The organism is Micromonospora sp. M61 (assembly GCF_018070245.1).
In the GTDB taxonomy this organism is placed as follows: domain Bacteria; phylum Actinomycetota; class Actinomycetes; order Mycobacteriales; family Micromonosporaceae; genus Micromonospora; species Micromonospora zamorensis.
This window is the reverse complement of the sequence record NZ_JAGPYA010000051.1, coordinates 1-51,981: the sequence shown is the minus strand read 5'-3', so window position 1 is coordinate 51,981 and position 51,981 is coordinate 1. Positions and strand designations below refer to the sequence as shown.

Genomic DNA, 51,981 nt, shown 5'->3' with positions numbered 1-51,981 from the left:
GGTGCGGGGGAGGGGCGTCAGGGGGTGAGCAGGTCTTTGGCCGCGTGGGCGAGCAGCGTCCAGGCCTCGTCGACGTGCGCTTCGGTGGTCTGCGGGGAGCCGATGGCCATGCGCAGCGTGTAGCGGCCGGCGACCCGGGTGTGTGTCAGGTGCACCCGCCCGGTGTCGTTCACCCGGGCCAGCAGTGCGGCGTTGACGTCGTCGTCGGCGCGCAGTCGGAAGCAGACCAGTGAGAACGGGTGTGCCGCCGCCAGCTCGAAGCGGTCGTCGGCGCGCACCCGATCGGCGAACTGGGCGGCGAGCGCCACCCCGGAGCGGATGTGGGCCCGGAGCCCTTCGGCGCCGTACCAGCGCAGCACGAACCACAGCTTCAGGGCCCGGAAGCGCCGGCCCAGCGGCACCTGCCAGTCCCGGTAGTCGATGACCGCGCCGGAGTCGGAGGCGGCGTTGCGCAGGAACTCCGGCAGCACGGTCAGCGCCTCGATCAGTTCGGCGCGGTCGGCCACCCAGAACGCGTCGCAGTCGAAGCCGGTGAGCAGCCACTTGTGCGGGTCGAAGCAGTACGAATCGGCGTGCTCCAGGCCGGCGTGCGACCACCGCAGCTCGGGGCAGACGGCGGCGGAGCCCGCGTACGCGGCGTCGACGTGCAGCCAGATCCCGTATTCGGCGCAGATCGCCCCGATCTCGGGCAGTGGGTCGATGGCGGTGGTGGAGGTGGTGCCGATGGTCGCCACCACGATGGCGGGAACGTCACCGGCGGCCAGGTCGGCCTCGATCGCCGTACGCAGCGCGTCGGGTAGCAGCGCCTGGGTGTCCGGGTCCACCTCGATGGACCGGACGCCGTCGCTGCCCAGCCCGGCGATGCGTACGGCCTTCTCGATGGAGGAGTGGCCGTGGGTGGAGGTGTAGGCGCGGTAGCGCCGGTCGATGCCGGTGTCGCGCCAGCGCCCTCCGCTGGCCCGGTGCAGTGCGGTCAGGGTGGCCACCAGCGTCGCCGAGGAGGCGGAGTCCTGGATGACCCCGCCGCCGCTGCCGGTCGAGCGGAACCGCTGCGGCAGGTCCAGCAGGTGGGCCAGCCAGTCCATCATCACCGTCTCCAGCTCGGTGCAGGCCGGGCTGGAGGCCCAGAGCATGCCCTGCACACCGAGCCCGGAGCTGACCAGGTCACCGAGCACGCTCGGGCCGGAGGTGTTGGCCGGGAAGTAGCCGAAGAAGCCGGGGTGCTGCCAGTGGGTCAGCCCCGGTACGACGATGGAGTCCAGGTCGGCGAGGACCGCCTCGACCGGTTCGCCGCCGGTGGTCGGTGGCGTGGCGGGGAGGGCGGCGGCGACGGTGCCCGGCGGGTCGGACGGGGCGACCGGTCGCTGTTCGACAGTCGCCCAGTAGTCGGCGATCCAGTCGACGACGGCGTGGCCGGCTCGGCGGAACTCGTCGGGGCTCATGTGTGGGGCGCTCACACCCACGAGTTGATCAGGTGGCGCCTGACGGGGCAAGACCTGAAAATGAACGACGGTCGTCGATATTGCGTACCGGAAAGCGCTTGCCTTACGATGCGCGGTGAGCCGGATCCGTGAGTTCCAGGGCGTTCAACCCCGATCAGATCGCCGTCCGCCGCAGTCGCGGCCGGGCCGGTCCACTGTGCTTCCCGGGCAGGGTCAGTGGGCCGCAGCGATCATCACCGGATCCCCGGAGGCAGTCCATGCACCCGTCCAGACATCGGCTGATCCTGCTCGCCGGTACGACGGCCGCCGCCGTCGTGGCCGGCACCCTCGGCACGGTCGCCGCTTCGGCCGCCGCCGTCGGCTGCCGGGTCGACTACCAGATCACCAACCAGTGGCAGGGCGGTTTCGGCGCCAACGTCACCGTCACCAACCTCGGCGACCCGGTCAACGGGTGGGCCCTCACCTGGTCGTACGCCGCCGGGCAACAGGTCACCCAGGCGTGGAACGCCGCCGTCACCCAGTCCGGTGCCCAGGTCACCGCCCGCAACGTCGACCACAACGCCGCCATCGCGACCAACGGCACCGCCACGTTCGGCTTCAACGGCTCGTGGACCGGCAGCAACCCGGTGCCGGGCAGCTTCGGGCTCAACGGCACCACCTGCACCGGCGCCCCACCCACCGGCGAACCGACCACGCCACCCCCGACCACGCCACCCCCGACCACGCCACCACCCACCACTCCGCCGCCGTCGGCTGGCGTTTTGCAGATGGAGAACCTGGACCGCGGGTTGATCAGTGTCCGCTCCGGCAGCGGCAACCTGGTCTCCTGGCGGCTGCTCGGCACCGAGACCTCCGGGGTCGCGTTCAACCTCTACCGGGGGGCGACAAAGGTCAACGCCAGCCCGATCACCGGCGCCACCAACTACCTCGACAGCGGCGCGGCGGCCGGCTCGGCGTACACCGTGCGGGCCGTGGTGGACGGCGCCGAGCAGGCGGCGTCGGCACCGGCGTTGCAGTTCGGCGCGGGCTACCTGGACGTGCCGTTGCAGGTCCCGGCCGGCGGCAGCACCCCCAGCGGCGAGAGTTACAGCTACAGCGCCAGCGACGCCTCGGTGGGTGACCTCAACGGCGACGGCAGCTACGAGATCGTGCTCAAGTGGGAGCCGTCCAACGCCAAGGACAACTCCCAGTCCGGCTACACCGGCAACGTCCTCGTCGACGCGTACACCCTCGGCGGCACCCGGTTGTGGCGCGTCGACCTGGGCCGCAACATCCGCGCCGGCGCCCACTACACGCAGTTCCAGGTGTACGACTACGACGGCGACGGCCGTGCCGAGGTGGCCATGAAGACCGCCGACGGCACCCGTTCCGGCACCGGCCAGGTCATCGGCTCGTCGTCGGCGGACCACCGCAACTCCAGCGGCTACGTGCTGTCCGGTCCGGAGTACCTGACCATGTTCAACGGGCAGACCGGCGCGGTGCTCTCCACCGTCAACTACGACCCGCCGCGCGGCACCGTCTCCTCCTGGGGCGACTCGTACGGCAACCGGGTGGACCGGTTCCTCGCCGGCACCGCCTACCTCGACGGGCAGCGCCCCTCCCTGATCATGGCCAGGGGTTACTACACCCGAGCGGTGATCGCGGCCTGGGACTTCCGTGACGGCACGCTGCGCAAGCGCTGGACGTTCGACTCGAACGCCTCCGGCAACGGCGCCGCCGCCGGGCAGGGCAACCACCAGCTCTCCGTCGCCGACGTCGACTCCGACGGCCGGCAGGAGATCGTCTACGGGGCCGCCACCATCGACGACAACGGTCGGCTGCTGCACTCCACCGGCAACGGGCACGGCGACGCCATGCACGTCGGGGACCTCGACCCGGGCCGCGCCGGCCTGGAGGTGTTCAAGGTCGACGAGGACGCCAGCAAGCCCAGCTCCTACTTCGCCGACGCCCGTACCGGTCAGGTCCTCTGGTCCACGCCGGCCTCCGGCGACAACGGCCGGGGTGCCTCCGCGGACATCTGGGCCGGCAGCCCCGGCGCGGAGTCCTGGTCGTCGGCGGCCACCGGGCTGGCCAACACCCGGGGGCAGAACATCGGCCGCAAGCCGTCGTCGGCGAACTTCCTCGCCTGGTGGGACGGTGACCCGGTGCGGGAACTGCTCGACGCCACGAAGATCGACAAGTACGGCACCGGTGGCGACACCCGGCTGCTCACCGGCAGCGGGGTGGCGTCCAACAACGGCACCAAGTCCACACCGGCGCTCTCCGGCGACATCCTGGGCGACTGGCGTGAGGAGGTGATCTGGCGAACCACCGACAGCCGGGCGTTGCGCGTCTACAGCACGCCCACACCGACCAGCACGCGGATCCACACCCTGATGCACGACCCGCAGTATCGGGTGGCGATCGCGTGGCAGAACACCGCCTACAACCAACCGCCACACCCGGGGTTCTTCATCGGCAACGGGATGGCCGACCCGCCCACCCCGAACATCTACCTACGCTGATCTGACCCCTGGTGGTCCCGAACGGGGCCGCCTAGGGTGGCAGGCACCGGGCCGCAGCCGCGGAATCCGCTCAGCTCCGGCCCGGTGCGCCACACCGCGGCATTCTCGACCCGTCCCGACCGAGAATGCCGTACCACCACCGGCACCAACATTAGGCACCGTCCGGGTCGGCCGGGTGACGCTGACGTGAAGATCGTGTTTCACGCCGCCCGGTGCAGACCGCCCGCCACCTGCTCGGCAATCAACTCGTACGACCGCACCCGGTCCTCGACGTCGTACACGAGCGTGGTCAGCATCAGCTCGTCCGCGCCGGTGCGCTCGATCAACTCGGTCAGCTGCCGGCGTACCGTCTCCGGCGAACCCATCGCCTGACCGTCTCGGCGTTGCAGGACGAACTCCCTCTCGAACTCCGAGTACGGGTACGCCGCCGCCTCGTCCGGCGTCGACAGCGGCTCCGGCCGGCCCGAGCGAAGCTTCAGGAACGACAACGCGCTGGGCCCCGTCAGCCACTCGGCCCGCTCGTCGGTCTCCGCGCACACCGCGTTGACCGCCACCATCGCGTACGGCTTGTCCAACCACTGCGACGGCCGGAAGTTCTGCCGGTACAGGGCCAGCGCAGGCAGGGTGTTCGCCGAGCTGAAGTGGTGCGCGAACGAGAACGGCAGGCCGAGGAGACCGGCGAGCTGGGCGCTGAAACCGCTGGAACCCAGCAGCCACACGGCCGGCTGCTCACCGTGACCCGGCGTGGCGATGATCTGCCCTGGCTTCTCCCCGCTGAAGTAGTTCATCAGGTCCGCCAGCTCGCGGGGGAAGCCCTCCGCCGACAGGCCCTCCATGGTGCGCCGCAACGCCAGCGCGGTCACCTGGTCGGTGCCCGGCGCCCGGCCGATACCGAGGTCGATGCGACCGGGGTGCAGCGCCTCCAGGGTGCCGAACTGCTCGGCCACCACCAGCGGCGCGTGGTTGGGCAGCATCACCCCACCCGACCCGAGGCGGATCGTCGAGGTGTTCGCGGCCAGGTGCGCCAGCAGCACCGCGGGCGCGGAGCTGGCGATCGCCGGCATGTTGTGGTGCTCGGCCACCCAGAACCGGTGGTAGCCCAGCTCCTCGGTGCGTCGGGCCAGCTCGGTGGTGGCCTGCAACGCCGCGCCAGCGGAGGTGCCCTTGGCGACCGGGGCAAGATCAAGAACAGACAACGGTACGGTGATCACAAGGTCAACCAACCCGTCAACGGGCGGCTTTGTTCCGCCACGCGGGTTTTCGTCGGCCAGCTCACCCGCTGCTCAGCCCATCCCGCGCGCCTGCTCGAAGATCAGACTGGTCTGGGTGTGCTGCACCACCGGGTCGACCGCCAGATGGTCCAGCACGAAGTCCCGCAACGCGTCACCGGACGCCGCCCGCACGTGCAGCACGTAATCCTCCGCGCCGGCCACGTGGAACACCGACACCACCCCCGGCAGCCGCACCGACCGGGCCCGGAACGCGTCCACCGCCGCCCGCTCGTGCGCCGTCAGCCGCACCGACACCAACGCCTGCAACGGCAGGCCGAGCGCGGCCGGATCCACCTCGGCGTGGAAACCACGGATCGCGCCACGCTCGCGCAGCGCCCGCGTACGCGTCAGACACGTCGACGGCGCCACCCCCACCCGCTCGGCGAGGGCGTTGTTCGGCAGACGGCCATCAGCGGCCAGCTCGCTCAGGATCGCGCGGTCCACCTCGTCCAGGGCCGGATACGGCCGCACATCGTTCGGCTCAGGAGGCATCCCGCCATCATCACCCGAATCCGCCACCAAAACCAAGCCGGTCGACAGAATGATCTGCCGAACCATTGCCCATCAGGCGGTAGATGTTCGACGCTACCGGCATGACGACGGTGGACACCCGGGCCGTACACGCCGGCCGCGACGACCTACGCGCCCTCGGCGTGCACGTGCCACCCATCGACCTGTCCACCACCAACCCACTGCCCTCGGTCGACGACGGCGGCGCCGCGTACGAGCAGCTCGCCACCGGCGGCACCCTCCCCGCCGAGGGCGGCGCCGTCTACCAACGGCTCTGGAACCCCACCGTCGCCCGTTTCGAAACCGCCCTCGCCGAACTGGAGGGCACCGCCCAGGCCGTCGCCTTCGCCAGCGGCATGGCCGCCCTCACCGCCACCCTGCTCGCCGCCGCCCGCGACAACCGCCGGCACGTCGTCGCCGTCCGGCCCCTCTACGGCGGAACCGACCACGTCCTCGCCACCGGCCTGCTCGGCACCACAGTCACCTGGGCACGCCCCGACGAGGTCGCCGCCGCCATCCGCCCCGACACCGCGCTGATCATCGTCGAGACACCCGCCAACCCCACCCTCGACCTGGTCGACATCGCCGCCCTCGCCGCCGCGGCCGGCGACGTCCCGCTGCTCGTCGACAACACCGTCGCCACCCCCGTACTGCAACAACCCGCCCGACACGGCGCCACCCTCGTCCTGCACAGCGCCACCAAGAGCATCGGCGGGCACGGCGACGTGCTCGCCGGCGTCGTCGCCTGCGACGCCGACTGGGCCGCGCGACTACGCCAGGTCCGAGCGGTCACCGGCGCGATCCTGCACCCACTCGGCGGCTACCTGCTGCACCGCGGCCTGCAAACCCTGCCGCTGCGGGTCCGCGCCCAACAGGCCAGCGCCGAGAAACTCGCCGGCTGGCTCGCCGACCACCCGGCCGTACACCGGGTGCACCACCCCTCGGTGTACGACCCGGCGGCGCTGGTCGGCCGGCAGATGGCCGGACCCGGCAGCCTGCTCGCCTTCGAGGTACGCGGCGGCGCACCCGCCGCGGCCGCCGTCACCAGCGCCTGCCGCCTCATCACCCACGCCGTCTCCCTCGGAGGCGTCGACACCCTCATCCAGCACCCCGCCTCGCTCACCCACCGACCCGTCGAGGGAGACGCGAAACCCGTCGCCGCCCTGCTGCGGCTCTCGGTCGGTCTCGAAGACCCCGAAGACCTGCGCGCCGACCTCGCCCAAGCCCTCGACACGATCGCCTGACGGTCCCGGTCAGCGCAGCTCGCGGTTGCCCAACACCCGACGCGGCGAGCCCTGCCGAGCCAGCCGCAGCATCGCCCGACCGATCCCGTCGGTGGTGGTGACCTGGTTCGGCAGCAACCGACGCAACACCGGAAAGAACGGCCGCGCGACCGCGTACCCGAACCGGTACAACCGGGTCTTCGACACCGCCCCGTAGGTCGGCTGGATGAAACCGGGACGCGCCGCGTAGCCGTTGGGCAGCAACTCGACGATCGCGTTCTCGGCCCGACCCTTGACCCGCGCCCACATCACCCGACCCCGACCCGACGAATCGGTGCCCTGGCCCGACACGTAGACGAACGTGACCTGCGGGCTCACCTCCGCCAACAACCGTGCCGCCGCGAGCGGGTAGTCGTAGCTCACCCGCGTGTACGCCGCCTCGTCCAGACCCAGAGAGGACACGCCCAGGCAGTAGAAACACGCGTCCACACCGGTCAACTCGGCGCGCACCGAATCCAACTCACCCACGTCCGCGACCGTGAGCTCCCGCAGCTTCGCGTCCTGCCGACCGGTCGACCGACGACCGACAGTCAGCACCTCCCGCACGTCGTCGGCGAGCAGGCACTCCCGCAACACGCCCTGGCCGACCATGCCGGTCGCACCGAAGATGACCACCCGCATCAGTTCCCACCCCTGTCGTCGACCCCGCTGCCGCCTGGCGGCCAGGCTCCCACGATCGACACGACCCGCGCCGGCGGCGGTCAGGACTTCGGGCCCACGTGCCGGTCCAACACGGCGACCGCGCCCCGTCGCGCCACCGAGAGCGAGTTGCGCCGGTTCATCCGCCAGTCGATGCCCAGCAGGTCGAGGCCCCACTGGCACAGCCGCATGATGTCGGCCGACTCGTTGACGAACATGTACCGCGGGTAGACGTACGCCCTGCCGCGCACGGTGACCCGGTTGGCGACGCGGCAGCCGTCGGAGTGGAACAGGCCGCGCAGGAAGTCACCGGGGTGGTTTTCCAGAATCGGTCGCTGCCAGTCGGCCAGGACGATCGGGCGCTCGTGCTTCTTACCGGGGCCGTGCTGCGGGAGCAGGCACGGCCAGTGCACACCGTAACTCTGTACTCCCACGCAACCCTGTTTCTGGACACGCTGCACCTTTGCCGCGAGCACGGCCCGCATGGCGACGTCGCACGCCTCGATCAGCCCTGGCCATGCGTCGGAGCAGTAGATGCGCAACACCGGCACCTTCGGTGAGACGGCCAGATGACCGTCGCCGAGATAGAGGCCGAGCAGGTAGGCATAGGCGGCAGGGTCGGTCGGATTCTCGACACCCGGCAAGCAGCGGAAGCAGCGCAATCCGGTGCCGAGCTTCGCCCGTTCGGGTCGATCGACACACCAGTGCCAGACCGTCGTGTAGGGCAGGGAGAGGGTACGGGCTACTGCGTGGATGGTGTCTCCGCGAGCGCGGAGAGCGCGGGCCTGCGCCCGCATCTGCGGTGGGTGCACACCCGCATCATCGAACAGGTGTATGACAGAGTGCCGGGAGCGGGATTCGAACCCGCAAGCCCTTTCGGGCAGAAGTGTTTGAGACTTCCGTGTATGCCGTTCCACCATCCCGGCGGGTGGCGCTTACTGTACCCGACTACTCTCATGCGGGAGCATGGGTGGTAGCCGTGCAGTGATCGATGGTGGGAGTGGCTGGTGGCTGAGATGCCGACGGATACCGAGCGCAGGCGCGTACTGATCGCCGAGGACGAGGCGCTGATCCGGCTGGACCTCGCCGAGATGCTGGTCGAAGAGGGTTACGAGGTGGTGGGGGAGGCCGGCGACGGCGAGACCGCCGTTCGCCTCGCCGAGGAGTTGAAGCCCGACCTGGTCATCCTCGACATCAAGATGCCGATCATGGATGGGCTGGCCGCCGCCGAGCGCATCGCCGGTGCCCGGATCGCCCCGGTGATCATCCTGACCGCGTTCAGCCAACGTGATCTGGTGGAGCGGGCGCGGGCGGCGGGCGCGATGGCGTACCTCGTGAAGCCCTTCCAGAAGAGTGACCTGGTCCCGGCGGTGGAGATCGCGCTGTCGCGCTACTCGGAGGTCGCGGCCCTGGAGGCCGAGGTCGCGAGCCTGACCGACCGTCTGGAGATCCGCAAGGCGGTGGAGCGCGCCAAGGGCGCGCTGATGACCACGTATGGCATGACCGAGCCGCAGGCGTTCAAGTGGATCCAGCGCACGGCGATGGACCACCGGATGACCATGAAGGAGGTCGCCGAGCGGATCCTCGCGGAGACCGCCGGCGGCGAGGTGTCGCAGCAGCCGACCGTCTGAGCGCTCCGCGCGACAACGGGCCGTGTGGGCCGCCGTGAGCGGCCTCCGGTGGTTAGCATCGGCGGATGTCCGTCCGACGGGTGATCGCGGTGTTCGGCCTCTTCACGCTGGTGCTTGCCGGGTGCGACGGGTCGGCCGCGCCCGACGGCGCGGGGTCGGCGACGCCCGCCGCGCCGGCGTTGCGGCCGGCTTGGCAGCCGCTGACGCTGCCGGCGCCGCCGGGCGGTGCGGGACGTCCAGTGATACGTGACGCGGCGTCGTGCGCGGATCGGTGGTTCGTGGTCGGTGGCGTCGTCGACGCCGAGGGCGGCACGCGTCCGGCGGCCTGGACCAGTGTGGACGGTACGACCTGGACGCTGCTGCCGGTTCGCGCGGAGTCCTTCTACGGTCGGCAGAACGTGTTCCTGTCGGTGGCCTGCCGGGACGGGAAGGCGGCGCTGATCGGCGCGAAGGTCGGTGGCGCGCACGGCTACCCGCGGGTGAGCACCTGGCGGCAGGTGGCTGACGGTGCGCTGGTCGAGGTGCAGGCGTCGTTCGAGACGTACGGCGGGCCGACGGCGGTGAACGTTTCCCGCCTGACGGCGGGTGCGCAGGGCTGGTTGATCGTCGGTAACCGTTCGGCGGGCGCGGCCTCCTGGGTGTCGTCGCCGGACGCGGCGGAGTTCGCGCTGGTCGAGGGTGCGCCGGAGCTGGCGAGTGACGCGGTGGGGGTGACCTGGGCGTTCGACTCGGTGGCGACGTCGTCGGGCTGGTTGGCGGTGGGCGGCCTTCTGCCGGCCGGCCGGATCGACCGTGACCCGGCGGTCTGGTCGTCACCGGACGGGCGGTCGTGGCGGCGCACCGTGCTGCCGGGCGGTTCGGAGTACGAGGAGTTGCAGCGGGTGGTGCTGGTCGGCGGGGTGCCGGTGGCGGTCGGTCTGCGTGGGGCGGTGTTCGGCGCCTGGCGGCAGGAGGCGGAGAGTTGGGTGTCCGCCGGGACGTTCGGGCGGCGGGCCGGGGCCGGGGTGCAGAGTGTGACGTCGCTGGTGTCGTCCGGGGATCGGTTGTTCGCGGCGGTGACGGACGGGGCGCGGCACTCGGTGTGGGTGTCGTCGGACCGGGGTGGGTCGTGGCGGGAGGTCACGGCGCCGCTCGATGTGCCGGCCGGTGTTGATCGGGACGTGACGCTGGTGGCGGTGGGTGACCGGTGGTGGTTGGCGGCCGACGACGGGACGCGGGCCGGGCTGTGGTGGGCGGCCGGTGTGGGCGTCTGAACGCCGACGTTCACGTGGTGCATGGGTCCGGTTGTGGTCCCGCTGAGGCGTTTCAGCAGGTCAATCGGCCTTTTCGGCAGCAGTGCCCGGTCCGGGCGGGTGCGGACGGACTGCGACCCGCCGTGGATTTAAGGACCGTCCGGCGGATTCACCTGTTACGGACATCGACATGATTGCCCACGTCTTCGTAACGGTTTCGCAGACCCAGCGTTCAGGTCTTCCGGGACGGTATGCGGTGTCGGTACGCTCCGCCATCACGAGCCGTAACGCAGGGGCAGTCCCTGCGGGGTGGGTGGAATTGCGGTCTGCTGCTGTCGCCGTCGCAACGGGTCAGCCGCGTCCGCATCTGGAGGAGGTCTGAAGCCGTGAGGCGAAGCTATGTACGGGCGCTGGGCACCGTTGCGCTCGCCGCGACCCTGGTGGTCGCGGCTGGTTGCCAGGATTCGGGTGGCAGCGAGGGTGGAACCGCGTCCGGTGACTGCGGTGGCAAGATCGCGATCTTCGGCGCGTTCACTGGTGACAACGCGGGTCTGGTGATCCCGTCGCTGAACGGCGCGAAGCTCGCCGTGGAGCAGTTCAACGCGGCGAACGCGGACTGCAAGGTCACCATGCAGGAGTTCGACACCCAGGGTGACCCCGCGGTGGCGACCCCGTTCGCGAACCAGATCGCGGGGGACAACTCGTTCCTCGGTGTCATCGGTGGTCACTTCTCCGGTGAGTCGGACGCGACGATGCCGATCTACCAGGCCGCTGGCCTGGCGATGGTCAGCCCGTCGGCGACCCGGACCGACCTGACCCAGAAGGGCAACACGTCCTTCTACCGCGTGGTCGGCAACGACGGCACGCAGGCCGGTGCGGTGGCGAGCTACCTGAAGACCCAGAACGCGCAGAAGGTCTTCATGGTCGATGACGCCAGCGCCTACGGCGCCGGTATCACCGACGAGCTGGGCAAGCAGCTCGGCCCGCTGGTCGTGAACAAGGACAAGATCCAGGAGCGGCAGACGCAGTTCGACGCCACCGTCTCGAAGATCAAGTCTTCGCAGGCTGACTTCGTCTTCTACGGCGGCTACACCCGTGAGGCCGCCCCGCTGGTGAAGCAGATGCGTGCCGCTGGCGTCAACGCCAAGTTCGTCGGTCCGGACGGTCTCTACGACACGGCGTTCCCGAAGGGTGCCTCCGGCGGTGCCGAGGGCGCGATCATCACCTGCCCGTGCCTCCCGGCTGACAAGGCCGGCGGCACCTTCTCTGCCGACTACCAGAAGAAGTTCGGCATCCCGCCGGGCTCCTACGGTGCGGAAGGCTTCGACGGCGCCACCATCTACCTGGACGCCTTCAAGGCTGGCAAGAAGAGCCGGGGGGACATCCTGGCGTTCGTGAAGTCGTACGACAAGCAGGGTGTGTCGAAGTACATCAAGTTCGACTCCAAGGGTGACGTCGACCCGACGAAGGTCGTCATCTGGGCGTACCAGATCAAGGGCGAGGCCATCGAGCCGCTGCAGGAGCTCAAGCTCAGCTGACGCCCCCGCAATGGAGTGCGGCCGGGGTGTTTCACCCCGGCCGCACTCGATTCAAGGAGACCCCCGGTGCATTTCGATGAACTGATCGGCCATCTCGGCCAGCACACGGTCGACGGCCTGTCCAAGGGTGCGATCTACGCCCTGATCGCCCTCGGCTACACCCTCGTCTACGGCGTCCTTCGCCTGATCAACTTCGCGCACTCCGAGGTGTTCATGGTCGGTACCTTCGCGGTGCTGATCGTCTGGAACCAGCTCGGAGTGCAAAATAACCCGCCTATCGGCCAGGCGATCCTGTTACTGGTGCTCGGTCTGGTCGTCGCGGCGGTCGCCTCCGGCGGCACGGCCCTGGCGCTCGAACGGATCGCGTACCGGCCGTTGCGACGCAAGAACGCGCCGCCGCTGATCTTCCTGATCACCGCGATCGGCCTGTCGCTGGTCTTCGTGGAGCTGTTCGGGCAGGTCCTGCCCAAGCTGCTTGGTGGCGCCCTGCCGGATGTGTTCGGCCGGCCGCGGCAGATCGTCGGTATGCCGACGATCATCCAGCAGGAGACCCTCTTCACCATCGGCAACACGGCGATCACGAACATCCAGCTCATCGTCTTCGTCGCGGCCGTGGCCATGATGGCGGTGCTGGACTGGTTCATCAACCGCACCCGGTACGGCCGGGGTGTGCGGGCCGTGGCCCAGAACCCGGAAACCGCCGCGCTGATGGGCGTCAACCAGGAGCGCGTGATCATGCTGATCTTCGTGCTCGGAGGCATCATGGCCGGCGCCGCCGCGCTGTTGTGGAGCATGCGGTTCGGCTTCACGCAGAACAGCATCGGCTTCGTGCTCGGCCTGAAGGCGTTCACCGCAGCGGTCCTCGGCGGCATCGGCAACCTGCGCGGTGCGCTGCTGGGTGGCCTCTTCCTCGGCATCGTCGAGGTCTACGGCGCGACGCTCTTCGCGTCCAACTGGGAGGACGTCATCGCCTTCGTGGTGCTGATCGTGGTGCTGATGTTCCGGCCCACCGGCCTGTTGGGTGAGTCGCTCGGGAGGGCCCGCGCATGATCGACAAGATTCGCTCCGCAGACCGCCGCCGGGTCGGTTTGTTGACCTCGGTCAGCGACCGTTGGCAGGCCCTGCCGAAGTGGCAGAAGGCCATCGGTGTGGTGGCTCTGCTCGTCTTCGTCTACCACCTGCCGTACCTGGGCAAGCTGCCCGGTGGTCTCATGATCCCCGGTCTGAACAACCTGCGTACCGACTCGATCGAGGGCGGCAACAACTGGGCGGGTGTGCTCTTCATCTGCGCCATCTATGTGCTTGTCGCGATCGGTCTGAACGTGGTGGTCGGCCTCGCCGGCCTGCTCGACCTCGGCTACATCGGCTTCTTCGCCATCGGCGCGTACAGCGTGGCGCTCTTCGGCTCGGTGAACTCGCCGGTCGTCAAGTGGATCCAGCAGGAGTTCAACCTGCCGCCGACCTGGGCGGTGACCTGGGGGATCTGTCTCCTGCTCGCGATCGTGCTGACGATGATCTCCGGTGTGCTGCTGGGTTGGCCGACGCTTCGGTTGCGCGGTGACTACCTGGCCATCGTGACGCTCGGCTTCGGTGAGATCATCCGCATCGTCGCCCGCAACGCCACCGGCGTCACCAACGGTCCGGTCGGTATCTCGGCCATTCCGGGTCCGGAGGGTCCGCCGTCGGCGGACAACAAGGTCTTCGGTCTGATCGACGCGAAGCCCTGGTACTGGCTGGCGATCACCTTCGTCCTGCTGATGGTGATCCTGGTTCGCCGGCTGGAGCACAGCCGGGTCGGTCGCGCGTGGCTCGCGGTCCGCGAGGACGAGGACGCCGCCGCGGTGATGGGCGTGTATCCGTTCAAGTTCAAGCTGTGGGCGTTCGCCATGGGCGCGGCGCTCGGTGGCCTGTCGGGCTTCCTCTTCGGCAGCCGTAACGCGTTCATCGACCCGACCCAGTTCAACGCGAACCTCTCGATCCTCTTCGTCGCCATGGTCGTGGTCGGCGGTTCCGGCAACATGATCGGCGTCTCGCTCGGCGCGGTCCTGCTGGCGTACCTGCCGGAGCGGTTCCGCGACTTCGCCGACTACCGGTGGCTGGTCTTCGGGTTGGCCATGGTGCTGGTGATGATCCTGCGTCCGCAGGGCCTGATCCCCAGCCGGCGGCGGGCCCGTGAGTTGAAGGACCGCGCGGCCGAGGCAGAGGAGGCGCCTGCTCATGTCTGACCAGACCACCAGCACGTCCGCGCCGAAGATCCCGGCCCAGCCGGGGCCCCGGTCGGTACTGCTCGAAGTCGACGACGTCACGCTCCGCTTCGGCGGCGTGGTGGCCCTCGACAAGATCAATTTCAAGATCTACGAGGGCGAGATCCTCGGTCTCATCGGGCCCAACGGCGCCGGCAAGACCACCAGCTTCAACGTGATGACGGGGGTCTACAAGCCGACCTCCGGAGCGGTCCGGTTCCAGGGCCAGCAGGTGACCGGCCGCAAGCCGCACCAGATCAGCCAGCTGGGCATCTCCCGGACGTTCCAGAACATCCGTCTCTTCCCGGAGATGACGGCGCTGGAGAACGTCATGGTCGGCACCGACTCCCGGCACAAGACCAGCGTGCCCGGGGCGCTCTTCCGGTTGCCTCGGCGCAGGCCGAAGCAGCACGAGTTGCCGCAGGTCACCGCCGAGTCGGGCATCCAGCGGTCGTGGCAGGAGATTCGCCGGACGTTCGCCAAGACGTTCGGGTTGTCCCGGCACATCCTCGAGGAGCGGGCCGCCGAGGCCAAGGCGCTCGAGCTGTTGCGCTTCGTCGGCATCGCCGACCGGGCCAACGACGAGGCACGCAACCTGCCGTACGGCTACCAGCGCCGGTTGGAGATCGCCCGCGCGCTGGCCACCGAGCCGAAGCTGATCTGCCTGGACGAGCCGGCTGCCGGCTTCAACCCGGCGGAGAAGGAGGAGCTCCTCACCCTGATCCGCAACATCCGTGACATGGGCCTGACCGTGCTGCTCATCGAGCACGACATGCGGCTGGTCATGGGTGTCACCGACCGGATCGTGGTGCTGGAGTTCGGCCGCAAGATCGCCGAGGGTGCGCCCGCGGAGGTCAGCCGCGATCCGAAGGTGATCGCCGCATACCTGGGGGAGCCAGCCGATGACGCTGCTTGAGCTCGAGAACGTCGCCGTCGCGTACGGCCGGATCGAGGCGCTGCACGGCATCAGCCTCACCGTGAACGAGGGTGAGGTGGTGGCCCTGATCGGCGCGAACGGCGCCGGTAAGACCACCACGATGCGGGCCATCTCCGGGACCCGGTCGCTCGCCAACGGGAAGATCACCTTCAATGGTGAGGACATCAGCAAGCTCCGGGCCGACCTGCGGGTGGTCCGGGGGCTGTGTCAGTCGCCGGAGGGGCGGCAGATCTTCCCGGGTATGACGGTGATGGAGAACCTGGACATGGGGGCGTACACCCGGCGGGACTCCGCCGGCATCGCCGCCGACCTGGAGCGGGTGCTGACCCTCTTCCCGCGGCTGGCCGAGCGGCGCAAGCAGGCCGGCGGCACGCTCTCCGGCGGCGAGCAGCAGATGCTCGCGGTCGGCCGGGCGTTGATGAGTCGTCCGAAGCTGCTGCTGCTCGACGAGCCGTCGATGGGTCTGGCCCCGCTGGTGATCCGGCAGATCTTCGACATCATCACGGAGATCAACCAGCAGGGCACCACCATCCTGCTGGTGGAGCAGAACGCCCAGCAGGCGTTGTCGCGGGCACACCGCGGCTACGTGCTGGAGACCGGTCAGATCGTCAAGGAGGGGTCCGGTCAGGACCTGCTGCACGATCCGTCGGTCAAGGAGGCGTACCTCGGCGTGGCCTGAGCCAACCGAGCGACGGCCGGTCATCCCTGCACGGGGTGGCCGGCCGTCGGCGTTCGGAGCGGACGCCGTTTCGGCGTCGTGTCACCCGGTGCCGCCCGGCCAGGGATGTCGGTGCGACGGGCTAGAGTCGCTGCCGTGACAGCTACGACGCCGCGCCTGCTCCTCGTCGACGGACATTCCATGGCATACCGGGCTTTCTTCGCCCTGCCTGTGGAAAACTTCTCCACCACGACGGGTCAGCCGACCAATGCGGTCTACGGCTTCACCTCGATGCTGATCAACGTCCTGCGCGACGAGCAGCCCACCCACATCGTCGTCGCCTTCGACGTCTCCCGCCATTCCTTCCGCACCGACAAGTACGCGGAGTACAAGGCCGGCCGCAGCGAGACCCCGACCGACTTCAAGGGGCAGGTCAGCCTGGTCAAGGAGGTCCTGGCCGCGCTCCAGATCCCAGTGGTGGAGAAAGAGGGCTTCGAGGCCGACGACGTGATCGCCACGCTCGCCTGCCAGGCCCGCGACCAGGGCATGACGGTGCTGATCAGCAGCGGCGACCGGGACGCGTTCCAGTTGGTCGACGACCAGATCACCGTCCTCTACCCGCGTAAGGGCGTCTCCGACCTGGCCCGGATGGACCCGGCGGCGATCGAGGCGAAGTACGGCGTTCCGCCACAGCAGTACCGGGACCTCGCCGCGCTCGTCGGCGAGACCAGTGACAACCTGCCCGGCATCCCCGGCGTCGGCCCGAAGACCGCAGCCAAGTGGATCATCACGTACGGCGGCGTGGAGGGCGTTATCGCCCGTGCCGACGAGATCAAGGGCAAGGCCGGCGACAGCCTGCGCGAGCGGCTCGCCGACGTGATCCGCAACTACGAGATCAACTGCCTGGTCTCCGACCTGGAGCTGCCGCTGCGCCCGGAGGACGCCCGGTGGACCGGTTGGGACCGGGAGGCCGTGCACCAGGTCTTCGACACCCTGGAGTTCCGCATCCTGCGCGACCGCCTCTACCAGTACCTGGAGGCGGTCGAGCCGGAGGCCGAGTCCGGGTTCGACCTCACCGGCGAGGTGCTCACCGAGCCCGGCACGCTGGCCGGTTGGCTGACCACGCACGCGCCGACCGGCACCCCCGTCGGTTTGGCGGTCAAGCTCGACACCGGCCCCAACCGCCGGCACACCGCCTCGATCACCGGTCTCGCGCTGGCCACCGCCGGCGGTGCGGCGGCCTGGGTCGACCCGGCAACGCTCGACCCGACCGACGAGGGCGCCCTGGCCAGCTGGTTGGCCGACGAGCAGCGCCCCAAGGTGCTGCACGACAGCAAGCCGGCCGTGCTGGCCTGCGCCGCGCACGGCTGGCAGCTCGCCGGCATCGTCCGCGACACCCAGATCGCCGCGTACCTGGCCCGCCCCGACCAGCGGTCCTACGACCTGACCGACCTGGCGCTGCGCTACCTGCACCGGGAGCTGCGCGTCGACGTCCCGGAGTCCGGCCAGCTCACCCTCGACGGGCTGGGCGACGAGGGTGTGGTCGAGCAGAACCTGATGCTCCAGGCCCGGGCCACCCTCGACCTGGCCGACGCGATCGACGCCGAGCTGTCCCGCGACGGCGAGCAGTCCGCCCGTCTGATGGCCGGGGTCGAGCTGCCGCTGATGCGGGTGCTGGCCGGCATGGAGAGCACCGGCATCGCCGCCGACACGCACTATCTGTCCGAGTTGGAGGCGCACTTCGCCGCCGAGGTGAAGGCCGCCGCTCAGGGCGCCTACGAGGCGGTGGGCCGGGAGTTCAACCTCGGCTCGCCCAAGCAGTTGCAGGAGATCCTCTTCACCGAGCTGGGCCTGCCGAAGACCAAGAAGATCAAGACGGGCTACACCACCGACGCCGACGCCCTGCAGTGGCTCTACGCGCAGCAGCCGCACCCCGTGCTGGCCCACCTGCTGCGCCACCGCGACGTCGCCAAGCTCAAGTCGACAGTGGACGGTCTGCTCAAGTCGGTCTCCGACGACGGCCGGATCCACACCACCTTCAACCAGACGGTGGCGGCCACCGGTCGACTCTCGTCCACCGAGCCCAATCTGCAGAACATCCCGATCCGCACCGAAGAGGGCCGGCGGATCCGCCGGGCCTTCGTGGTGGGAGAGGGCTACGAGTGCCTGCTCACCGCCGACTACAGCCAGATCGAGATGCGCATCATGGCGCACCTGTCGTCGGACGACGCGCTGATCGACGCCTTCAACTCCGGCGCCGACTTCCACGCCGCCACCGCCTCGTCGGTCTTCGGGGTGCCGCTCGACCAGGTCACCCCCGACCAACGCCGCAAGATCAAAGCCATGAACTACGGCCTGGCGTACGGGCTGAGCGCCTTCGGCCTGTCCCAGCAGCTCGGGATCAACACCGAAGAAGCGCGCGGGCTGATGGAAAACTACTTCGCCGGGTTCGGCGGGGTGCGCGACTACCTGCACCAGGTGGTCGCCCGGGCTCGTCAGGACGGCTACACCTCCACCATCCTGGGTCGCCGCCGCTACCTGCCCGACCTCGTCAGCGACAACCGGCAGCGCCGCGACATCGCCGAGCGGATGGCGCTCAACGCCCCGATCCAGGGTTCCGCGGCCGACATCATCAAGGTGGCGATGCTGCACGTCGACACCGCGCTGCGCGAGGCCGGGCTGCGCTCGCGGATGCTGCTGCAGGTGCACGACGAGCTGGTCTTCGAGGTGGCCCCCGGTGAGCGGGAGGCTCTGGAGGCGCTGGTCCGGCACGAGATGGGCGGGGCGTACCCGCTGTCGGTGCCGTTGGAGGTGTCCGTGGGCGAGGGACGGGACTGGAACAGCGCTGACCACTGAGCCTTTTGGCGGTCGCGATCGCGGTTGGGCTTCGGGCTTCGCCGCGGTCGGGGTTCCTGGGTCGGTCGCGGTTGGGGGTTCCTGGGTCGGTCGCGGTTGGGGGTTCCGGGGCAGCCCGACCCGCTCCGGGCGGTCAGGCTTGATCCCTGCGCGGGTCGGGCTGCCCCGGAACCCGACGAGGTCTCTGCGGTCGGTCCAGCTCGGCGTGGTGGAAAGCGCCCTTGATCTCCAGGTCCGCGCTGCTTTCGTCGCGTCTGCTGACGCCGGGTCGCCAGGTCCGCGTCGTGCGCGCCGATGGGCGCCGCCTTCTTGATCGCAAGGTCCGCGCCGCGCCGCGCCGCGCCGCGCCCGCCGCCGTGCGCCGACGCCGGCCCAAGATCCGCGCAACTTCGGGGAAAGTGCTGGGTCGCGGGGTTCTGAGGCACCAACTTCGCCGAAGTTGTGCGGATCTTGCTGTGGAGTGACGTGGCTCGGGCATGCTCACGGGCTACTTCAGGGGGTCGTGGCCCCAGTTCATCAGGGACCAGCGCCACTTGGTGTCGCGGACGTTGCCGGACGGGCGTTGCGCCATGTGTCGTCGGACGTAGCCGACCACCTTGCGCATGTGTTTGTAGTCGCCCTCGGACAGGTCGCCGCGTTTACGACGCAACAGGTTGATGATCTTCCGGCCGGACTCGTGGCCGACGGACTCGCCGCCACCGGAACGGCCGCCCTTGTGCCAGCCGACCTGCTTCGACTCGTCGGTTTCTAGCCATGTGGACAGCTCGCCGGGCTTCATGTTCACCGCCTCGGTGAACTCCCGGTAGGTGTCCCGGCCCGGGTCGTCAGCCTTGCTCATGACGCAGCGCCTCGGGGCGGTGGGCCACGTCGCGGCCCGTTCCGTCACTGCGAACCCGGTACTGCGGGTCATCGGGGGCCGCGTTCACGGCTCGCCCGCGGATCCGTGTCCGCTCGGTGATCCTTCCCTGCACCACGTCGTACGCGCGGCTGCCGTGGGCCGACCAGGAAACCTGGTCGCCTCTGCGGAATCGCTGCTCGGCCATGCTCCTCGGCTACCCGACACCGGGACGGCGAAACGGCCGTTCCGGCGACGCGCTACGGGGTGATCTCGGCGATCGGCAGCTTGATGTCGAACGGCTCGGCCAGCTCGATCACGTCGGCGCCGTCGGCGACCAGCTCGTACTGCCGCTCACCGCCGGGACCCACCCGGTCGCCGATCCGATACGCGTAGACGTGCACCGGGTCCTGCTCGATGCGCCAGTAGAACGGAATGCCGGCGGCGGCGTACTCGCCGGGCTTAGCGAACCTGTCGATCCGTCGCGTACCGGGCGAGACGATCTCCACGGCGAGGACCACGTCCGCCGGACGCAGCGAAGATCGGGAGGAAGACCCGCCGGCCCGCCGCAGCAGAACGTCGGGCTGTCGGCTGGTGTTCGAACTCAGCCCGACTCCGACGGCCTGCACGACCCGGAGGTCGGCCGGCACATGTTGCAGCAGCCAGTGCGCAAGCAGTAACGAGATGTCTTGATCGCCCAGGGTGGGGGAGGGCGTCACCTGGATGACTCCGTCGACGAGTTCGACACGGGGGGCGTCGTCCGGCAGGGTGAGCAGGTCCTCCAGCGTGTAGTCGGCACGCTGCTGCCGCATCGGGTCCGGACACCAGGGGCCAGGTGATGTCCGGATGGGCTCGGCCCTCATGGGAAGAGCCTACCGGCGGTCGCTGCGACGTAGGGCGGACCGCGGGTGCGACGCGCTCACTCCGCGGGCTTCTCGGTGACGAAGATGGCGGTACCGGGGAAGAGTCGACCGCGCAGCGGGCTCCACTGCCCCCAGATCCCCTCGTGCCCCTCCGGCCACTCCGGCTCCACCAGGTCCAGCAGTCGGAACCCCGCGCCGACCAGCTCACGGATCCGGTCGCCGAGGGTGCGGTGCTGCTCGACGTAGGTGGCCACGCCGGACTCGTCCTGCTCCACGTAGGGGGAGCGGTCGAAGTACGAGTGGACAGCCGTCAACCCGCCCTCACCCGGGTCGTCGAGGAAGATCCAGCGCATCGGGTGGGTCACCGAGAACACCCACCGCCCCCCGGGGCGCAGCACCCGGTGCACCTCGGCGTGCAGGGCCGCCGAGTCGTCCACGAACGGGATCGCCCCGAACGCGGTGCAGGCGAGGTCGAACGACCGGTCGGCGAACGGCAGGGCGAGGGCGTCGGCCTGCACCAGCGGTACGCGTACCCCGGTGTCGTCGGCGGCCTTGGCGGCGTGCCGCAACATGCCGGCGGACAGGTCGAAGGCGACCGGCCGGGCGCCCTGGGTGGCGAGCCAGCGGGCAGCGGCCGCCGCGCCGCAACCAACCTCCAGCACCCGCCGCCCGGACAGGTCGCCCAGCAGCCGGGCGTCGGCCTCGCGCAGCCCTTCCGGACACCAGACGAAGTCCACGTCGCCGAGGAACGCGCCGTGCTCGGCCTGGTAGTCGTCGGCGTCGGTGTCCCACCAGCCGCGGTTGGCCCGCCGGGCCTCGGCGTCACCCACCCGGCGCCGGGTGACCCGGCTGTCGTCATCCACGGCGCTCACGCTAGGCCCCATCGCCCCGTTCGGTACGGCGGCGCGTCCGAGATCCTGCGACTCCTCGCACGGTCACGCCTGATCGACTCGGTTTCCGTGAAGTCCGCGGTGTCCGGGCCGGTGGGACACGCCGATGTTCAGGAAACCGGGTCGATCACGCGGAGCGCATGTCCGCTGGATGATGCGACGGCTGGGACTGCTGTGACGCACGAGACAGCAGAGGCCGTTTACGGGCGATTGTTCGCCTTTCGCAGGTCACCGCACGGAGAGAAGCCGGGAGGGCTTGCACGCTGTGGTAATGCGCACGGTAGGCTAGACGATGCGCTCGCGGATCGCGTTGCCTCGGCAGGGAGCAGGTACGCGGTCGTCGGAGCCACATCATGATCTCACTAGGCGATCGTTCGGTGTGCCCGGCGGCGGATCCGCTGGCGCGAACAGGTCACTGCGACACCAGCCTGCTGTGACAACCCACCGACCGGAGCAACCGCCCACATGACGAGCAGCATCGAGGCCCCCTCGAGCGCCACCCGGGTCACCCACGACGATCTCGGTTCCGAGGAGGCATTCCTCGCCGCGATCGACGAGACCATCAAGTACTTCAACGACGGCGACATTGTCGAAGGAACCGTCGTCAAGGTCGATCGGGACGAGGTCCTGCTCGACATCGGCTACAAGACCGAGGGTGTCATCCCCTCTCGGGAGTTGTCGATCAAGCACGACGTGGACCCCGCCGAGGTTGTGACGGTTGGCGACCACATCGAGGCCCTGGTCCTCCAGAAGGAGGACAAGGAGGGTCGTCTGATCCTCTCCAAGAAGCGGGCACAGTACGAGCGGGCCTGGGGCACGATCGAGAAGATCAAGGACGAGGACGGCGTCGTCCGCGGTTCGGTCATCGAGGTGGTCAAGGGCGGCCTCATCCTCGACATCGGGCTGCGGGGCTTCCTGCCCGCGTCCCTGGTCGAGATGCGTCGTGTGCGCGACCTGCAGCCGTACGTCGGGCGTGAGCTCGAGGCCAAGATCATCGAGCTGGACAAGAACCGCAACAACGTGGTCCTGTCCCGCCGGGCCTGGCTGGAGCAGACGCAGTCCGAGGTGCGCACCGAGTTCCTCAACAAGCTGCAGAAGGGCCAGGTCCGCAAGGGCGTCGTGTCCTCGATCGTCAACTTCGGCGCCTTCGTGGACCTTGGCGGCGTCGACGGTCTGGTGCACGTCTCCGAGCTGTCCTGGAAGCACATCGACCACCCGTCCGAGGTTGTCGAGGTCGGCCAGGAGGTCGAGGTCGAGGTCCTGGACGTCGACCTGGACCGCGAGCGGGTCTCGCTGTCGCTGAAGGCGACCCAGGAAGACCCGTGGCGGCAGTTCGCCCGCACCCACGCGATCCAGCAGATCGTGCCGGGTAAGGTCACCAAGCTGGTTCCGTTCGGTGCGTTCGTCCGCGTGGACGACGGCATCGAGGGCCTGGTCCACATCTCCGAGCTGGCCGAGCGCCACGTGGAGATCCCGGAGCAGGTCGTCCAGGTTGGCTCCGAGGTCATGGTCAAGGTCATCGACATCGACCTGGAGCGCCGCCGGATCTCGCTGTCGCTCAAGCAGGCCAACGAGGGCTTCGTCGAGGGCGAGGAGCACTTCGACCCGACCCTCTACGGCATGGCCGCGACGTACGACACCGAGGGCAACTACATCTACCCGGAGGGCTTCGACCCGGAGACGGGCGAGTGGCTCGAGGGGTACGACAAGCAGCGCGAGACCTGGGAGAACCAGTACGCCGAGGCTCGTCTGCGCTGGGAGGCCCACACCAAGCAGGTGCAGACCTCTCGGGCTGCCGACGCCGAGGCCGCTGCCAACCCGACTCCGGTCGTCCCGGCCGCTGCCGGTGGCGGCGGTGGCACCACCTCCTCGTCCAGCCCGGCCCCGAGCCGGCAGGCCGAGGAGCCGGCCGGCACGCTGGCCACCGACGAGGCGCTCGCCGCACTGCGGGAGAAGCTCGCCGGCGGTAAGTGACCCGCTGAACGACGACGGGCCCCGTCCCCGCGATCTTCGGATCGCTGGGGGCGGGGCCCTCGCCGTGGGTGAGGCCCGCTCGTTGTGGGAGCAGCCCGGGCCGAGACGGGCCCGGTCCGAGACGGGCCCGGTCGGCCCGGACAGACTGCGCGGGCCTCGGCCGTTCGGGCCGGGTCGGTCGGGACGATGGCGGTGGGTTTGGCGGCGGGCTCGGGGATCCGGTTGACTGGTCGGGTGCTGAGAGTGGGGTTGACCGGCGGGATCGGGTCGGGAAAGAGCGCGGTGGCCGCGAGGCTGGTCGAGCGGGGCGCGGTGCTCATCGACGCCGACCAGGTGGCCCGGGAGGTCGTGGCGCCGGGCACTGAGGGACTGGCCGAGATCGTTGCGGCCTTCTCCGACGCGGTGTTGGACGACGATGGTGCATTGGACCGTGTCGCGCTGGGCGCTGTGGTGTTCGCCGACGAGAAGGCCCGCCGTCGGCTGGAGTCGATCACCCACCCCCGGGTTCGGGCTCGCACCGCAGAGCTGGCCGCTGCGGCGGCACCCGACGCGATCGTCGTCAACGACGTGCCGCTGCTGGTCGAGGTGGGGCTCGCGCCCACGTACCACCTGGTGATCGTGGTGCAGACGGCCGTGACGACCCGACTGGAGCGGCTGGCGCGCGACCGGGGGATGGATCGCGCGGAGGCGGAACGGCGGATCGCCGCCCAGGCCGACGACGCCCGTCGACGAGCCGCCGCGGACGTGGTGCTGACCAACGACGGCAGCCTGGCGGATCTGCACGACGCCGTCGACGAGCTCTGGCGGCAGCGGCTGGTGCCCTACGAGGACAATCTGCGCGAGCGGCGGGTGGTCCTGCCGGGCCGGGTCGACCCGGCGGGGACCGACGCGAGCTGGCCGGAGCAGTACGAGCGGCTGGCCGCCCGGATCCGGCACACGCTCGGCTCGGACGCCCTGCGGATCGACCACATCGGCTCGACCGCGTTGCCCGGCCTCGCCGCCCAGGACGTCATCGACGTGCAGGTGGCCGTGCGCAGCCTCGCTGACGCCGACGGGGCGCTGGTCGACCGGCTGGCGAACGCCGGGTTCCCCCGGGTGCCGGGGCACTGGTGGGACGACCCGCGCCCGGCCGGCAGCGGTCGGTGGGAGAAGAGGTTGCACGGCAGCGCGGACCCGGCCCGCCCGGTTCGCCTGCACGTGCGGGTGGCCGATTCGCCGGGTTGGCGGTACGCGCTGCTGATGCGCGACCACCTGCGGGCCGACCCGGATCAGCGGGCCGCGTACCTGCTGCTCAAGAGGGACCTGGTCGACGCCGCACCGGAGGCTGGCGATTCGGGCACGGCGCGCGACCCGTGGTTCGACGAGGAGTACCTGCGGGCGGAGCAGTGGGCCGAGCAGACCGGCTGGCGCCCCTGAGCGTCATCGGTCAGCGGGGCCGAGGCGTCGTGGGTCGAGGCTTGGCGGCCGGGCGAGGCACTGGAATCAGTCGGGGCACCACGGCGGGCTGGAGGTCCAGTTGGGCCCACGCGTTGGCGTCGGTGTGCAGCTCCAGCCGACGTAGCAACCCGTCGCGGTCGATCCAGTAACGCAGTCGGGCGTCGGCCGGGCCCACCTCGACGACGTCCACGGTCCGTCCGGCGGTGACGTCCTCGCGTACCCGGAGGGCCGTTCCTGGTGGCCCGACCGACCCGGCGGCCACTGCGGCCTCGACCAGCACGTTCAGGTCGTCGCCGCCCGATCGCTGGGCCCGCCAGGGCCCGGCCGGGGGCGGCAGCGGAGGTCGGCCGGGCGCTTCCGCGGTGCCGCCACCAACGGCGGCCGCCGGCAGGTCCGCCCGGGCCAGACCGGCGGTGTCGCGCCGCAGCAGGGTCCGGCGGTCCGGCACGCCCAGGTCGGCAACCGCGAGGTACGCGATACCCGTGGTCCAGCTCACCCAGCCGGCGCCCCGCAGGTTCGTGTCCGTGCCAACGGGCGCGGTCAGCGTCATCGTCGCACCGCGCTGGGCCCGGAGCCGGGCCGGCAACCGGTCCAGTCGACGCCGCTCGGCGTCGGTCAGCGCGCGGGGCAGGCCGGGCCGGCCGCCGAGTGCGTCCACCGGACGCAGCGTCGGCCGGTCCGCCCGGTTGAGGATCATCGTGACCGGGCCGACGCCGGGCAACCGGGTCACCAGCTTGTGCAGTCGGGCGTCCTGGTCGAGCCAGAACCGGGTCTGCCCGTTCGGGTCGGTGCTCGCCGGCGCGGCGCTCGGCGTGGGTGCCACCGTGCTGCCGAAAGCCGGGCTACGGCGTGGCGGTCCGGCCGGCAGCGACGCCTCAAGGACGTCCACCGGACCGGCCGCCACGGTGTCCTGAGCGATCCAACGCGCACCGCTGCCGGACACCGCCTGGGTCTGGTCCGGACGGTCGGCGGCGAGGTCGAGGAGCAGGTCGAGCACGGGTGCCAGGTTCGTCCCGGGTGCCAGTCGGTGCAGCCGCCAACGGTCCGCCGGAGGCAGCAGGGGCGGCGCGGCGGGGGTGGGCACTGCTGCCGGGTCGGGCCGGATGACCAGGACCGGGCCGACCCGCTGCACCAGCCCGCGTTCGGCGCCCGCGCCCGGCCCACCCACATCGAGGTAGAGCAGTGACCGCGACCAGTCCACCCAGCCCACCAGTTCGATCCGGGCGGCGTCGGCGCCGGCGGTGATGCGGACTCCGGCGCGCAGGTCCCGGAGGTTGGTGACCCGCACGGCGGCCAGCCGCTCGCCCTCCGCGAGGGTCAGCGGCCGGGTCGGCTCGGGCGGGTCGGGCGCCCAGCTCAACAACCCGAGCACCAGCGCCGTCGCGGACGTCGCGGCGGTCAGGGCGAGCAACAGCAGCAGGGTACGTCTGCGGCGGCTGACCGGGGCCGGGCCGGTGGCGTCCGCCGTGTCGGTGGGGGGTTCGGCAGTGGCCTCGCGGCGGGTGGTCGTCCCGGCTGTCCCGGGACCTCGCCCGGTGAGGGTTCGGCTCTGCGTGGGGCCCTGGCCGGTGGTGGTCCGGTTCTCCGTGGGCCCGTCGCCGGTGGTGGCCCGGATCTCCGTGGGCACCTGGCCGCCGGTGGTCCGGTCCTTGTCGGGCCTGCGCCCACTGCCGGTTCGCTGAGCGGCGGTGGGCTGCCCTGGGCTGGTCGAGCGGGCGTTTGCAGGTCGGCTGGCGCTGGCTGCGGCGTCGGTCGGGCGGTCGGTGGCGGCTCGGCGGGCGCCGGTGGGCCGGCCGGTGGTGGAACCGACTCCGGTGTCCGTGCTCCGGGTGGTCTCTGAGGCGGTGCCGGAGCGGTGCCGCCCGCTGCCTGACCGCCCGACCTTGGGGGAGTTGGGCCGCTCGGCGGCGGTGACGTCCGGCCGGGGCGCGCTGCGGGGAGTGGTGTCGGGTGCCGGGGTCGGAGAGGTGTCCACGGAGATGAAACGGGCGGGGAGGCGTCGGGGTGACGAGCAGGGGCGCTCGCGGCGGCCGGTCTGCGCCTCGAGCGCGACCACACGGGTGCGCACGCCGGGCGAGCCGGGTGCTGCGACCGCAGTGCCGGGGGCGACCGGCCGTGATGTGACGGCCTGGCCACCTGCCCGGTCGGCCGCCGCGAGCGGCCTACATGAAGAGGGTAGTCCCGGTGACATGGGCCACACAATGGGAATATTGAAGCTGATCACGTACCTGGCGTGACGGCCGTTCCTGTCGGACCTCCGGCGTACCGTTGACGGTATGGCGCTCGACATTCCTCGGCTGGACAGCCGCTTCCAGGTCGTCAGTGACTTTCAGCCGGCCGGCGACCAACCGGCGGCCATCGACGATCTTGAGCGTCGGGTTCGGCGCGGCGACCGCAACACCGTGCTGCTCGGCGCGACCGGCACCGGCAAGAGCGCCACCACGGCGTGGCTGATCGAGCGACTGCAACGCCCCACCCTGGTGCTCGCCCCGAACAAGACGCTCTGCGCACAGCTGGCCAAGGAGTTCAGCGAGCTGCTGCCGCACAACGCTGTCGAATACTTCGTCTCGTACTACGACTACTACCAGCCCGAGGCGTACATCCCGCAGACCGACACCTACATCGAGAAGGACTCCTCGATCAACGAGGAGGTCGAGCGGCTGCGGCACTCGGCGACGATGTCGCTGCTCACCCGGCGCGACGTGATCGTGGTGGCGACCGTCTCGGCGATCTACGGTCTGGGCACCCCGGAGGAATACCTCAACCGGGCGGTGAAGGTGCAGATCGGGCAGGAGCTCGACCGCGACCAGTTGCTGCGCCGGCTGGTCGACATCCAGTACACCCGCAACGACATGGCCTTCCAGCGGGGCACCTTCCGGGTCCGCGGCGACACGCTGGAGATCATCCCGGCGTACGAGGAGCTGGCGGTCCGCATCGAGCTGTTCGGTGACGAGGTGGAGAAGCTCTACTACCTCAACCCGTTGACCGGTGACGTGGTCCGCGAGGTCGACCAGCTGGTGATCTTCCCGGCCACCCACTACGCGGCCGGTCCGGAGCGGATGGAGCGGGCGATCCGTGACATCGAGGTGGAGCTGGCCGAGCGCCTTGCCGAGCTGGAGCGCCAGGGCAAGCTGCTGGAGGCGCAGCGGCTGCGGATGCGCACCACGTACGACATCGAGATGATGCGGCAGGTGGGGTTCTGCTCCGGTATCGAGAACTACTCGATGCACATGGACGGGCGGCTGCCCGGCAGCCCGCCGCACGCCCTGCTCGACTACTTCCCCGACGACTTCCTCACTGTGGTCGACGAGTCGCACGTGACCATCCCGCAGATCGGCGGCATGTACGAGGGCGACGCGTCCCGCAAGCGGATGCTCATCGACCACGGCTTCCGGCTGCCCAGCGCGGCCGACAACCGGCCGCTGCGCTTCGACGAGTTCCTGGAGCGGGTCGGCCAGATGGTCTACCTGTCCGCGACCCCCGGCACCTGGGAGATGGAGCAGGCCCAGGGCGAGTTCGTCGAGCAGGTCATCCGGCCGACCGGTCTGGTCGACCCGCAGGTCGTGATCAAGCCGACCAAGGGCCAGATCGACGACCTGATGCACGAGATCAAGCTACGGACCGACCGCGACGAGCGGGTGCTGGTCACCACGCTGACCAAGAAGATGGCCGAGGACCTGTCCGACTATCTCCTGGAGAACGGCATCCGGGTGCGCTACCTGCACTCGGAGGTCGACACGTTGCGCCGGGTGGAGCTGCTGCGTGAGCTGCGCAAGGGCGACTACGACGTGCTGGTCGGCATCAACCTCCTCCGCGAGGGTCTGGACCTTCCCGAGGTGTCGCTGGTGGCGATCCTCGACGCCGACAAGGAGGGCTTCCTGCGCAGCGGCCGGTCGTTGATCCAGACCATCGGCCGGGCCGCCCGTAACGTGTCCGGTCAGGTGCACATGTACGCCGACAAGATCACCCCGTCGATGGCGGCGGCGATCGACGAGACCGACCGGCGTCGGGCCAAGCAGATCGCGCACAACGAGGCGCACGGGATCAGCCCGGAGCCGCTGCGTAAGAAGATCCACGACATCCTGGACGACATCTACCGCGAGGCGGAGGACACCGAAAACTCCCGCGTCGGGGGCGCGGTGCGTCAGCTGTCCCGAGGCAAGGCGCCGGTCAAGGAGACCCGCAGCCGGAGCCGGTCCGCCACCACCACCCCGTCACGGGAGGGGATGGCCCGCGCCGACCTGGCCCAGCTCATCCAGGAGCTCAACGACCAGATGCTGGCCGCCGCCCGCGAGTTGCAGTTCGAGCTGGCGGCTCGGATCCGCGACGAGGTTTCCGACCTGAAGAAGGAGCTGCGCGGCATGGACGCCGCCGGCGTGAAGTGACAGCCATCCGGCCGGCCATCAGCGCTCCCCGGGGCGCGGCCGGCCGGATCGCGACCGTGCGAAGGGCGGGCGGGGTTGACTGCGGTGGCACCGGTCGACGAGTTCGTCCTCGGCCTGCCCGAGGTCAGCCTGCGTCCGTTCGTCGACCGGTACGTCGGCTACCGGCAACGGGCGGACATCCCGCTGGTGCGCCGCGAGTCGGCGGGCGTCTTCGTGGTGCTGATCCTTGGCTGGGGCGCTCCGCTGGACGTGACCGACCCGCGCAGCGCGCAGCGCGGCGTCACGATGGTCGACTCGTTCGTGGCCGGCACCTTCGACGGCTGGTGCACCACGCGCACTGTGGGTGTGGGGGAGGGCGTCGAGCTGCTGCTCGCCCCACTGACCGCCCGACGGCTGCTCGGCCTGCCGCTGAGTGAGCTGACCAACCGGGCCGTCGACGTCGGGCAACTCCCGGGCCGTTGGCTCCATCGGCTGCGTGGCCGGCTCGCGGAGACGCCCGGCTGGCCGGAGCGGTTCGCCCTGCTCGACCGGGTCCTCGCGGCCCGGCTGGCGGCGTCCCCTCCGGTCGACGCCCGGCTCGACTGGGCGTGGCGGTGGCTCGTCTCCAGCGGTGGGCAGGGGAGTGTCGGTGTGTTGGCCGACGAGCTGGGCTGGAGCCGGCGACACCTCGCGTCCCGGTTCCGGCAGGAGGTTGGTCTGCCACCCAAGATGGCCGCCCGGTTGCTGCGTTTCCAGCGGGCGTACGCGGTGCTCACCGACGTCGGGCCGACCGCCGGGGCGCCAGCCGGCGTCGACCAGCCCGAGGTGGGCGCCGTCGACTGGGCCACGGTGGCGACGCGCTACGGCTACTACGACCAGTCCCACCTCATTCGGGACTTTCGCCAGTTCGCGGGGGCCACTCCGGCCGCCCTGCTCGCCGCCCGCGCTCCGGCCGGCTGACACCACCCGGTCGACAGGGGACGCGCCGAGGTCACATTCGTCCAATCCGGATCGGGGCCGTCGGCAGCAGAATCAGGTCATGCGAACCGTCTACCCGATCTTCCGTTACCCCGATCCCCGGGCCGCCATCGACTGGCTCTGCTCCGCCTTCGGCTTCCAGGTGCATTCGGTGCACGAGGCGCCGGACGGCACTGTCGCGCACGCCGAACTCGTCCTCGACACCGGCATGATCATGTTGGGTGGTCGGGCCGATGCGGCATCTCGACCGGCCGACGACGACTGGTCGGTCTACGTGGCGGTGCCGGACGTCGACGCCCACTGCGCCCGGGCACGCGCCGCCGGTGCCGAGATCACGCGCGAGCCGTTCGACACCGACTACGGCTCCCGTGACTACGCCGCCCGTGACCTGGCCGGCACCGTCTGGTCCTTCGGCACCTACCGGCCCTGAGCCAACCGCGCGGCACGCCGGAAGCCGTGCCGCACTGCCGGGCGGCACACCACCGCAGGGCGGCATTGCACGCGAGGCCGCGTCGCACTTCAGGGCCGCGCCGCACCGCAGGTCCCCGTCGCACGCGGGACTCCAGGTGCGCGGGACTCCGGTGCACGGGACTCGACAGCACGGCTCGACACCTCGCCTGACGTGCGGAAACGCCGGACGATGGCCGGTCCGACCGCCGGACGGTGCCATGTCCCCTGATTGCGGTGCGCGAGCGAGCTATTGCACTGGGTGATCGTCCTGCGTACTCTCCCTCGGTGGGGAGGCCGGGATGCCGCTGCCAACAAGTCCTGTCATTCGACGTGCACGTCTCGGCGCAGAGTTGCGCCAGTTACGCCGGCGCGAGGCGCTGACCCTGGAACAGGTCTGCGACCGGCTTGGCTGGGCCTCGACGTCGAAGTTGTCCCGCATCGAGCTGGGTCAGAGCCGCCCTGACCTCGCCGATGTGCTCGATCTGCTGGACATCTACAAGGTGCCCTCGCCCGCCCGGGACGCGCTGATCGTGATCGCCCGGGACGCGGCGACCAGCCGCGGCTGGTGGAAGACGCTGGGCGAGATGAGCGAACGGCAGCGCACCTACGCCGAGTTGGAGGCGGGTGCCGCCGACATCGTCGAATACCAGCCGGCGATCGTGCCGGGGTTGCTCCAGACGCCCGCGTACGCCCGGGTGCTGGTCGCGGCCGGCGCCCAGCTCACGCCCGAGGTCGACGTGGAGGCCGAGGTGCGCGCCCGGGCGCTGCGGCAGGAGGTGTTGCGGCGGGCCTATCCGCCGCGCTACACGGCGGTGCTTGCCGAGGCCGTCTGTGACAGGGGAGACCTGCCGGACGAGGTCTGGCGTGAACAGTTGCGCCATCTGGTCGCCGTGACCGGGCTGTCCCACGTCACGGTGCGGCTGCTGCCCCGCGGGGCGGCCGGTGGTGGGCTGCACCCGCTGACCCCGTACTCCTGCTATGCCTTTCCCGACCCGGCGGACCCGCGGACGGTGATGTTGGAGGCGTTGACCACCGACGTGCGGTTGGCCACCGTGCTCGACGTCGACCGCTACCAGCGGATGACCGAGGCGTTGCTGGCGGCCGCGCTGTCACCGGAGGAGACGGTCACCGTGCTGGCCCGCCGCGTCGGCGAGTAGGAGCGGCGCCGCGCGGCCACCGGGCCCGGCGCCCCCGAGCCCGTCGGGACCGGCGGCCGGCGCGTGCGCAGGGCACGATAACCGCGGGGTACGACAGCAGGCTCAGGCCGGCACGTCGAGGAAGTGCTCGACCACGGGCGGCCCGGCGAAGTGTGGCCCGATCAACGCCCGCCACTGCTCGAACCGTTCGGTGGCCCGGAAGTTCTCCTCGTGCGCCTCGACCGAGTCCCATTCGACGAGCAGCACGAAGCGGGTCGGGGACTCGATGCCCCGGGTCATCCGCACGGACCGGCAGCCGGTTGCCCCGGCGAGCACCGGGTGACCCTCGGCGTACGCGGCGGCGAACGCGTCCTCGTGTCCGGGCAGTACGTCGATGAGCGCGACCTCGAGCACCATGTCGGACAGCCTCGCATGGCGGGCCGGGTCGGCGGTGTCGCGGGGTCTGTTCCGGTGTCGACGGTGTCCGCCGCCGCATGTGCTGACTGACTGCCCGGTCGCTCAGCGACCCGATAACCGCACCCGATCTGCACTAGCCTCCTAGGACACCATAGCGGATGTGACGCGGCTATATGACGCGGCGGGCGCTGCCCCCGGTATTCCCCGGCGAGGGGTGGTTGGCGCCACCGGGTGCCCGGGGTGTGATCACGGCGCGTGGTGGGCAACAATGGTCACCGAGGAGGGGAGTATTCCTTCGCGACGGAGTCGTCAGCACGGTCGATCGTCGGAACCACGGCGACCCGACCCGGCCCCGTAGGTCGCCGTTCCGTTCGCGGGCGGCGGCGGAAGAGACCTCCGACAGTCACCAGAGTGAGCGACAGCGGCACACCGGCCTCTCCGGGGGCGTACGGTGTGCCCGACGCCGCGTGTCTGCCGGAGGAATGAACGTTGGACGTGTCCGGATTGGTGTGGGCGGGAACGCTTGTCGCACTGACTGCGGTCCTGCTCGTCGACCTGTTGATCATCGGTCGGCGCCCGCACGAGCCGAGTGTGCGCGAGTCGAGCCTCTGGGTCGCCTTCTACGTCGGTCTCGCCCTGATCTTCGGCGTCGGTGTCTGGGTGACCTCGGGCGCCAGCTCCGCGGGGCAGTTCTACACAGGTTGGCTCACCGAATACAGCCTGTCGGTGGACAACCTCTTCGTCTTCGTGATCATCATGGCGCGCTTCGGGGTGCCCCGGCAGTACCAGCAGAAGGTCCTGCTCGTCGGCATCGTGCTGGCGCTGGTGATGCGCGGTGGGTTCATCGCCGCCGGTGCGGCGCTGATCTCGCAGTTCTCCTGGGTCTTCTACATCTTCGGCGCGTTCCTGATCTACACCGCGGTCAACCTGGCCCGGCAGGGTGAGCCGGACGAGGACGAGTTCTCCGAGAACCTGCTGATCCGGTGGAGCCGTAAGGCGCTGCCGATCTCCAAGGGCTACGACGACGCGAAGCTGATCACCCACGAGAACGGCAAGCGGCTGTTCACCCCGATGCTGATCGTGATGATCGCGATCGGCACCACCGACCTGATCTTCGCCCTGGACTCGATCCCGGCGATCTTCGGTATCACCCAGGAGCCGTACCTGGTCTTCACCGCGAACGTCTTCGCGCTGATGGGCCTCCGTCAGCTCTACTTCCTGCTCGGTGGCCTGCTCGACCGGTTGATCTACCTGAGCTACGGCCTGGCCGTCGTGCTCGGCTTCATCGGGGTCAAGCTGGTGCTGGAGGCGTTGGCCGACAACACCCTGCCGTTCATCAACGGTGGTGAGCACGTCGGCTGGGCGCCGCACATCCCGATCTGGCTGTCGCTGCTGGTCATCCTCGGCACCCTGGGCATCGCCACCGCCGCCAGCCTGATCAAGTCCTCCCGGGACCGGCGCCGCGAGCTGACCGACGCCCGACGCTGACGTGTCGCCGGCCGGGTGCGGGAAACGCGCCCGGCCGGTCAGACGCGGTGTGCGCCCACCAGCGTCGCGGTCCGGTCGGCCGGCAGGGGCTCCTCGATGACCCGCCGCCGCCGGTAGCAGGCGTGCAGCATCCGCCGCTCGCCACCGTTGCCGGGCGGGGCGGTGACGATGCCGATGTGGTGGATCTTGCGGCCGGGTCGGGCGAAGAAGTAGAGATCACCGGGGCGTTCCGCCCCCAACGCCAGCGGCGTGGTGGCGACGGCCTGGTCATCGGCGTCGCGGGGCAGCAGCACCCCGAACCGCCGCCAGGCCAGGTGCACCAGCCCGGAGCAGTCGATGCCGTGCGCGGAGAGACCGCCCCAGATGTAGGCCACGTCCAGCAGTCGCTGCGCCACCGCGAGCGCCTGCGCTGCGGCCGGTGCCTCGGCCGACGTGGCGACGAGGTGGTCGTCGGGCAGCCAGAGCGGCGCGGCGTGACCGGGGACGTGCACCGGCCGCCAGTCGTCGCGCGCGGGGCCGGCCGGGACGAGGCGGGTGCCGACGACGACGCCGGGCAGCACCACCGGACCGTTCGGAGCGGCGTGCAGCCCGGTGACTGTGGAGTCGACCACCAGCGGCGCGTCGGTGCCGGTGTCGGTGGACGGGTCGACGGGGGCCAGTTGCTCGGTGGGGAGCCAGCCCGGGTAGCCGCGCGGGTCCAGCTTGGCGGCGGGCTGCTCGACGGCGACGACCCGGGCCCAGCCGTCCGGGCGCAGCTCGCTGACGAGGACCCGCTCGCCGAGCAGGAGCTGGCTCAGCACGCAGTCGCCGACCTGCTGGTCGGTATCCAGGCCGGAAACCCAGGTCAGGATGTCGGCGCCGGCGGTCAGCGCCGGACGGTCGACCGGGCGGACCGCCTCGGGGGAGGTCCACAGCGTCGCCACCGCGACCCGGACGACGGCCTCGCGGCCCGGTTGCAGCTTCACATCAACCCCCAGATCGAGTCGGCTGTCCAGGGAACCCTATGAAAGAAACCAACGCTCATCAACCACGCGCCTGCACCTTTGCTTCAGCAAGGCCGGAGATGCCCAGGCCAGGCGCGTCGGGCAACACCACGGTCGCCCCCTCGTAGCGTATTCCGCCCTGCACCGGAGACCAGGCCAGCCACCAGGCGGCGTCCAGGTCGGGCACCGCGGTGGTGCCGTACGCGGCGACCAGGCTCGCCGCCGCACCGATGCCGACCTGGCTCTCCATCATGGAGCCGACCACCGTGCCGAGCCCGTGGGCGGTGGCAAGTTCGAGGAGGGTACGCGCCGGGTGCAGCCCACCGCACTTGGCCAGCTTGACGTTGACCAGGTCGGCGGCCCGACGACGGATCACCTCCACCAGGTCACGGACCCCGAAGACCGCCTCGTCGGCCAGGATCGGCACGGACACCCGGTCGCTCACCCAGGCCAGGCCGTCCAGGTCCCAGCGGGCCACCGGCTGCTCGACCAGCTCCACGTCGAGGCCGGCGTCCTCGATGCCCCGAATCACCCGGACCGCCTCCCGGGGCGTCCAGCCCTGGTTGGCGTCGAGCCGGATCCGCACCCCCGGGCCGACGGCCGCGCGAACGGCCCGGACCCGGTCCAGGTCGGTGCTCGCGTCGGTGCCGACCTTCAACTTCAGCACGCCGAAGCCGTCCGCCTGCCGCTGCCGCGCCGCCGCCGCCAGGTCCACCGCGTCGCCCGCCGCGAGCGTGACGTCCGTCGGCACCCGCAGCCTGGTGCCCCCGAGCAACCGCACCAGGGGTACGCCCAACCGCCGGGCGGCGAGGTCGTGCAGCGCGACGTCCACCGCGGCCTTCGCCGCCTCGTTGCCGACCACCGCGCGCTGCACCTCGGCGCACCGGGCCACCAGGTCGTCCGGGTCACGGCCGATCAGCTGGGGGCCGAGCAGTTCGCGTACGCACGCCCGTGCGCCGGCGACCGACGCGCCGGTGACCTGCCACACCTGGGGGGCCTCGCCGAAGCCGGAACGGCCGTCGGAGTCGACCAGTTCGACGACGAGGGTGTCCACTGTGGTGGTACGACGCAACGCGGTGACGAACGGGGTGTGTAAGGGGGCCGAAACCCGGTGGGTGCGTACCTCCGAGATCGTCATGTCAGGCACCCTATACGCAGGCGCACGTCGGGATGGGAGACCGGATGACCGGGCAGGGCTGGGAGCTGGTAGGTGCACCGAACGCACGCGATCTGGGTGGGCTCGTCGGTGCCGACGGGAGGCGGGTCCGGGCGGGGCAGTTGCTCCGCACTCCCGCGTTGGGTCGGCTGACCGACGAGGATCTGCCGGTGCTCGCGAAGCTGGGGCCAGCGTGCGTGCTCGACCTGCGCGCCCCCGCGGAGATCGAGGTCGCCCCGGCGGATCGACTGGCCGGTGAGCCACGGGTGGTGTGCCTGCCGGTGCACGACCCGGAGCACCCGGTCTTCACGTACGTGTCGGCGGTGCTGCTCGGCCACGACCTGAACGCGTACGCGGAGCTGGCCCGGCAGGGCACGACGGGGGCGATGGCCGCCATCTACCGGTGGTTCGTGACCGGCGAATCGGCTCGGGTCGGCTTCGCGGAGGCGGTGCGGCTGGCCGCCCAGCCGGAGAACCTGCCGATGGTCTACCACTGCTCCGCCGGCAAGGACCGCACCGGTTGGCTGACCGTCATCCTGTTGACGGCGCTCGGCGTGGACGAGGCGGCGATCCGCGCCGACTACCTGCGCAACAACGAGCTGACCGACAGCCTGCGGGCGGTGATCATCGAGGCGATGCGCCGACGGCAGCCGGAGCTGGACGTCGACGCGGTGCTGCCGGTGTTGGAGGTCCGCGCCGAGTACCTCGACGCCGGCTACGACGAGGTACGCCGGGTGCACGGCTCGTTCGACGCGTACCTGCGGGACGGGTTGGGGTTGACCGACGAGACCCTCAGCGCGTTGCGGGCGCAACTGCTGGAGTGACCGGCGCGCCCGGGGGTGTGCCGACGCGGGCGGCCAGGCCGAGGACGATCAGCGCCTGGCCGGCGGCGTAGGTCGCCATGACCAGCACGGGTGCGCCGGGTGGTTGGGCCACCTCGGCCACCCCGGCGGCGATCAGCAGGTCGGAGCCGAGGAACAGCGCTGCGCCGAGACCGACCCGCCAGCCCTTGGTGGTGGCGGTGGTGGCCATCGCGGCCAGCGCGAGCGCGTAGCCGGCCACCGGCACGGCGAGCCCGGCGTCGGTCAGTCCCGCCCACATCCACCACAGCGCGACGACGGTCAGCACCGCGTACGTCAGTGGGACCGCGAGCAGCGGCGCACGCCGCAGCGCGGTCGCGGCGCCGTGTCGGGTGAACGCCGCGATGTAGCAGAGGTGCGTGCCGAGGAAGCAGGCCATGCCGGCGATGAACCAACCGGTGCCGTCGCCGAGCAGGAACACGTCGCCGCCGGTGGAGAAGGCCAGCCCGACGAGCACCAGCCGGTCCGGGCGGGCGCCGCGCTCGGCGGCGGCCCGCCAGAGGTACGCGGCCAGCAGCGGCATCAGCAGCGGCTTGCTGAGTGCCTCGGCCACGCGGCCATCGGTGGCGTTGGCCAGCAGGTTCGCCGCCGTCACGACGAGGAAGGCGATGAGGATGGTGCGACTGCGGGGCATCGGCAGCTCCGGGGTGGGGGTGCGAGCAGCCTAGCCGCAACGGCGGGTCGTGGTCAGAGCTGGTGACGGGCGGCCCAGACCTGCGCGGAGATGTGTGCGAGCAGCCGGCAGGCGTCGTCCTCGACCTCGTCGTCGCCACCGGCCAGGTCCGTGGTGGTGCAGACGGTGATCAGGTAGGGCGGGGCGTCGTCGGGCAGGACCAGGCCGGCACCGTGTCGGACCCCGCGTACCCAACCGCTCTTGTGCGCGATGCGGGTGCCCTCGGGCAGGCCGGCGGCCAGGTCCTCGCGGTGCTCCTGGGCGAGGAGGACGTCCAGCATGGCCGCGCAGCCGGTGGGCGAGGCGAGCCGGCCCGGGGTGTCGGCTCCGGTGGCCAGTGCGCCGAGCAGGGCGGCCAGGTCGGCGGCGGTGACCGTGTTGGTGACGCCGGCCTCGCGGGCGGCGAAGTCCTCGATGCCGCGGCCCGTGACGCTGGTGCGGGCGCCGGTGCGCGCCCACACCTCGGCAACCGCGGGTAGCCCGACGTGCCCGATGACCAGGTTGGTGGCCAGGTTGCTGGATCGCACGATCATCCGGTCGGCCAGCCAGCGCAGCGACGCCGTGCCGCCCAGCCGGTCCCAGACCGCGTCGTCGTTGTCGTAGTGCTGGGCGCAGGAGAACCGGGGCGCGCCGGGCTGGGCGGAGTCGAACTCGTTGACCACGGGGACCGGGGCGTCCAGGTCCAGCGTGCCGGCCTCGGCGGCGCGGTGCAGGGCGGCGAGCACCGCCACCTTCATGGTGCTCGCCGCGTAGTGGGCGGCGTCCGGGTGGCGGGTCCAGGTCGGCGGCGCGTCGGGTCGGCCCACGTACGCCGAGACGGTGCCGGGCACCCTGTCCAGGTGGGCGTCGAGATCATCCCAGGTCATGCCGGTGACCGTAGCCGATCGACGGCAGCCGGTCGGGCTGGCCCGCGTACCCCTGGGAAAAACCGACGGGCGCGCCGGCCGCAAGCGGCCGACGCGCCCGGTGTCGGGTGCTGGTGTGCTCAGCCGGCGTGCTTGCGGCGGGCGGTGGCCCGGCCCCGCAGCTGCTGGTCGAGCACCACCTTGCGGATCCGGACCGTGGCCGGGGTGACCTCGACGCACTCGTCCTCGCGGCAGAACTCCAGTGCCTGCTCCAGCGAGAGCTTGCGCGGCGGGACCAGCTTCTCGGTCTCGTCGGAGGTCGACTGCCGCATGTTGGTGAGCTTCTTCTCCTTGGTGATGTTGACGTCCATGTCGTCGGAGCGGGAGTTCTCCCCGACGATCATGCCCTCGTACACCTCGGTTGTCGGGTCGACGAAGAGCTGACCGCGCTCCTGCAGGTTGGTCATCGCGAAGGCGGTGACCGCGCCGGCCCGGTCGGCGACCAGGGAGCCGTTGTTGCGGGTGCGCAGCTCGCCGAACCACGGCTCGTAGGACTCGAAGACGTGGTGCAGGATGCCGGTGCCCCGCGTGTCGGTGAGGAACTCGGTGCGGAAGCCGATCAGGCCGCGCGCCGGAACCAGCCACTCCATCCGGATCCAGCCGGTGCCGTGGTTGACCAGCTGCTCCATCCGGCCCTTACGGGTGGCGAGGAGCTGGGTGATCGCGCCCAGGTATTCCTCCGGGGCGTCGATGGTCAGCCGCTCGACCGGCTCGCAGGTCTTGCCGTCGATCTCCTTGGTGACCACCTGCGGCTTGCCGACGGTCAGCTCGTAGTTCTCCCGGCGCATCTGCTCGACCAGGATGGCCAGCGCCAGCTCACCGCGGCCCTGCACCTCCCAGGCGTCCGGCCGCTCGGTGGGCAGCACCCGCAGCGACACGTTGCCGATCAGCTCCTTGTCGAGCCGGTCCTTGACCATCCGGGCGGTGACCTTGGCGCCCTTGACCCGGCCGACCAGCGGCGAGGTGTTGGTGCCGATGGTCATCGAGATGGCCGGCTCGTCGACGGTGATCAGCGGCAGCGCGACCGGGTTCTCGAGGTCGGCGAGGGTCTCACCGATCATGATCTCCGGGATGCCGGCGACGGCGATGATGTCGCCCGGGCCGGCGGTCTCGGCCGACGTGCGCTCCAGGCCCTCGGTCATCAGCATCTCGGAGATGCGGACCCGCTGGGTGCTGCCGTCGGTGCGGCACCAGGTCACCGTCTGACCCTTGTTGATGGTGCCCTGGCGGACCCGGCACAGCGCCAGCCGGCCGAGGAACGGCGAGGCGTCGAGGTTGGTGACGTGCGCCTGCAACGGCGCGCCCTCGTCGTACGAGGGCGGCGGGATGGTGTCGAGCAGGGTGCGGAACAGCGGCTCCAGGGAGGTGCTGTCGTCGGGCACCGAGCCGTCGGCGGGCTGGGTCAGCGAGGCGATGCCGTCGCGGGCGCACGCGTAGACGATCGGGAAGTCGATCTGCTCCTCGTCGGCGTCCAGGTCGAGGAAGAGCTCGTAGGTGTCGTCCACGACCTCCTTGATCCGGGCGTCGGGCCGGTCCACCTTGTTGATCACCAGGATGATCGGCATCCGGGCCCGCAGCGCCTTGCGCAGCACGAAGCGGGTCTGCGGCAGCGGGCCCTCGCTGGCGTCGACGAGCAGCACCACGCCGTCGACCATGGTGAGGCCGCGCTCCACCTCGCCACCGAAGTCGGCGTGGCCGGGGGTGTCGATGATGTTGATGGTGACCGGGTCGGAGCCGTCCGCGGGCAGGTAGCGCACACCGGTGTTCTTGGCCAGGATCGTGATGCCCTTTTCGCGCTCCAGGTCACCCGAGTCCATCACCCGCTCGGTGTTCTCGCCCCGGGCGCCGTACGCCCCGGCCTGCCGCAACATGGCGTCGACCAGGGTGGTCTTGCCGTGGTCGACGTGAGCGATGATGGCGACGTTGCGGAGGTCGGTGCGAAGCTGCATACCCTCTATCCTTCCGCCTGCGCTCGCGCAGGCTGCGTCGGGGTCACCCCCAGGTGCCCCTGATCTATGGTGAAACTGCTGTGCCGGTGGTTCCCCCGGCTGGCATGCTGGCTCCCGTGTCCCGGGGGCCTGAGTGCACGACCTGCTGACCTGGGTGCAGGGTCTGCCCACCCTGTGGATCTACCTGGTCGCCGCGCTGATCGTGGCGGGCGAGACCGCGGTGATCTTCGGCCTGCTCGTGCCGGGTGAGGCTACCCTGCTGCTCGTCGGCTTCCTCACCTACAACGGTACCTTGCGGCTCGCGCCGGCGTTGCTCGCGATGATCGCCGCGGCGGTCCTCGGTGACGGGCTGGCCTTCCGCGCCGGACGGCGCTACGGCCCCCGCCTGCGCGCCGGGCTGGGCCACCGGGTCGGGCCGCAGCGGTGGGGTCGGGCCGACGCCATGCTCGCCCGGCTGGGTGGTCGGGGCGTGTTCGCGGCCCGTTGGGTGGCCTTCGCCCGCACGTTGGTGCCCCGGTTGGCCGGTGCGGCCGGCATGCCGTACCGGCGGTTCGCCCTGTGGAACCTCGCCGGGGTGGTGACCTGGGTGGGCGGCTCGATCCTGCTCGGTCACCTCGCCGGTGAGTCGTACGACACGGTCTCCCGACTGCTCGGCCGGGCCACCGGCGCGGCGCTGGTGCTGCTGGCCGGCCTGCTGGGTGTGGTGCTCGCCGGCCGGTGGCTGGGTCGCAATCCCGACCCGGTCCGCGCGCTGCTGTCCCGGGCGGGCGCGCTGCCCCCGGTGCGCTGGCTCACGGCCCGCTACGGGGTGCTGTTCTTCCTGGTGGCCATGCGGATCGGGCCGGGGTGGACGCTGCTGCTCAATCTGGCCGCCGGGCTTCTGCTGCTCTTCGTCGCCGGGCTCGCCATCGCGGGTCTGCTCGGCGTGGCGGTCCGCAACAGCGGGTTGGCCGCCCTGGACGGCGCCATCGCGGGCTGGTTCGCCTCCCGGCGCACCCCCGGCGCGGCCGACGCCACGATGGTCGTGGTGTCGGTGGTACGAGGGTCCGTGCTGATCGTGCTGGTGGCGCTGGTGGCCGCGGTGCTGGCGTGGCGTAACCGACCCTGGCGGGCGGACCTGCTCAGCGTCGTCGGCACGGTGGGCGCGTTCGTGCCGCTGGTGGTGCTGGCCGTGGTCGCCGAGCTGACCGGGCCGCACGGCAGCGCGCCGGGTGGCGGCGACTCGGCCCCGCTGCCGACCCAGAACGCCGTGGTCGCGGCGAGCCTGTGCACCCTGGCCTGGCTGGTGTCCCGCAGTTCCCGCTGGCCGGTGGCGGTGGCCGCCTGGACAGCCGCCGCCGCGGGGGTGCTCGGGGTCAGCGGCGCACGGCTCTACCTCGGTCTGGACACGGCGAGCAGCACCGCCGCGGCGGTGCTGCTCGGGGTGCTCTGGACGGTGGTCTTCGTGGTGGCGTGGGCCACCCGGGACCGGGCGGTGGGGGATCTGGAGCAGCCGGTGGAACAGGCCCGGCCGCCGTCGCAGGGGCACCGCCGCCCAGTTGAACCTTGCTAGGGTGCGGCGAGGATCACATCGGGGGAGGCAAGGGCATGGTTCGACGGACGAGACGGCTGGGCACCGCGGTGCTCGCCGGGTTCCTGTTGGCGAGCACGCTGGTCGGCTGCGCCACCAAGGGGGAGAGCCCGCAGGACCTGGCGGCCCCGGTGGCGGTCACCGACGCGCCGACGGACGCCCTCGCCGACGAGCCCACCGGGGAGCCGAGCCCGTCGGTGAGCGCCCTGGAGTCGATGGGCGCCGCGCCGAGCCTCAGCGCGACCCCGAAGCCGACGAAGAAGCCGACGAAGAAGCCGACCCGCACGGCGCCGAAGCCACTCGCCGTGGCGAAGCCGCCCACCGAGACGCAGGTCCCGCCGGCCCCGCCGAAGCCCGCACCGAGTTCCTGCAAACCGACGTACAAGGGCACCCAGGCGACCCGGGCCGAGGCGAAGGCGGCGCTGACCGACGCGGCCGGGCGCACCTACTGGCCGACCTCCGCGCCGGACATCAAGGTCCCGCTCACCCTGCTCAAGGCCACCGCCTGGCAGGAGAGCGGCTGGCAGTCCAACATCTACGCCTGTGACGGCGGTGTCGGGCTGATGCAGGTGATGCCGGGCACCGCGACCTGGATGAACCAGCGGTTCGAGAAGAGCTACGAGATCGACGACTACCGGGACAACGCCTACCTCGGCGCCACCTACCTGGCCTGGGCGACGAAATACATCGGCGACATGTACTTCGAGGCCGACTACCGCCTCGATCCGGCCCTGTGCACCGCCGAGCTGAACTCCTGCCTGCTCAACGCGGTCATCGCCTCGTACAACTACGGGCACGGTGCGGTGGCGCAGGAGGGCAAGCCCCTGGCCATCCCCAACCCGTCGTACGTGCGCAACGTGCGGGCGCTGATGACCGAGTGCGTCTGCCTGGACTACTGACCTCGACGGGGGCCGTGACGTTGTCGTCACGGCCCCCGTCGCTACCTGTCGGTCAGTCGCGGGCGGCGACCAGCTCCGGCGACGCCGGGATGTCCTCCGGGCGGTCGCGGGTGATCCGCCCGGGCCACCAGAAGCGCTCACCCAGCATGAACGCCAGCGCCGGCACCAGGACCGTGCGCACCAGCAGGGTGTCCAGCAGGACGCCGATGCAGACGATGATGCCGATCTGGGTCAGTGTGATCAGCGGCAGCACGCCGAGCACCGCGAAGACCGCGGCGAGCAGCACTCCGGCGCTGGTGATCACTCCGCCGGTGACCCGCAGGGCGGAGAGCATGCCGTCGCGGGTGCCCGCGCTGCGGGCGTCCTCCCGGGCACGCGTGACCAGGAAGATGTTGTAGTCCACCCCCAGCGCCACCAGGAACACGAAGGCGAGCAGCAGCACGCCGCTGTCCAGGGCGGGGAAACCCAGCACGTGGTCGAAGAGCAGCCACGCCGCGCCGAGGCTCGCGAAGAACGACGCGATCACGGTGAGCACCAGCAGCAGCGGTGCGAGCAGGCCGCGCAGCAGCAGCACGAGCACGGCGCCGACCAGCAACAGGATGATCGGCAGGATCAGTCGCAGGTCGCGGTCGTTGGCCTCGTCGGAGTCGTACGTGGCGGCCACGGAGCCACCGACGATCGCCCCGGACGGCGCGTCCGCGCCGGCGGCGGCCGGGGGAGCGGAGCCGGGAACGGCGGCGACGGTCTCGCGCAGCGCCTCGATCGCGCGGTCCGAGGCGGTGGTGCCGGGCTCGGCTTCCAGGATCACGTCGACCTGGGCCACGGCGTCACCGGCGTCACCGGGGCGTGCCGAGGCCACACCGGGCACGGCGGTGGCGGCGTCGGTGACGGCCCGCACCGCCGCCGGGGTGGTGAGCACGGCCACCGGCTGGGTGCTGCCGGCGGGGAAGGCCCTCGCGAGGGTCTGCGCCCCGGTCACCGCCTCGGGTTCGGCCCGGAACTGCTCGGTCTCGGACAGGCCGGTGCGGATCCCGAGCCCGCCCAGCGCCAGACCGCCGAGCAGCAGGGTGGCCAGCACCGCGACGACCACCGGGCGGCGTTCCACGGCGGTGCCGAGCCGGCCCCAGAGCCGTCCCTCACGGACCGGGCCACCGACACGGGGCACGAACGGCCAGAACAGACCCCGACCGAAGAGCACCAGGACGGCGGGGAGCACGAACAGGGCCGAGAGCATGGCGAAGAGCACACCGGTGGCGCAGGCCACCGCCAGCGCCCGGTTGGTCTCCTGCTCGCTGAGCAGCAGGGTGAGGACACCGAGGATCACGGTGCCGCCGCTGGCGAGGATGGGCTCGGCGGTGCGGCGCAGCGCGGCGCGCATCGCCGCGAACCGGTCTTCCTCGCGCCGCAGTTCCTCCCGGTAGCGGGCGATGAGCAGCAGGGCGTAGTCGGTGGCGGCGCCGAAGACCAGCACACTGGCGATGCCGGTGACCTGGCCCTGCTGGAGGTTGATGCCGACGGCCGGGACGATGGTGTCCACCGCGCGTAGGGTGAGCTGCTCGGTCGCCGCGACCACGGCCAGCGGCACGATCCACAGGAACGGGCTGCGGTAGGTGATCAGCAGCAGCAGCGCCACGACGGCCGCGGTCACCGCGAGCAGGGTGATGTCGGCGCCGTCGAACACCGAGGAGAGGTCGGCGGTGAAGGCGGGGGAACCGGTCACCTCGGCGGTCAGCCCGGGCAGGTCCGCCAGGGCGGTGCGCAGCTGGGTCACCGTCTCGGTGACGGCCTCCTGCCCGCCGGCGGTGTCGATCGGGATGGCGATGAGGGCCACCGTGCCGTCCGGGGAGACCTGTGCGGGGCTGACCTGCCCGCCCACGGCGAAGCGGCGCAGATCGCCGGCGCGGGCGTCGACGCTGGCCCGGTCGGCGTCGCTCAGCGCGCCCCGGTCGCCTCGGCTGACCACCACGATCGCCGGTTGCACGTCGCTGGACGGCAGCTGGTCCTGTAGGCGCTGCACCTGGGTCGACTGCCACTCCACCGACAGGCCGGTGGCGGAGACCGGTGCCGGGTTGTCCGGCTGGGGTGTCCCGAAGACGGCCGCGGCGACGACGATCGCCGCGGCCACGGTGAGCCAGGCGGCCAGCCGGCCGCGGGCGACTCTGGTGAACACAGACATCAGTGACCTCAGGGTCCTTCGAAAGACGAGTATCTTGTCTTTCGAGATTATCGACGGTTGTTCTATGCTGCAACCCGAGAGACCGACGACGGAAGAAGCGGCGCGAGGTGGCGACTCACGGCATGTACCGACGGCGCGACACGCGCCGCGAGCAGCTGGCCGCGGAGATCACCAACGACCTCCGGCGGTACGCGGCCGACGCCCAGCAGGTCGGCCACGCCTTCGCCAACCTGCACGGCCTCAACCCGACCGACCTGCAGGCCTTGATCGCCGTGATGGACGCTGAGCGGCTCGGTGATCCGATCACGCCCGGCCGTCTCGGTGAGCACCTCAACCTCTCCTCCGGCTCGGTCACCGCCCTGATCGACCGACTTGAGCGGGCGGGCCACATCCGCCGCGACCGCGACACCGTCGACCGGCGCAAGGTGCTGCTGCACTACGCCGACCAGGGCGCCGCCCTGGCCATGCAGTTCTTCCGGCCGCTGGGCGCCCGTACCGACGAGGTGATGGCCCGCTTCGGCGAGGACGAACTGGAGATCGTGCAGCGGTTCATGGCGGAGATGAGCGAGTCTCTGCGGGGCCACCGCGACTCGGTCCGCGGCGCCCGGCCCGAGTCGCCCCGCCGCCCGACGGCCTGACCGGTGCCGGACCGGCTCGCCGCCCGCCTCGCCGCCGCAGCGCTGCGGCTGCCACCGATCCGGCCCGGTTCGGTGCGGGTCACCCGCGACATCCCGGTCCGGGCCCGCGACGGCGTGGTGCTGCGCACCGACCACTACGCCCCGGCAGTCCGGGACGCGCCGACCGTGCTGATCCGCACCCCGTACGGGCGGGGCGGCCCACTGCGGCTGCTCGGCCGGCTGCTCGCCGCGCGGGGCCGGCACGCGGTGATCCAGTCCTGCCGGGGCACCGACGGCTCCGGTGGGACCTTCGCCCCGCTCGTGCACGAGCGCGACGACGGGTTGGACACCCTGGACTGGCTGCGCCGCCAGCCCTGGTGGGCCGGCCGGCTCGGCATGTTCGGGGTCAGCTACCAGGGCTTCGCGCAGTGGGCGCTGGCCGCCGACGCCGGCGAGGAGCTGCGCGCGATGGTCGCGGTGGTGACCGCCTCGGCCACCCGCGACTCGACGTACGCGGGGGAGTCCTTCGCCCTGGACACCGTGCTGACCTGGGCGGAGCTGCTGCACGCGCAGACCGTGCCGTGGCTGGCCCGGCAGTGGGAGCTCAAGCGCGGGCAGCCGCGGCTGGCCGCCGCGCTGCGGCACCTGCCGCTCGTGGACGCCGACCGGGTCGCCACCGGCGTGACCATCCCCTTCTTCCAGGAGTGGCTGCGTCACCACAGTCCGGACGCGGTCTACTGGCGGACCCGGGTCTTCGCCGACCGGGTGGCCCGGGTGCGCGCGCCGGTGGTCATGGTCACTGGTTGGCACGACATCTTCCTGCCCGCCCAGCTCGACGACCACGCCACCCTGCGCGCCGCCGGCGCCCAGCCGCGACTGGTGATCGGCCCCTGGACGCACGGCAGCCCCGGCCTGTTCGTGGCCGCCCTGAGCGAGGGGCTGGCCTGGCTCGACAAGCACCTCACGGCCACGCCACCGGCGGACGAACACCCGCTCCGGAAACCCCCGGTACGGCTGCACGTGAGCGGTCCCGGCGGCGGCTGGCGGGACCTGCCGGCCTGGCCACCACCGGCGGTCGAGACCCCCTGGCACCTGCATTCGGATGGTGAGCTGGCGGTGCGCCCGCCGGTGACCTCGCCGCCCGACGAGTTCCGCTACGACCCGGCCGACCCCACCCCGTCGCTGGGCGGGCCACTGCTCGTCGCCCAGCGGGCCGGCCCGGTGGACAACCGGCCCGTCGAGGCCCGCCCCGACGTGCTGACCTACACCAGTGCCCCGCTGGCCGGGCCGGTCGAGGTGATCGGCCCGGTACGCGCCGAGATCCACGTCCGCAGTGAACTGCCCTACCTGGACGTCTTCGTGCGACTGTGCGACGTGGACCGTCGGGGCCGCTCGTGGAACGTGTGCGACGGTCTGGTGCGGGTGACGCCCGACCGCTTCCCGGCCGACCCCTCCGGGGCGCTGCGGGTCCCGGTGCCGCTCTGGCCGACCGCGTACCGGTTCGCCGCCGGGCACCGGCTGCGGGTGCAGGTCAGCGGTGGAGCCCATCCGCGCTGGGCGCGCAACCCCGGCACCGGGGAACCCCTCGGCACGGCGGTTACGCTGCGTGCCGGCTGGCGGCAGGTTCTGCATGACCCGACTCACCCCTCAGCGGTGCTGTTGCCGATCGTCCACTCTGCCCCGGTGCAACCTCCAATCTGAACAGAGCCCCTCTGAGCTGGGCATTTACCGGAAACACGGGCTATGGTTGTGTCAACGCCCGGCGCCGTGCATCAGCAGACCGGGCTCGTCCAAAGCCCAGCACCGCGTACGCGGTGTGACGTCGTGCCCGGTCCCCGCCCCATTTGAGAGGGGGACCCCATGACCCGGGCCCCGGCTAATCTGTTGGCCCTTCGAAGCCTGCTCCTCACTCACCTCGACAACGCCCCCGGCCCGGACGACCTGGATCCGGCGGAGGTCGGCATCGTTGGCGACCCGTCCCACCGGGGCGGCTACCACTGTGGATCCGACCGGGTGGTCAAGAACGACTACTCGGTGGTCGAGTCATCCCGGGACCGGGCCGGACTGACCCTCGACGCGGCGGCGCTGGACGTCGGCGGGTTCGAGGTCCGCTCCGGTGGCCGTACGCACACCCTGGCCAGCTTCTCGGCCTGGTGCGTGGCCCAGTGCGCCGCGAACGCCGCCGACACCCGGGACATCCGCGAGATCATCTACAGCCTCGACGGCAGCACCGTGAAGCGGTGGGACCGCCTCGGCAAGCGCAGCAGCGGCGACAGCTCGCACCGCTGGCACACCCACTTCAGCTTCTTTCGTGACGCCATCAAGGCCGGCCGCGACCAGCGGCCGTTGTTTCGCCGCTACCTCACCACCATCGGCCTAATCGCCACACCACCGTTGACGGAGGAGACTGAGATGGAACTCACCGACAAGATCCAGCGCGACACCGGCCGCCCGCAGCGCACCGTCGACGACGTTCTGGCCGACCTGTCGAACCTGCGGAACTGGCTCGTGTCGGCGCCCGGCACGCCCGGTGTGGTCGGTGCCCCGGCGCCAGGCTCGCCCATCGCGGTCATCGCCGCGGCGGCTGACCGGCCGGCCGGGGATCGGGACGAGCAGGCAATCATCGCCGGCGTGCTGGCCGGGCTGACGCCCGAGAAGATCGCCGCCTCGATCCCGCCCGCCATGGCCAAGCAGGTCGCCGACGAGTTGGCCCGCCGGCTCGTCGCCTGAGCGAGGGGCGGCCCGTAGCCGCCGGGCCGCCCCTCTTCGCAGTTCCAGTCCGCAACAACTGTTGGGCAATAAGTATTGCGCAACAGCTGTTGCGGATGGCATCGTGGCGGTATGGAGACCCCCGCCGTACGCCAGATCACCGACTCGCGGGTGCTGGCCGCCATGGCCCACCCGCTGCGACGCCGTCTGATGGACGTGCTCAAGGTGCACGGGCCCTCGACTGTCGGTCTGCTCGCCGAACGCACCGACCAGGCACCGGCGAACGTCAGCCACCACCTCAAGGTCCTCGCCGCCGCGGACCTGGTCACCGAGGCCCCCGAGCTGGCCCGCGACCGGCGCGAACGGTGGTGGCGGCTGGTCACCCGAGGGCTGCGCTGGTCCAGCAGTGACTTCGACGCCGACCCGGCCGCCCGCGCGGTCGCCGACGCCGCCACCTCGCTCAACCTCGACCGGCACGTCGCACTGGCCCGGGCATGGCACGCCGCCGACGAGGCCGAGCAGGCATCCTGGCAGGACGCCGCGTTCTCCACGGACCACTGGCTGCGCCTCACGCCCGAGGAACTGGCCGAGCTGAGCCGCGAGATGATCGGCATCCTCTCGCGCTGGGCCAACCGGGACCTGCCCGACGACGACGCCGAGCGCCGACCGGTCTTCGTGTTCGTCCACGGCGTGCCGGCGCGACCGTGACCGCCGCCACCCGCAGCGACCCGACCCCCGTCCGCCGGGCCGGCGGATTGCTGCGGCACCGCGACTTCCGGCTGCTCTGGACCGGTCAGACGGTCAGCAGCATCGGCAGCAACGTCACCACTGTCGCGCTTCCGCTGGTCGCGGTCGCCGTCCTGGACGCCGGCACCTTCCAGGTGGCGGTGCTCACCGCCGCGGCCTGGCTGCCCTGGCTGCTGATCGGCCTGCCGGCCGGCGCGTGGGTGGACCGGCTGCCCCGCCGACCCGTGATGGTGGCGTGCGACCTGTTCCGCGCGCTGCTCTTCCTCAGCGTGCCGCTCGCCGCCGCACTCGACCGGCTCACCGTCTGGCACCTGCTCCTGGTGGCGCTCAGCGCCGGCGTGGCCCGGGTCTTCTTCGAGACAGCCGACCAGGTGTACCTGCCCGTGCTGCTGCGACCCGAGCAGCTGCCGGAGGGCAACGCGAAGCTGCACGCCGCCCAGAGCGCGAGCTATGTCGTCGGCCCCGGCGTCGCAGGTCTGATCGCCCAGCTCATCGGTGCGGTCACCGCTCTGCTGCTGGACGCGATCAGCTTCCTGGTCTCCGCGGTGTGCCTGCTGCGGATCCGCACCGTCGAACCGCGCGTTCGCCGAGTGGACCAGTCCCGGTCACTGCGCCGCGACATCGCCGAGGGGCTGCGCTTCGTCGCCCGAGACCCGTACCTGCGGGTGCTGACGGTCTTCGGCGCGGCCAGCAACATCGGGCTGACCGGCTACCAGGCCGTCCTGGTGGTCTTCCTGGTCCGTGAGTTGCGTCTCGAACCGGGCCTGGTGGGCGTCCTGATCGCCGTGATGAGCGCTGGAGGGATCATCGGGGCGTTGCTCGCCACCACGCTGGGCCGGCGCTGCGGCACCGCGCGGGCGCTGCTGATCGGGGCGGCGTTCACCGGCCCGCCGGCTCTGCTCGTCCCGCTCGCCGCACCCGGCATTGGGCTGGCCTGGCCAGCCCTCGGAGGTCTGCTGATCGGCCTCGGCGTGGCCATCGGCAACGTCGTCAAGGGTGCCTTCCGGCAGACCTACACGCCGCACCACCTGCTGGGCAGGGTGACGGTGAGCATGCATCTGCTCAACTACGGAACGATCCCGCTGGCGGCCCTGCTGGCCGGTGCGATCGGCGCGCGCTACGGCGTCGCGACAGCAATATTCGTGATGACCGCCTGGTTGGCGCTCACCCCGTTGATTCTGTTGATCGGGCCAATCCGGAGGCGGCGGGACCTGCCCGCCGCCCCGGCGGCGTCTTGAGTGCGCTGCGACGGCGGCCGGAGACCGGCCGCCGTCACCGGCACGGAGCTACATCGGGCGGACGTTGTCCGCCTGCGGACCCTTCTGCCCCTGGGTCACCTCGAACTCGACCTTCTGGCCCTCGTTGAGCTCCCGGTAGCCGCTCGAAGCGATCGCGGAGTAGTGGACGAACACGTCCGGCCCTCCGCCATCCTGCTCGATGAAGCCAAAGCCCTTTTCCGAGTTGAACCACTTAACCGTGCCGGTTGCCATGCATCTCTCCCTGTTCAAAGCGGCTGACCCTCGGCCTCTGGCCGATGATCGCCCGTACCTGTTCGACAGTAACGGGCAAAACCCCGATCCGCTGGCCGAAGTGCCGTAGGTCTTTGTGTGAAGTCGGGTGAACTCTGCGCGGCGGCATGTGAAACCCGCCCCGAACACCCGCCGCTGGGGCATGCTTGCGCCGATGACAGGTGCCGCAGCCGACGCGCTGACCGAGCTGGAACGCGAAATCGACGCGCCCGGCACCGGCCTGGACCGGCTCCGGTTGGTCCCCACCCCGTTCGTGCCCGAGGTGCGGTTGCACCTGGCCGAGGACGCGATCGTCTGGTGGGCCAGAATGGAAGCCGCCGCGGGCCACGCCCTGCCCGCGCCGTACTGGGCGTCCGCCTGGGCTGGTGGCCAGGCACTGGCCCGTCACCTCCTGGACCACCCTGAGCTGGCCGCCGGCCGCCGGGTGCTCGATCTCGCCGCCGGGTCGGGACTGGTCGCCATCGCCGCCGCGCTGGCCGGCGCCACGCAGGTGACCGCCAACGACATCGACCCGTACGCCGTCGCCGCCGTCACGCTCAACGCGCGCGTCAACCGGGTCGCCGTCGACGCCGTCGGGGACGACCTGCTCGACAGCACCGACCCGGAAGCCGACCTGGTGGTCGCCGGCGACGTCTTCTACGACCGCGAGATGGCCGACCGGATGCTGCCGTTCCTCCAGCGAGCCGCCGCCGCGGGTGCCGACGTGCTGGTCGGAGACCCGGGTCGGGGTCACCTGCCGACGGACCGCCTGACCGTGCTGGCCGACTATCCGGTGCCCACCACCGAACCGTCGGTCGACTCGTCGCTACGCCGGGTGCAGGTGCTGCGACCCGCCTGAGTGCGGGCGCCGGCTCAGGGGCGACCCCGAGACCGATACCAGGGGTGCCTGGGGGCTGTAACCGGATGTCCGAAGTGGTGCCGCGGCCATAGCGTACGAGGCATGACGCAATGGCTGGCACAGATCGGTGAACTACCCGTTCTGCTGCTGATGGGTGCGCTCGGGCTCGTCATGCTCTTCGACGCCGTACCCCTGCTGGGTGTCCTGATCCCCGGCGACGTGGCGATCCTGGCCGCCGTCGGGGTGGGCCGCCCGACCACCGGGCTGGCCACGTTCGCCGCGGTCCTGGTCGGCTGCCTGGCCGGCTGGTCGCTGAGCTTCCTCGTCGGCCGCCGCTACGCCGAGCAACTGCGGCACAGCCGGATCGGCGGCTGGATCGGCGAGGCGCGCTGGACGGCGGCGGAGGGCATCCTGCGTCGCGGTGGCGGTCGGATGATGGTCGTCGCGCCGTTCCTGCCCGTGTTCAACGCGTTGCTTCCGCTGGCCGCCGGTGGGCTGCGCATGTCGTACGGTCGATTCCTCGGTTGCGCCGCGATCGGCGCGGCCGCCTGGGCCGGTCTCTACCTCGCGCTGGGCACCGCGTCGCGGTCGCTGGCCGGGCTGCTCCCGGGGGATCCCAGCCCGCTGCTGGTCACCATGGGGGTCGGGGTGGTGTTGGCTTCCGTCGTGCTGCTGGGGGCTCGGCGGCGGTTGTTCGCTGTGACTGGTTGAGGTTGCGGTGGTGGGGCGGGTCGGTGGTTGCGGTGTGGGGGCGGGGCCTGCCGTGCCCGGCTCCGGGCGGTCAGGCTTGATCC

Annotated in this window: 44 protein-coding genes, 1 tRNA gene and 1 pseudogene; 27 read left to right on the top strand and 19 right to left on the bottom strand. The window is 71.1% G+C overall.

Going from position 1 to position 51,981, the window contains the following annotated elements; all coding sequences use genetic code 11:
- Window positions 1-17 precede the first annotated feature (17 nt).
- The gene (locus KBX34_RS25145) at window positions 18-1,457 is read right to left on the bottom strand and encodes a pyridoxal-dependent decarboxylase (protein ID WP_307871488.1); all 1,440 of its coding nucleotides are present in this window, start codon (window positions 1,455-1,457) and stop codon (window positions 18-20) included.
- Between the two features lie 242 nt (window positions 1,458-1,699).
- Between KBX34_RS25145 and KBX34_RS25140 the strand changes: the two genes are divergently transcribed.
- Window positions 1,700-3,946, top strand: a complete 2,247-nt coding sequence (locus KBX34_RS25140; RefSeq protein ID WP_210793925.1) for a cellulose binding domain-containing protein — start codon at window positions 1,700-1,702, stop codon at window positions 3,944-3,946.
- Between the two features lie 200 nt (window positions 3,947-4,146).
- Here KBX34_RS25140 and KBX34_RS25135 read toward each other — a convergent pair whose 3' ends face one another.
- Complete coding sequence (locus tag KBX34_RS25135; protein ID WP_172862072.1) at window positions 4,147-5,157, bottom strand: LLM class flavin-dependent oxidoreductase; 1,011 nt, start codon at window positions 5,155-5,157, stop codon at window positions 4,147-4,149.
- A gap of 72 nt (window positions 5,158-5,229) precedes the next feature.
- Window positions 5,230-5,709, bottom strand: a complete 480-nt coding sequence (locus KBX34_RS25130; protein ID WP_088949299.1) for an Lrp/AsnC family transcriptional regulator — start codon at window positions 5,707-5,709, stop codon at window positions 5,230-5,232.
- 83 nt (window positions 5,710-5,792) lie between these two features.
- Here KBX34_RS25130 and KBX34_RS25125 point away from each other — a divergent pair, with 83 nt between their 5' ends.
- A complete protein-coding gene (locus tag KBX34_RS25125) occupies window positions 5,793-6,971 on the top strand; it encodes a PLP-dependent aspartate aminotransferase family protein (RefSeq protein ID WP_210793926.1) in 1,179 nt (392 codons plus the stop codon).
- A gap of 9 nt (window positions 6,972-6,980) precedes the next feature.
- Here KBX34_RS25125 and KBX34_RS25120 read toward each other — a convergent pair whose 3' ends face one another.
- The 3 genes from KBX34_RS25120 to KBX34_RS25110 all read right to left on the bottom strand — a co-directional run bounded on the left by KBX34_RS25120 (window position 6,981) and on the right by KBX34_RS25110 (window position 8,575).
- Complete coding sequence (locus KBX34_RS25120; RefSeq protein WP_210927266.1) at window positions 6,981-7,631, bottom strand: NAD-dependent epimerase/dehydratase family protein; 651 nt, start codon at window positions 7,629-7,631, stop codon at window positions 6,981-6,983.
- A gap of 80 nt (window positions 7,632-7,711) precedes the next feature.
- On the bottom strand, window positions 7,712-8,461 hold the full coding sequence (locus tag KBX34_RS25115) for a transcriptional regulator (RefSeq protein WP_210927264.1): 750 nt from the start codon (window positions 8,459-8,461) through the stop codon (window positions 7,712-7,714).
- Between the two features lie 31 nt (window positions 8,462-8,492).
- Window positions 8,493-8,575: transfer RNA gene (locus KBX34_RS25110), tRNA-Leu, on the bottom strand.
- Between the two features lie 81 nt (window positions 8,576-8,656).
- Between KBX34_RS25110 and KBX34_RS25105 the strand changes: the two genes are divergently transcribed.
- From KBX34_RS25105 to polA, 8 genes are all read left to right on the top strand, one after another.
- Window positions 8,657-9,280, top strand: a complete 624-nt coding sequence (locus tag KBX34_RS25105) for an ANTAR domain-containing response regulator (RefSeq protein ID WP_088951901.1) — start codon at window positions 8,657-8,659, stop codon at window positions 9,278-9,280.
- Window positions 9,281-9,345: 65 nt separating this feature from the next.
- A complete protein-coding gene (locus KBX34_RS25100; RefSeq protein WP_210927262.1) occupies window positions 9,346-10,533 on the top strand; it encodes a hypothetical protein in 1,188 nt (395 codons plus the stop codon).
- Between the two features lie 365 nt (window positions 10,534-10,898).
- Window positions 10,899-12,050, top strand: a complete 1,152-nt coding sequence (locus KBX34_RS25095) for a branched-chain amino acid ABC transporter substrate-binding protein (protein WP_210927260.1) — start codon at window positions 10,899-10,901, stop codon at window positions 12,048-12,050.
- Window positions 12,051-12,116: 66 nt separating this feature from the next.
- Window positions 12,117-13,100, top strand: coding sequence for a branched-chain amino acid ABC transporter permease (locus KBX34_RS25090; RefSeq protein WP_210927258.1), 984 nt, complete (start codon window positions 12,117-12,119; stop codon window positions 13,098-13,100).
- Entirely contained in the window at window positions 13,097-14,275 is a 1,179-nt protein-coding gene (locus tag KBX34_RS25085; protein WP_088949293.1) for a branched-chain amino acid ABC transporter permease, read from the top strand. The genes KBX34_RS25090 and KBX34_RS25085 overlap by 4 nt, the downstream gene beginning before the upstream one ends.
- Window positions 14,268-15,209 carry an ABC transporter ATP-binding protein gene (locus KBX34_RS25080; RefSeq protein ID WP_088949292.1) on the top strand — a complete coding sequence of 314 codons (942 nt, stop codon included), beginning with the start codon at window positions 14,268-14,270 and terminating at the stop codon, window positions 15,207-15,209. Before KBX34_RS25085 ends, KBX34_RS25080 begins: the two co-directional genes overlap by 8 nt.
- On the top strand, window positions 15,196-15,909 hold the full coding sequence (locus tag KBX34_RS25075; RefSeq protein ID WP_088949291.1) for an ABC transporter ATP-binding protein: 714 nt from the start codon (window positions 15,196-15,198) through the stop codon (window positions 15,907-15,909). The genes KBX34_RS25080 and KBX34_RS25075 overlap by 14 nt, the downstream gene beginning before the upstream one ends.
- Window positions 15,910-16,044: 135 nt before the next feature.
- The gene (polA, locus tag KBX34_RS25070) at window positions 16,045-18,744 is read left to right on the top strand and encodes a DNA polymerase I (protein ID WP_088949290.1); all 2,700 of its coding nucleotides are present in this window, start codon (window positions 16,045-16,047) and stop codon (window positions 18,742-18,744) included.
- A gap of 490 nt (window positions 18,745-19,234) precedes the next feature.
- Here polA and KBX34_RS25065 read toward each other — a convergent pair.
- From KBX34_RS25065 to KBX34_RS25050, 4 genes and pseudogenes are all read right to left on the bottom strand, one after another.
- Window positions 19,235-19,582, bottom strand: a pseudogene (locus KBX34_RS25065) (DUF3140 domain-containing protein); the annotation flags it as partial.
- Window positions 19,569-19,787 carry a DUF2945 domain-containing protein gene (locus KBX34_RS25060; RefSeq protein WP_210927256.1) on the bottom strand — a complete coding sequence of 73 codons (219 nt, stop codon included), beginning with the start codon at window positions 19,785-19,787 and terminating at the stop codon, window positions 19,569-19,571. The gene KBX34_RS25060 and the pseudogene KBX34_RS25065, both read right to left, overlap by 14 nt.
- Window positions 19,788-19,839: 52 nt before the next feature.
- Window positions 19,840-20,442, bottom strand: coding sequence for a Uma2 family endonuclease (locus KBX34_RS25055; protein WP_247672198.1), 603 nt, complete (start codon window positions 20,440-20,442; stop codon window positions 19,840-19,842).
- 56 nt (window positions 20,443-20,498) lie between these two features.
- Window positions 20,499-21,326, bottom strand: coding sequence for a class I SAM-dependent methyltransferase (locus KBX34_RS25050; protein WP_210927254.1), 828 nt, complete (start codon window positions 21,324-21,326; stop codon window positions 20,499-20,501).
- Between the two features lie 471 nt (window positions 21,327-21,797).
- Here KBX34_RS25050 and rpsA point away from each other — a divergent pair, with 471 nt between their 5' ends.
- Both rpsA and coaE read left to right on the top strand, forming a co-directional pair.
- Window positions 21,798-23,306: a 30S ribosomal protein S1 gene (gene rpsA, locus KBX34_RS25045; protein WP_030337999.1), complete on the top strand. Its 1,509-nt coding sequence runs from the start codon at window positions 21,798-21,800 to the stop codon at window positions 23,304-23,306.
- A gap of 234 nt (window positions 23,307-23,540) precedes the next feature.
- Entirely contained in the window at window positions 23,541-24,722 is a 1,182-nt protein-coding gene (gene coaE, locus KBX34_RS25040; RefSeq protein WP_210927252.1) for a dephospho-CoA kinase, read from the top strand.
- A gap of 10 nt (window positions 24,723-24,732) precedes the next feature.
- Here coaE and KBX34_RS25035 read toward each other — a convergent pair whose 3' ends face one another.
- Complete coding sequence (locus KBX34_RS25035; protein WP_210927250.1) at window positions 24,733-26,811, bottom strand: hypothetical protein; 2,079 nt, start codon at window positions 26,809-26,811, stop codon at window positions 24,733-24,735.
- A 208-nt stretch (window positions 26,812-27,019) separates the two neighbouring features.
- On the opposite strand from KBX34_RS25035, the gene uvrB reads away from it, so the two are divergent.
- The 4 genes from uvrB (at window position 27,020) to KBX34_RS25015 (ending at window position 31,692) form a co-directional block, all read left to right on the top strand.
- Window positions 27,020-29,128, top strand: a complete 2,109-nt coding sequence (gene uvrB / locus KBX34_RS25030; protein WP_088949283.1) for an excinuclease ABC subunit UvrB — start codon at window positions 27,020-27,022, stop codon at window positions 29,126-29,128.
- Between the two features lie 84 nt (window positions 29,129-29,212).
- Window positions 29,213-30,067, top strand: coding sequence for an AraC family transcriptional regulator (locus KBX34_RS25025; protein ID WP_210927248.1), 855 nt, complete (start codon window positions 29,213-29,215; stop codon window positions 30,065-30,067).
- A gap of 79 nt (window positions 30,068-30,146) precedes the next feature.
- Entirely contained in the window at window positions 30,147-30,515 is a 369-nt protein-coding gene (locus KBX34_RS25020) for a VOC family protein (protein ID WP_088949281.1), read from the top strand.
- 319 nt (window positions 30,516-30,834) lie between these two features.
- Window positions 30,835-31,692 carry a helix-turn-helix transcriptional regulator gene (locus tag KBX34_RS25015; protein ID WP_099855855.1) on the top strand — a complete coding sequence of 286 codons (858 nt, stop codon included), beginning with the start codon at window positions 30,835-30,837 and terminating at the stop codon, window positions 31,690-31,692.
- A 102-nt stretch (window positions 31,693-31,794) separates the two neighbouring features.
- Here KBX34_RS25015 and KBX34_RS25010 read toward each other — a convergent pair whose 3' ends face one another.
- Window positions 31,795-32,088 (bottom strand): antibiotic biosynthesis monooxygenase, encoded by a 294-nt coding sequence (locus KBX34_RS25010; RefSeq protein WP_088949279.1) that lies wholly within the window; start codon window positions 32,086-32,088, stop codon window positions 31,795-31,797.
- A 489-nt stretch (window positions 32,089-32,577) separates the two neighbouring features.
- Between KBX34_RS25010 and KBX34_RS25005 the strand changes: the two genes are divergently transcribed.
- Entirely contained in the window at window positions 32,578-33,576 is a 999-nt protein-coding gene (locus KBX34_RS25005) for a TerC family protein (protein WP_210927246.1), read from the top strand.
- Window positions 33,577-33,614: 38 nt separating this feature from the next.
- On the opposite strand, the gene KBX34_RS25000 is transcribed toward KBX34_RS25005, so the two are convergent.
- Both KBX34_RS25000 and KBX34_RS24995 read right to left on the bottom strand, forming a co-directional pair.
- Window positions 33,615-34,541: an NlpC/P60 family protein gene (locus KBX34_RS25000; protein ID WP_210927244.1), complete on the bottom strand. Its 927-nt coding sequence runs from the start codon at window positions 34,539-34,541 to the stop codon at window positions 33,615-33,617.
- A gap of 58 nt (window positions 34,542-34,599) precedes the next feature.
- On the bottom strand, window positions 34,600-35,697 hold the full coding sequence (locus tag KBX34_RS24995; protein WP_088949276.1) for a mandelate racemase/muconate lactonizing enzyme family protein: 1,098 nt from the start codon (window positions 35,695-35,697) through the stop codon (window positions 34,600-34,602).
- Between the two features lie 44 nt (window positions 35,698-35,741).
- Here KBX34_RS24995 and KBX34_RS24990 point away from each other — a divergent pair, with 44 nt between their 5' ends.
- Window positions 35,742-36,539, top strand: a complete 798-nt coding sequence (locus KBX34_RS24990) for a tyrosine-protein phosphatase (protein ID WP_099855847.1) — start codon at window positions 35,742-35,744, stop codon at window positions 36,537-36,539.
- On the opposite strand, the gene KBX34_RS24985 is transcribed toward KBX34_RS24990, so the two are convergent.
- The 3 genes from KBX34_RS24985 to typA all read right to left on the bottom strand — a co-directional run bounded on the left by KBX34_RS24985 (window position 36,508) and on the right by typA (window position 40,102).
- Window positions 36,508-37,209: a lysoplasmalogenase gene (locus tag KBX34_RS24985; protein WP_210927241.1), complete on the bottom strand. Its 702-nt coding sequence runs from the start codon at window positions 37,207-37,209 to the stop codon at window positions 36,508-36,510. The two genes, KBX34_RS24990 and KBX34_RS24985, sit on opposite strands and share 32 nt — an antisense overlap.
- Before the next feature lie 53 nt (window positions 37,210-37,262).
- Window positions 37,263-38,114, bottom strand: coding sequence for a serine hydrolase (locus KBX34_RS24980; RefSeq protein ID WP_210927239.1), 852 nt, complete (start codon window positions 38,112-38,114; stop codon window positions 37,263-37,265).
- A 119-nt stretch (window positions 38,115-38,233) separates the two neighbouring features.
- Window positions 38,234-40,102, bottom strand: a complete 1,869-nt coding sequence (typA, locus tag KBX34_RS24975) for a translational GTPase TypA (RefSeq protein ID WP_088949273.1) — start codon at window positions 40,100-40,102, stop codon at window positions 38,234-38,236.
- Between the two features lie 133 nt (window positions 40,103-40,235).
- Between typA and KBX34_RS24970 the strand changes: the two genes are divergently transcribed.
- A complete protein-coding gene (locus KBX34_RS24970) occupies window positions 40,236-41,654 on the top strand; it encodes a DedA family protein (protein WP_210793943.1) in 1,419 nt (472 codons plus the stop codon).
- A gap of 35 nt (window positions 41,655-41,689) precedes the next feature.
- On the top strand, window positions 41,690-42,571 hold the full coding sequence (locus KBX34_RS24965) for a lytic transglycosylase domain-containing protein (protein WP_210927237.1): 882 nt from the start codon (window positions 41,690-41,692) through the stop codon (window positions 42,569-42,571).
- Window positions 42,572-42,623: 52 nt separating this feature from the next.
- On the opposite strand, the gene KBX34_RS24960 is transcribed toward KBX34_RS24965, so the two are convergent.
- Window positions 42,624-44,747 carry an efflux RND transporter permease subunit gene (locus KBX34_RS24960; RefSeq protein WP_210927235.1) on the bottom strand — a complete coding sequence of 708 codons (2,124 nt, stop codon included), beginning with the start codon at window positions 44,745-44,747 and terminating at the stop codon, window positions 42,624-42,626.
- A gap of 122 nt (window positions 44,748-44,869) precedes the next feature.
- On the opposite strand from KBX34_RS24960, the gene KBX34_RS24955 reads away from it, so the two are divergent.
- The 5 genes from KBX34_RS24955 to KBX34_RS24935 all read left to right on the top strand — a co-directional run bounded on the left by KBX34_RS24955 (window position 44,870) and on the right by KBX34_RS24935 (window position 50,058).
- A complete protein-coding gene (locus tag KBX34_RS24955; protein WP_210927268.1) occupies window positions 44,870-45,385 on the top strand; it encodes a MarR family winged helix-turn-helix transcriptional regulator in 516 nt (171 codons plus the stop codon).
- Between the two features lie 3 nt (window positions 45,386-45,388).
- Window positions 45,389-47,065: a CocE/NonD family hydrolase gene (locus KBX34_RS24950; RefSeq protein ID WP_210927233.1), complete on the top strand. Its 1,677-nt coding sequence runs from the start codon at window positions 45,389-45,391 to the stop codon at window positions 47,063-47,065.
- A 159-nt stretch (window positions 47,066-47,224) separates the two neighbouring features.
- A complete protein-coding gene (locus tag KBX34_RS24945; protein ID WP_210927232.1) occupies window positions 47,225-48,094 on the top strand; it encodes a hypothetical protein in 870 nt (289 codons plus the stop codon).
- A 111-nt stretch (window positions 48,095-48,205) separates the two neighbouring features.
- Entirely contained in the window at window positions 48,206-48,781 is a 576-nt protein-coding gene (locus KBX34_RS24940; protein WP_210927230.1) for a helix-turn-helix transcriptional regulator, read from the top strand.
- Window positions 48,778-50,058 carry an MFS transporter gene (locus KBX34_RS24935; protein ID WP_210927228.1) on the top strand — a complete coding sequence of 427 codons (1,281 nt, stop codon included), beginning with the start codon at window positions 48,778-48,780 and terminating at the stop codon, window positions 50,056-50,058. The genes KBX34_RS24940 and KBX34_RS24935 overlap by 4 nt, the downstream gene beginning before the upstream one ends.
- 48 nt (window positions 50,059-50,106) lie before the next feature.
- Here the strand turns inward: KBX34_RS24935 and KBX34_RS24930 are convergent, their stop codons facing one another.
- Window positions 50,107-50,310: a cold-shock protein gene (locus tag KBX34_RS24930; protein ID WP_007462771.1), complete on the bottom strand. Its 204-nt coding sequence runs from the start codon at window positions 50,308-50,310 to the stop codon at window positions 50,107-50,109.
- Between the two features lie 193 nt (window positions 50,311-50,503).
- On the opposite strand from KBX34_RS24930, the gene KBX34_RS24925 reads away from it, so the two are divergent.
- Both KBX34_RS24925 and KBX34_RS24920 read left to right on the top strand, forming a co-directional pair.
- A complete protein-coding gene (locus tag KBX34_RS24925; RefSeq protein WP_374223720.1) occupies window positions 50,504-51,187 on the top strand; it encodes a methyltransferase in 684 nt (227 codons plus the stop codon).
- 102 nt (window positions 51,188-51,289) lie between these two features.
- Window positions 51,290-51,898: a DedA family protein gene (locus KBX34_RS24920; RefSeq protein WP_210927226.1), complete on the top strand. Its 609-nt coding sequence runs from the start codon at window positions 51,290-51,292 to the stop codon at window positions 51,896-51,898.
- Window positions 51,899-51,981 lie beyond the last annotated feature (83 nt).

What these genes read in the sequence shown, in the direction of transcription:
- KBX34_RS25100 (WP_210927262.1), top strand. Translation starts at nt 9,346, where the DNA reads ATGTCCGTCCGACGGGTGATCGCGGTGTTCGGCCTCTTCACGCTGGTG.
- KBX34_RS24980 (WP_210927239.1), bottom strand. Translation starts at nt 38,114, where the DNA reads ATGACCTGGGATGATCTCGACGCCCACCTGGACAGGGTGCCCGGCACC.
- uvrB (WP_088949283.1), top strand. Translation starts at nt 27,020, where the DNA reads ATGGCGCTCGACATTCCTCGGCTGGACAGCCGCTTCCAGGTCGTCAGT.
- KBX34_RS25020 (WP_088949281.1), top strand. Translation starts at nt 30,147, where the DNA reads ATGCGAACCGTCTACCCGATCTTCCGTTACCCCGATCCCCGGGCCGCC.
- KBX34_RS25120 (WP_210927266.1), bottom strand. Translation starts at nt 7,631, where the DNA reads ATGCGGGTGGTCATCTTCGGTGCGACCGGCATGGTCGGCCAGGGCGTG.
- KBX34_RS24995 (WP_088949276.1), bottom strand. Translation starts at nt 35,697, where the DNA reads ATGACGATCTCGGAGGTACGCACCCACCGGGTTTCGGCCCCCTTACAC.
- KBX34_RS24960 (WP_210927235.1), bottom strand. Translation starts at nt 44,747, where the DNA reads ATGTCTGTGTTCACCAGAGTCGCCCGCGGCCGGCTGGCCGCCTGGCTC.
- KBX34_RS25010 (WP_088949279.1), bottom strand. Translation starts at nt 32,088, where the DNA reads ATGGTGCTCGAGGTCGCGCTCATCGACGTACTGCCCGGACACGAGGAC.
- KBX34_RS25080 (WP_088949292.1), top strand. Translation starts at nt 14,268, where the DNA reads ATGTCTGACCAGACCACCAGCACGTCCGCGCCGAAGATCCCGGCCCAG.
- KBX34_RS24930 (WP_007462771.1), bottom strand. Translation starts at nt 50,310, where the DNA reads ATGGCAACCGGCACGGTTAAGTGGTTCAACTCGGAAAAGGGCTTTGGC.
- KBX34_RS25055 (WP_247672198.1), bottom strand. Translation starts at nt 20,442, where the DNA reads ATGAGGGCCGAGCCCATCCGGACATCACCTGGCCCCTGGTGTCCGGAC.
- KBX34_RS25015 (WP_099855855.1), top strand. Translation starts at nt 30,835, where the DNA reads ATGCCGCTGCCAACAAGTCCTGTCATTCGACGTGCACGTCTCGGCGCA.
- KBX34_RS25050 (WP_210927254.1), bottom strand. Translation starts at nt 21,326, where the DNA reads ATGGGGCCTAGCGTGAGCGCCGTGGATGACGACAGCCGGGTCACCCGG.
- rpsA (WP_030337999.1), top strand. Translation starts at nt 21,798, where the DNA reads ATGACGAGCAGCATCGAGGCCCCCTCGAGCGCCACCCGGGTCACCCAC.
- KBX34_RS25085 (WP_088949293.1), top strand. Translation starts at nt 13,097, where the DNA reads ATGATCGACAAGATTCGCTCCGCAGACCGCCGCCGGGTCGGTTTGTTG.
- KBX34_RS25060 (WP_210927256.1), bottom strand. Translation starts at nt 19,787, where the DNA reads ATGGCCGAGCAGCGATTCCGCAGAGGCGACCAGGTTTCCTGGTCGGCC.
- KBX34_RS25125 (WP_210793926.1), top strand. Translation starts at nt 5,793, where the DNA reads ATGTTCGACGCTACCGGCATGACGACGGTGGACACCCGGGCCGTACAC.
- KBX34_RS24945 (WP_210927232.1), top strand. Translation starts at nt 47,225, where the DNA reads ATGACCCGGGCCCCGGCTAATCTGTTGGCCCTTCGAAGCCTGCTCCTC.
- KBX34_RS24965 (WP_210927237.1), top strand. Translation starts at nt 41,690, where the DNA reads ATGGTTCGACGGACGAGACGGCTGGGCACCGCGGTGCTCGCCGGGTTC.
- KBX34_RS25130 (WP_088949299.1), bottom strand. Translation starts at nt 5,709, where the DNA reads ATGCCTCCTGAGCCGAACGATGTGCGGCCGTATCCGGCCCTGGACGAG.
- KBX34_RS24920 (WP_210927226.1), top strand. Translation starts at nt 51,290, where the DNA reads ATGACGCAATGGCTGGCACAGATCGGTGAACTACCCGTTCTGCTGCTG.
- KBX34_RS24955 (WP_210927268.1), top strand. Translation starts at nt 44,870, where the DNA reads ATGTACCGACGGCGCGACACGCGCCGCGAGCAGCTGGCCGCGGAGATC.
- KBX34_RS25140 (WP_210793925.1), top strand. Translation starts at nt 1,700, where the DNA reads ATGCACCCGTCCAGACATCGGCTGATCCTGCTCGCCGGTACGACGGCC.
- KBX34_RS24940 (WP_210927230.1), top strand. Translation starts at nt 48,206, where the DNA reads ATGGAGACCCCCGCCGTACGCCAGATCACCGACTCGCGGGTGCTGGCC.
- KBX34_RS25075 (WP_088949291.1), top strand. Translation starts at nt 15,196, where the DNA reads ATGACGCTGCTTGAGCTCGAGAACGTCGCCGTCGCGTACGGCCGGATC.
- KBX34_RS24925 (WP_374223720.1), top strand. Translation starts at nt 50,504, where the DNA reads ATGACAGGTGCCGCAGCCGACGCGCTGACCGAGCTGGAACGCGAAATC.
- typA (WP_088949273.1), bottom strand. Translation starts at nt 40,102, where the DNA reads ATGCAGCTTCGCACCGACCTCCGCAACGTCGCCATCATCGCTCACGTC.
- KBX34_RS24985 (WP_210927241.1), bottom strand. Translation starts at nt 37,209, where the DNA reads ATGCCCCGCAGTCGCACCATCCTCATCGCCTTCCTCGTCGTGACGGCG.
- KBX34_RS24990 (WP_099855847.1), top strand. Translation starts at nt 35,742, where the DNA reads ATGACCGGGCAGGGCTGGGAGCTGGTAGGTGCACCGAACGCACGCGAT.